Origin of the sequence: Pseudomonas sp. PA-4-8C (genome assembly GCF_021606625.1) — a bacterium.
GTDB lineage: Bacteria > Pseudomonadota > Gammaproteobacteria > Pseudomonadales > Pseudomonadaceae > Aquipseudomonas > Aquipseudomonas lactis.
In genome coordinates this window covers 1-53,147 of record NZ_WKCD01000015.1, presented here as the reverse complement: position 1 = coordinate 53,147, position 53,147 = coordinate 1, and the positions used below count along the sequence as shown (strand labels likewise).

The following is a 53,147-nucleotide window of genomic DNA, read 5'->3' as shown; positions in this document are numbered from 1 at the left end:
GGGGTGGGGAAGAGAGGGGGGGAGGATGGAAGGGGCGGGGCCGGTGCGGGCCAGGAAGCCCGGGGGCGTAGGTGGCCCGGTCGGACCCGCGCCGCGGCCGATGGTGCCGACCCAGAAAGAGAGACCCGCCACGAAGTCTTGTCCGTGGAGTTATCCACAAGCCTTGCGCGCAGTTTGCCGCGTATCGAAGACCTCGGCGCGGTGGCGGTCGACCCGGCAGCGATTCCAATGGCCGAGGCAGAGTTTATTTTCTCCGGTGGCAACGGCGTGAAGGACTGGGCGTTGTTCCACCAGACTGCCGCGGCCCTGGGCGCCACCGAAGGCGCCTCGCGGGTGGCAGTGGACGATGGCTTTATGGCGCGTGATCGCCAGGTCGGCGCCAGCGGCACTTGGGTCACTGCGCGGGTGTACGTGGCCGTGGGGATTTCCGGGGCGATCCAGCACCTGCAAGGCATCGGTGCCTGCGACAAGGTGGTGGCGATCAACCTCGACCCGGGTTGCGACATGATCAAGCGTGCCGACCTGTCGGTGATCGGTGAAAGCGCCGCGATACTCAAAGCTTTGATCGCAGCGGTCGAAACCTACCGCAACGGCGCCAAGCGCGATGCAGCCTGAGGATATGACCATGACGAACACTGTATTCAGCCTGGTGTCCATCGGTGCTCACCCCACCTCCGGGCGTCCACGCCGCGCCGAGCAGGACGCGCGCGCGGTCGAGCTGGGGCTGCAACTGGCTGGGGATAAGTTGCAGGTGCTGCACGCGGGTGATGCCAGTGAGCCGACCCTGCGCAGCTACCTGGGCATGGGCCTGCCGCAACTGCAGGTACTGGAACAGCCGGCCGGCTCGGATGCCTTGCCGGTGCTCAGTGAGTATCTGCGCGACGCCGGTGCCCAAGTGGTACTCACTGGAAGCCAGGCAGAAACCGGCGAAGGTTCGGGAATGCTGCCGTTCCTGTTGGCCGAACAACTGGGCTGGCCGCTGATTGTGGGGCTGGCGCAGGTGGAGTCCATCGACGCCGGCGTCGCCCTGGTGCTGCAGGCGCTGCCTCGCGGCCAGCGGCGGCGCTTGAAGGTGCGCCTGCCGTTTCTCGCCACTGTGGATAACGCCGCGCCCAAGCCACGCCAGAGCGCATACGGCCCGGCGCAACGGGGTGAGCTGGCCGCCCATGACGTCGAGATTGAACACGACGAGTTATTCACAGGCGCACTGTTGCAACCGGCCAAGCCACGGCCAAAGCGCCTCAAGGTGATCAAGGCCAAGAGTGGTGCTGACCGTATGAAGGCCGCAACGGCCAAGGCCAGTGGCGGCGGTGGGCAGGTGCTCAAGGGCGTGAGCGCTGAAGAGGGTGCGCAAGCGATTCTCAAGCTTCTGGTAGAAGAGGGCGTCGTGCGCTGATCTCTGACCACCACCAAACCTTGTGGGAGCTGGCTTGCCTGCGATAGCGGTGGGTCAGCCACCCATGCATACGTTGACGTGTTGCAATCGCGGGCAAGCCCGGCCAACATTTTCCTGCATTGCCTCTGGCTTACCCACAATGCCTGTTGATCCGCCTGTGGATAACCTGTTCGCGGGTGTCCACACGCCCGGCGTATCAAGCTCTGCAGCCCTCTGTACGAAAAACAACCAACCTAACTTGCGGTTTTTGCTCGGGTTTTCACCTGGTTAGGGCCTCGACTTGCCCCCAAAGTCTGTTGGCGCTTTTGTGGATAAGATGTTCGCTATCCGCTGCAGGCCTTGTAAAACGTGGTCTTCGAGGGATTGGTCAATAATTGATCAGATCTCACTTATTCGACGTTTAAATGGCTGGATATCCCCGATTCATGAGGGTTTCAAGGGTTTTTCCACAACGGGGAAAAAGTTGCCCCCAAAGTCTGTTGGTGCATCTGTGGATAAGGTGTTCGCTTACCGCTGAAAGCCACGCAAAACAAGGCTATTGGAGGTTTGGTTAATAAATGAACAGCTTAAGATAAAACCCGCAAGTTTAAATAAGTCACGGATTTTCTTGATTTAATTTGCGTGCACAACGCACTTGCCCACAATTGCTGTGGGTGGCTTTGTGGATAAGTTGTTGGGTAAAGGCTGGAGGGCAGGGCGCTAGCGCTCTGCGAGAAGGGTGATCAAATTTTGATCACTGTGAGGTCGGTGTGGGAGCGGGCTTGCTCGCGAATACGGTGTGTCAGCCACTACATGTGCAAGCTGATACACCGCGTTCGCGAGCAAACCCGCTCCCACATTTTTATTCGTGTGCCGCCACACCTTTGAGATACGGCGCCGGCGCCGCACCCAGGTTGCTCAACATGCGCTCGCTGTACCAATCCACAAAATTCACCACGCCAAACTCATAGGTCTTGGAGTAAGGGCCAGGCTGGTAAGCGGTGGAGTTGATGCCACGCTGGTTCTCTTCGGCCAGGCGGCGGTCCTGGTCGTTGGTGGCGTCCCACACCTGGCGCATGCGCTCCACGTCGTAGTCCACGCCTTCCACGGCGTCCTTGTGCACGATCCACTTGGTGGTGACCATGGTTTCCTGGGCGCTGATCGGCCACACGGTGAACACAATGATGTGGTCGCCCATGCAGTGGTTCCAGGAGTGGGGCAGGTGCAGGATGCGCATCGAGCCCAGGTCCGGGTTCTTGATGCGGCCCATGAGCTTGGCGCAGCCTTGCTTGCCATCCAGGGTCATCGACACGGTGCCCTTGAGTAGCGGCATGCGCACGATGCGGTTACGCAGGCCGAAGCTGGCATGGGCGTAAGGGATCTTCTCGGCATCCCAGGCGGCAGCAGAAGCGGCCACGTGGTCCTTGAACGCCTGGTCGGCGCGCGGGTCGGTGACGTCGTCCCACTCCAGCAGGGTTTTCAGCAGTTCGGGGTGTGACGCGTTGCAGTGGTAGCACTCGCGGTTGTTTTCCAGCACCAGCTTCCAGTTGGCTTTTTCGAACAAGGTGGTCTGGATCGCCACCTTGGTGTTCTCCATGTCGTAGGGTTCCATGTAATGGTTGAGCGTCGACAGGAAGTCATCGATGGCCGGTGGGGTTTCGGCCAGATTGATAAAGATGTAGCCGCCAGCGGTTTTCACGTTCACTGGCTTGAGGCCGTACTGCTTCATGTCGAAATCGGCGCCCATCTCGGTGCCGGCGAACAGCAGGCGGCCGTCCAGCTCGTAGGTCCACTGGTGGTAGTGGCAGACCAATTTGGCGACCTTGCCCTTGTCGCTGGTGCACAAGCGCGAGCCACGATGGCGGCAGACGTTGTGGAACGCATGCACCACGCCGTCGGCACCCCGGATCACGATGATCGGGTTCTTGCCCACTTGCAGGGTCAGGTAGTTGCCCTTGGTGGGGATTTCGCAGGTCATGCCGGCGATCAACCACTCTTTCTGGAAGATCTCCTGCATGTCGATATCGAACAGCCGCTCATCAGAGTAAAACGGCTGCGGCAGCGAAAAAGTGCGCTCGCGCTCTTGCAGCATTTGCGCGGTGGCCTTGCGTGCGGGTTCCAGCGGATCGCCCAAGCTTAAGGTTGCGGTGACGTCCATCGTGTGTGTCCTCATGGCCATTCTGTGTGGCCGGCGAATAGTGGCTACGGTTGGTGCTGTGCAAGGCGTAAAGAACGCGTCTTTGTTGGGAGCGAGTGTGGGCCCGGCGTCACGTCGGACCTTATCCATGGGCGACATGGCCCAATCTGATCCCGACGCGCAAGCCCCTGTCTTTGGGGGCTGGTCGCCGTAAGTATGTGAATGTCGCAGATAGGTAAATGGGTGGTTCTCGCGTTACGCAGAATCGCCACCATAAGGCCGACGTCGGCGGTGGAGAACAACATGTCCAATAATTTCCTGAATCCGGTAACCACCCAGACCTGGGCCAATGGTCGGCACATCGTCCGTTGCGTCAAAGTCATCCAGGAAACCTGGGATGTGCGCACCTTCTGCTTTATGGCTGACCAGCCGATCCTGTTCTTTTTCAAGCCGGGGCAATTTGTCACCCTGGAGCTGGAAATCGAAGGCCAGCCGATCATGCGCTCGTACACCATTTCCAGCTCACCGTCGGTGCCTTACAGCTTTTCGGTGACCATCAAGCGCGTACCGGGCGGTCGGGTTTCCAATTGGCTGCATGACACCCTGCACGAAGGCCAGGAGTTGGCGGTACACGGCCCGGTCGGGCTGTTCAACGCCATCGACTTCCCAAGCCCGAAAGTGCTGTACCTCAGCGGCGGCGTTGGGATCACGCCGGTCATGTCCATGGCGCGCTGGTTCTACGACACCAACGCCAACGTCGACATGACTTTTGTCCACAGCGCCCGCTCGCCCAAGGACATCATCTATCACCGCGAGCTGGAGCACATGGCGTCGCGGATCGACAACTTCAGCCTGCACCTGATTTGCGAAAAACACGGCCTGGGCGAACCCTGGGCCGGGTATCGCGGCTATCTGAACCACAAGATGCTGGAGCTGATGGTGCCGGACTTCCTTGAGCGCGAAGTGTTCTGCTGCGGTCCTACGCCGTACATGAGCGCGGTGAAGCGCTTGCTGGAGGCCACCGGTTTCGACATGACCCGTTATCACGAGGAATCGTTTGGCGCGACGCCGCCCGAAGCCCGTGCCGATGCGGTGGAGCAGGCCGAGCAAGCGGCGGATGCGCCGGAGGTCGACCTGGCAGACCTGCATCAAGTGGAATTTATCGCGTCCGGCAAGAGCATTCGCGTGGCACCGGGAGAAACGGTGCACGCCGCGGCCGCCAAGCTCGGCCTGCTGATCCCCAAGGCCTGTGGCATGGGCATCTGTGGCACGTGCAAGGTGATGAAGCTGGGCGGCGAGGTCGAGATGGAGCACAACGGCGGGATTACCGAAGAGGACGAGGCCGAAGGCTACATCCTGTCGTGCTGCAGTGTGCCGAAGGGTGATGTGCGGATCGAGTTCTGATCTGCTCGTTCCCACGCTCTGCGTGGTAACACCTTCCAGGACGCTCCGCGTCCCGTCGCAAATGAAGGGTGACGCGGAGCGTCACGGGCTGCATTCCCACGCGGAGCGCGGGAACGATCTTCCCGGCAGAAGGCTACATGCTCGTTCCCACGCTCTGCGTGGTAACGCCTTCCAGGACGCCCCGCGTCCCGTCGCAAATGAAGGGTGACGCGGATCTTCAGAGCCAAGGTTGGATGTCGATCAGGCCTGGCATACCTGCATAGTTGCGGGCGCTGGAGTAACGCCAGTGTTCAGCCAGGTCCACATAGCCTCGCTTTATGGGGTTGTGATGGATGTAATCAAGCTTCTGGCGCATGACTGCCTCGCTGTAAACCAATTCCGCATGTGAACCTTCCTGCCACAGTTGATAAACACGATCTGTCTTGTGTGCACGCTTGCAGAAACGCAGGCGCTGCAATACCCGCTCCGCGCCTTTGCTTTGCAGGTCGTCAATGATGGTGCGGGCGGTGAAGGATTTGAATTGGCTGACGCACTTTCCCAGATCGGGCGCTTGAGCAATAAAGTGCAAGTGATTTTCCAGGATGACGTAACCGAACAAGTTTAAAGCGTGGTTGCTTTGTTGATATCGCCAGCAATCCAGAAGATGGTCCACCAGGTAGTTGCGGGTGAAGAGGGGGAGCCATTCCATGACAGTGCAGGTGAGGAAGTGGGTTTTTTCGGGTTCGGTGATGACATAGCGGCTTCTGCCCACGTGTTCATCCTTGATTTCGGGTGGACGCGGAGCGTCCGAGGAGGCATTACCACGCGGAGCGCAGGAACGATCATGATTCAGCGTCGCGTCGCAGGCCATGAATCTGCGACGCGGCGCTTAGGCGTTAACAGTTATTGGGCGTAGATATGGACAACGAAGTGCTGGCCTGAGTTTGTCAATTCGTAGGCTTTGTCGTAGATGGTCAACGTCCGTGATGGCTCTTGAATGGTGTCCCCGATTTTGGCGTGTTTCCTGAACTCGTCCCAGTCTATGACCGTGGTGCTAGTGCTGCCGCCGCTTTGCAGTGTGTTGCCATTGCTTTGATATTCCATGAGAAACCTCTCCATTGATGTGCCTTTGCGGCCGATTATTCGGCTGGCGGTGAAACCCGAAAGGTGGCAGTTATCGCTGCGTTTTCCTTGCGGGTAACAAGAGGCTAGACAATGAAAGCGAGCTACGTAGCGGTCAGAAATATCAAAAAACAGTCTCGGCAATCGGCCAGTACCAACTGGCCGAATTCGTACGTTAAGCGTTCATTACTTCCCGAATATCGGCAGCCAATTCCCTTACACGCTCTTCCTCGGTATCCCACGCACACATGAAACGCGCACCGCCTTTGCCGATGAAGGTGTAGAAGCGCCAGCCCTTGGCGGTCAGCGCTGCAATCGCGGGCTCCGAGAGTTGCAGGAATACGCCGTTGGCCTGTACCGGGAACATCAATTCCACGCCGGGAATATCTGCCACTAGGCTGCTGAGCAGTTGTGCACAGTGGTTGGCATGGCGTGCATGTTTGAGCCAGGCGTCGTTTTCCAGCAGGCCCACCCACGGGGCCGAGAGGAAGCGCATTTTCGAGGCCAACTGGCCGGCCTGTTTGCAGCGGTAGTCAAAGTCTTCAGCCAGTTTGTGATTGAAGAACAGGATGGCTTCACCCACGGCCATGCCGTTTTTGGTGCCGCCAAAGCACAGCACGTCCACGCCGGCTTTCCAGGTCAGGTCGGCCGGTGAGCAACCCAGGAATGCACAGGCATTGGCGAAGCGTGCGCCGTCCATGTGCAGGTTCAGGCCCAGCTCTTTACAGGTAGCGCTGATGGCGCGGATTTCTTCCGGGGTGTACACGCTGCCGACTTCGGTGGCCTGGGTCAGGGTGACTACGCGGGGTTTGGGGTAGTGGATGTCCTGGCGCTTGAGGGCGATCTCGCGGATCGATTCCGGGGTCAGCTTGCCGTTTTCGGTGCGGGCAACCAGCAGTTTGGAGCCGTTGGAGAAAAACTCCGGCGCGCCGCATTCGTCGGTCTCGACGTGGGCGGTTTCCGAGCAAATCACGCTATGGTAGCTCTGGCACAACGAGGACAGCGCCAGGGAGTTGGCGGCCGTACCGTTGAAAGCGAAGAACACCTCGCAGTCGGTCTCGAACAGATTGCGGAAACCGTCGGCGGCGCGGTGGGTCCATTCATCATCGCCGTAGGCGCGCTGATGGCCCTGGTTGGCTTGTTCCATGGCGGCCCAGGCTTCCGGGCAGATGCCGGAATAGTTGTCACTGGCGAATTGTTGGCTCTTGTCGGTCATGGCCCGTTCCTGTGGTCGATGTTGGTGCGCACTTTACCCAAGATTGCCGGGGGCGCGCACGCACTGTAAATGCAAAGTCGTTGGGGAATTATGCACGGTACTCACACCCTGCCTGTCGGACCTGTCCGAGATGGCGCTTTGGATCTGCTCAAGTGGCTGGCGCTGCTGAGTATGGTGCTTGATCACCTGCGCTATGTGGGGTTGAGCCTGGATGGGCTATACGTGCCGGGGCGCCTGGCGTTTCCATGGTTCTGCCTGGCGATTGCGGCCAATTTGCATCGCGTCCGTTACGCCCCGGTGACCGGCCATTGGCGCTACTTGGGTTGGTTGCTGCTGTTCAGCGTGATCAGCGAAGTGCCTTATCGGATGTTTATCGAAGATGCTGATACCTTGAACGTGTTGCCGACCCTGGCGCTGGGCCTGCTGGTTGCCCGAGGTTGGCAGCAAAAGGCGTTGGTTGATCGAGGATTGGCGCTGATCGCCGCTACAATGGCAGCCGTGTTTTCACAGCATTTGATGTTCGGTTTCTTTGGTGTATTGCTGCCACTGGCGTTATTGCTGGTGTTTCGACGGCCCTGGTATTTCAGCGTGCTGCCGGGTTTGGTCTGCGTCGCCGCCAATCAGTGGCAGATTCTGCTCAATAGCGGCACGCTTGTGGCGCTGTTGGGGTTGGCTACATGTCTGAGTGCGCCGCTGGCTGGGTTGGTCTTATTGCGACACGGCAAAAACGCCAAACCCCCGGCCATGCGACGCTGGGCCTATGCCCTGTATCCCATGCATTTTCTTCTGTTGCTACTCGTTCGCAAACTCATCGCCTAACCCCTGTGGGAGCTGGCTTGCCTGCGATGCAGACACCTCGGTCTGCCCGTTGCACCGCAGCGATGCGATCGCAGGCAAGCCAGCTCCCACACAAGCTTTTGCACATTCTTCAGCCCATGTCGTAAACGCACCTTTGCGTGGCGTGCGCAGGCATTTGGCCCGCACGCGCCAGCCCTACCATCGCATCAAAGGGCCCTGCGAGGGCCTCAACAATACGAAAGGCTGGGAGAGACGCGATGTTCAGCAAACAAGACCAGATTCAGGGATATGACGACGCACTGCTGGCGGCGATGAATGCCGAGGAGCAGCGCCAGGAAGATCATATCGAGCTGATCGCGTCGGAGAACTACACCAGCAAGCGCGTGATGGAAGCTCAAGGCAGCGGCCTCACCAACAAGTACGCCGAAGGCTACCCGGGCAAGCGCTACTATGGTGGCTGCGAGCATGTGGACAAGGTCGAAGCCCTGGCCATCGAACGCGCCAAGCAGCTGTTCGGCGCCGATTACGCCAACGTGCAGCCGCACTCCGGTTCCTCGGCCAACAGCGCCGTGTACCTGGCGCTGATCAATGCCGGCGACACCATCCTGGGCATGAGCCTGGCCCACGGCGGTCACCTGACCCACGGCGCTAAAGTGTCGTCCTCGGGCAAGCTGTACAACGCGGTGCAATACGGCATCAACACCGACACCGGCTTGATCGACTACGACGAAGTCGAGCGCCTGGCGGTCGAGCATAAGCCGAAGATGGTGGTGGCGGGTTTCTCGGCCTACTCCAAAACCCTGGATTTCCCACGCTTTCGTCAGATCGCCGACAAAGTAGGCGCGCTGTTGTTCGTCGACATGGCCCACGTTGCCGGCCTGGTCGCCGCCGGCCTGTACCCCAACCCGCTGCCTTATGCCGACGTGGTCACCACCACCACCCACAAGACCCTGCGCGGTCCACGGGGCGGCCTGATTCTGGCCAAGGCCAACGAAGAAATCGAAAAGAAACTCAACGCTGCGGTATTCCCTGGCGCCCAGGGCGGCCCGCTGATGCACGTGATCGCCGGCAAGGCCGTGTGCTTCAAGGAAGCGCTGGAGCCTGGCTTCAAGGCGTACCAGCAGCAAGTGATCGATAACGCCCAGGCCATGGCCGAAGTGTTCATCAAGCGTGGCTACGACGTGGTCTCCGGCGGCACCGACAACCACCTGTTCCTGGTCAGCCTGATCCGCCAGGGCCTCACCGGCAAAGAGGCGGACGCCGCCCTGGGGCGCGCCCACATCACCGTCAACAAGAACGCGGTGCCGAATGACCCGCAGTCGCCGTTCGTGACCTCGGGCCTGCGCATCGGTACCCCGGCGGTGACCACCCGTGGCTTCAAAGTGCCGCAGTGCGTTGAGCTGGCCGGCTGGATCTGCGACATCCTCGACAACCTCGGCGACGCCGATGTCGAGGCTAACGTGGCCAAGCACGTGTCTGCCCTGTGCGCTGATTTCCCGGTTTATCGCTGAGCGCGGTTTTGGAGTAATGACTATGCAACGCTACTCAGGCTTCGGCCTCTTCAAGCACTCCCTCAGCCATCACGAAAACTGGCAGAAGATGTGGCGCACGCCGACCCCTAAAAAGGTCTATGACGTAGTGATCGTCGGCGGCGGCGGGCATGGTCTGGCGACCGCCTATTACTTGGCCAAGGAGCACGGCATCACCAACGTGGCCGTGGTCGAGAAAGGCTGGCTGGGCGGCGGTAACACCGCGCGCAACACCACCATCGTGCGTTCCAACTACCTGTGGGACGAGTCGGCGCACCTGTACGAACACGCCATGAAACTCTGGGAAGGTTTGTCCCAGGACCTGAACTACAACGTGATGTTCTCCCAGCGCGGCGTGTACAACCTGTGCCACACCCTGCAGGACATCCGTGATTCCGAACGTCGTGTGAGCGCCAACCGCCTCAACGGCGTGGACGGCGAACTGCTGAATGCCCAGCAAGTGGCCGACGAAATCCCGTATTTGGATTGCTCGAAGAACACCCGTTACCCCGTACTCGGCGCCACCGTGCAACGGCGCGGCGGCGTGGCCCGTCACGATGCCGTGGCCTGGGGTTTTGCCCGTGCCGCCGATGCCTTGGGCGTGGACTTGATCCAGCAGACCGAGGTGATCGGTTTTCGCAAGGAAAACGGCGTGTGCATCGGTGTGGAAACCAACAAGGGCTTTATCGGCGCCAAGCGCGTCGGTGTGGTCACAGCCGGTAACTCCGGGCACATGGCTTCGCTGGCGGGCTTTCGCCTGCCGATCGAATCCCACCCGCTGCAAGCCCTGGTGTCGGAGCCGATCAAGCCGATTATCGACAGCGTGATCATGTCCAACGCCGTGCACGGTTACATCAGCCAGTCCGACAAGGGCGACCTGGTGATCGGCGCCGGTATCGACGGCTACAACGGCTACGGCCAGCGTGGCTCGTACCCGGTGATCGAGCACACCATCCAGGCCATCGTCGAGATGTTCCCGGTGCTGTCGCGGGTGCGCATGAACCGCCAGTGGGGCGGCATCGTCGACACCACGCCGGATGCCTGCCCGATCATCTCCAAGACGCCGGTACCGAACATGTTCTTCAACTGCGGTTGGGGCACGGGCGGCTTCAAGGCCACTCCAGGCTCAGGCAACGTGTTTGCCGCCAGCCTGGCCAAGGGTGAAATGCACCCGCTGGCCGCACCTTTTTCCATCGACCGTTTCCACAACGGTGCGTTGATCGACGAACACGGCGCTGCGGCCGTCGCCCACTAACAGGAGAAATTCCCTATGTTGCATATCTTCTGTCCTCACTGTGGCGAACTGCGCTCCGAAGAGGAATTCCACGCGTCCGGCCAAGCGCACATCCCGCGCCCGCTGGACCCGAATGCCTGCACCGACGAGCAGTGGGGCGACTACATGTTCTTTCGCGATAACCCGCGCGGCCTGCACCACGAACTGTGGATCCACGCCGCCGGTTGCCGCCAGTATTTCAACGCCACCCGCGACACCGTCACCTACGAAATTCTTGAAACCTACAAGATCGGTGAGAAGCCTCAGTTCACCGCCAAGGCCTCTGGAGAGAAGGTATGAGCCAGATCAATCGCCTGTCCAACGGTGGCCGCATCGACCGTAATAAAGTCCTGACGTTTACGTTCAACGGTCAGAGCTACAAAGGCTTTGAAGGCGACACCCTGGCCGCAGCCCTGCTGGCCAACGGCGTCGACATCATTGGCCGCAGCTTCAAGTACTCGCGCCCACGGGGCATCTTTGCCGCGGGCGCCGAAGAGCCGAACGCGGTGCTGCAGATCGGCGCCACCGAAGCCACGCAGATCCCCAACGTGCGCGCCACCCAGCAGGCGCTGTACCAAGGCTTGGTTGCTACCAGCACCAACGGCTGGCCGAGCGTGAACAACGACATGATGGGCATTCTCGGCAAGGTCGGCGGTAAGCTGATGCCGCCGGGCTTCTACTACAAAACCTTCATGTACCCACAATCGTTCTGGTTGACCTACGAGAAGTACATCCGCAAGGCGGCGGGCCTTGGTCGCTCGCCCACCGAGAACGATCCGGACACCTATGACAACTTCAACCGTCATTGCGACGTGCTGGTGGTGGGCGCAGGCCCTGCGGGCCTCGCGGCTGCGCTGGCCGCTGCGCGCAGCGGTGCTCGGGTGATCATCGCCGACGAGCAGGAAGAGTTCGGTGGCTCGCTGCTCGACTCCCGTGAAAGCCTCGACGGCAAGCCGGCCACTGAATGGGTCGCCAGCGTCATTGCCGAATTGAAAGCCCTGCCGGATGTGGTGCTGCTGCCCCGCGCCACCGTCAACGGCTACCACGACCATAACTTCCTGACCATTCACGAACGCCTGACCGACCACCTGGGTGACCGTGCGCCGATTGGCGTGGTGCGTCAGCGTATCCACCGCGTACGTGCCAAGCGTGTGGTGCTGGCCACCGGTGCGTGCGAGCGTCCGCTGGTGTACGGCAACAACGATGTGCCGGGCAATATGCTCGCAGGTGCGGTGTCTACCTACGTGCGTCGTTATGGCGTGGCACCGGGTAAAAAACTGCTGCTGTCGACCAACAATGACCATGCCTATCGCGTAGCGCTGGATTGGTTCGATGCGGGCCTCACCGTTGTCGCGGTGGCCGATGCGCGCCACAACCCACGCGGTGCACTGGTGGAAGAAGCTCGTGCCAAAGGTATTCGCATCCTCACCGGCAGCGCCGTGATCGAAGCCCGTGGCAGTAAGCACGTCACTGGCGCCCGCGTAGCGGCCATTGATGTTAAAGCGCATAAAGTCACCAGCCCCGGCGAGTGGCTGGACTGCGACCTGGTCGCCAGCTCCGGCGGTTACAGCCCGGTGGTGCACCTGGCCTCGCACCTGGGCGGCAAGCCGACCTGGCGTGAAGATATCCTCGGGTTTGTACCGGGCGAAGCACCGCAAAAGCGCGTGTGCGTCGGTGGCATCAACGGCGTCTACGGCCTTGGCGATTCCCTCGCCGATGGCTTTGAAGGTGGTGTGCGTGCGGCCAGCGAAGCCGGTTTTGCCCCGGTTGAAGGCACGCTGCCAAAAGCCTTGAGCCGTCTTGAAGAGCCAACCCTGGCACTGTTCCAGGTGCCCCACGAAAAAGCCACTGCACGGGCGCCCAAGCAATTTGTCGACCTGCAAAACGACGTGACCGCCGCCGCCATCGAACTGGCCACCCGCGAAGGTTTCGAGTCGGTGGAGCACGTCAAACGCTACACCGCGCTGGGCTTTGGCACCGACCAGGGCAAGCTGGGTAACGTCAACGGCTTGGCCATCGCGGCCCGTTCGCTGAACGTGACCATCCCGCAGATGGGCACCACCATGTTCCGTCCCAACTACACGCCGGTCACGTTCGGCGCCGTAGCGGGCCGTCACTGTGGGCACATTTTCGAACCGGTACGCTACACCGCGCTGCAAGCCTGGCACGTGAAGAACGGCGCCGAGTTTGAAGACGTCGGCCAGTGGAAACGCCCATGGTATTTCCCGCGCAACGGTGAAGACCTGCACGCCGCGGTGAAGCGCGAATGCCTGGCGGTGCGTGACAGCGTCGGCCTGCTGGACGCCTCCACCCTCGGCAAGATCGACATTCAAGGCCCGGATGCCCGCGAGTTCCTCAACCGCATCTACACCAACGCCTGGACCAAGCTCGACGTGGGCAAGGCGCGCTACGGCCTGATGTGCAAGGAAGACGGCATGGTGTTCGATGACGGCGTCACTGCCTGTCTGGCCGACAACCACTTCCTGATGACCACCACCACTGGCGGCGCCGCCCGCGTGCTGCAGTGGCTGGAAATCTACCAGCAGACCGAATGGCCGGACCTCAAGGTGTACTTCACCTCGGTCACCGACCATTGGGCAACCATGACCCTGTCGGGCCCCAACAGCCGCAAGCTGCTCAGTGAAGTCACCGACATCGACCTGGACAAGGACGGCTTCCCGTTCATGACTTGGAAGGAAGGCCTGGTGGGTGGCGTGCCGGCACGGGTGTTCCGTATCTCGTTTACCGGTGAGTTGTCGTATGAGGTCAACGTGCAGGCCGACTACGCCATGGGCGTGCTGGAAAAAATCGTCGAGGCCGGCAAACAGTACAACCTGACCCCGTACGGCACCGAGACCATGCACGTACTGCGCGCCGAGAAGGGCTTCATCATCGTCGGGCAAGACACCGACGGCTCGATGACCCCGGACGACCTGAACATGGGCTGGTGCGTCGGCCGTACCAAGCCGTTCTCGTGGATCGGCTGGCGCGGGATGAACCGTGAAGACTGCGTGCGTGAAGAACGCAAGCAGTTGGTGGGGCTCAAGCCGATTGACCCGAACGTGTGGCTGCCGGAAGGCGCGCAGTTGGTGTTCGATCCGAAGCAGACGATTCCGATGAAGATGGTGGGTCACGTTACCTCAAGTTATGCGCATAACTCCCTGGGCTATTCGTTTGCCATGGGTGTGGTGAAGGGCGGCTTGAAGCGCATCGGCGAGCGGGTGTTCTCGCCGCAAGCGGATGGCAGCGTGATCGAGGCCGAGATTGTGTCTTCGGTGTTCTTTGACCCCAAAGGTGATCGGCAGAACGTCTGACACCTGATCGTTCCCACGCTCTGCGTGGGAATGCATTCCGGGGCGCTCTGCGCCCCAAGGGCGGACGCAGAGCGTCCATGGCGGCATTCCCACGCAGAGCGTGGGAACGATCAACAGAATTCAGAACAGGTGCTTTATGACAGCAGCCAATGTTTACCAACAACGCCCCACTACCGGTGCCAAGGCCGAGTCGTCGCTGCACCATGCCGACCTCGCCAGCCTGGTGGGCAAGGGCCGCAAGAACGCCGGCGTGACCGTGCGTGAAAAGAAACTCCTCGGCCACCTGACTATCCGTGGCGATGGCCACGACGCCGCCTTCGCCGCCGGCGTACACAAGGCCGTCGGTATCGAACTGCCCGGCCCGCTGAGCGTGGTCTTCAAAGGTGAAACCAGCCTTCAGTGGCTCGGCCCGGATGAGTGGCTGTTGATTGTGCCGAGCGGTGAGGAGTTTGCTGCCGAGCAAAACCTGCGCGCCGCCCTGGGCGACCTGCATATCCAGATCGTCAACGTCAGCGGTGGTCAGCAGATTCTTGAGTTGAGCGGCCCTAACGTGCGCGATGTGCTGATGAAGTCCACCAGCTACGACGTGCACCCCAACAACTTCCCGGTGGGCAAGGCCGTAGGCACGGTGTTCGCCAAGTCGCAACTGGTGATCCGTCATACTGCTGAAGACACTTGGGAACTGTTGATCCGTCGCAGCTTCTCGGATTACTGGTGGTTGTGGTTGCAGGATGCCTCGGCTGAATTCGGCCTGAGCGTCCAAGCCTGACATGGCGCTCGCGCTGTCTCCCCCCTTCTGTAGGAGCGAGCTTGCTCGCGAAAAACTCAAAGACGCCGCGTTCATTCAGCATGCACGCATCATCGTTGGCGTTCTTCGCGAGCAAGCTCGCTCCTACAGTAGATAGCGTTGTTTGAGGAGTTATTCGTAATGAGCCGCGCACCCGATACATGGATTTTGACCGCCGACTGCCCCAGCGTGCTCGGCACGGTGGACGCGGTCACCCGCTACCTGTTCGAACAGGGCTGCTACGTCACCGAGCACCATTCGTTTGATGACCGCCTCTCGGGTCGGTTTTTCATTCGTGTTGAGTTCCGGCAGCCTGACGGCTTTGACGAGCAGGCGTTCCGCGACGGCTTGGCGAGCCGTGGTGAAGCTTTTGGCATGATCTTCGAACTGACGGCCCCGAACTACCGGCCCAAAGTGGTGATCATGGTCTCCAAGGCCGATCACTGCCTCAACGACCTGCTGTACCGCCAGCGCATCGGCCAGTTGTCGATGGATGTGGTCGCGGTGGTGTCCAACCACCCTGATCTGAAGCCGTTGGCCGACTGGCACCAGATTCCCTACTACCATTTCCCCCTGGACCCCAACGACAAACCGTCCCAGGAGCGCCAGGTGTGGCAAGTGGTGGAAGACACCGGAGCCGAATTGGTGATCCTTGCGCGCTACATGCAAGTGCTGTCACCAGAGCTGTGCCGCAAGCTGGACGGCAAGGCCATCAACATTCACCACTCGTTGCTGCCGGGCTTCAAGGGCGCCAAGCCGTATCACCAGGCGTACAATAAGGGCGTGAAACTGGTGGGCGCCACGGCGCATTACATCAACAACGATCTGGATGAAGGGCCGATCATCGCCCAGGGCGTGGAGGTGGTGGACCACAGCCATTATCCCGAGGACTTGATTGCCAAGGGCCGGGATATCGAAGGGCTCACGTTGGCGCGGGCGGTGGGGTATCACATTGAGCGGCGGGTGTTTTTGAACGCCAATCGCACCGTCGTTCTTTAGATCGCTATCGCAGGCAAGCCAGCTCCCACAGTGGAACGGGTTCACACCCCCAGAATGTGGGAGCTGGCTTGCCTGCGATGAGGCCCTTACAAGCAACACAAGAAACAGCATCTGTACCCGAGCACTCAATGCGCTGCCCATCCAAGCGGCAACGCAGTTCCATAAAAACAACAGCGAGGTGAAAGCATGTCTGGTAATCGTGGTGTCGTGTATCTCGGCAACGGCAAGGTCGAAGTACAGAAAATCGACTATCCCAAAATGCAGGACCCCCGTGGCAGGAAGATTGAGCACGGCGTCATCCTGCGCGTGGTCTCCACCAACATCTGCGGCTCCGACCAACACATGGTGCGTGGCCGCACCACGGCCCAGACCGGCCTGGTGCTGGGGCATGAAATCACCGGTGAAGTGATCGAGAAGGGCAGCGACGTCGAGAACCTGAAAATCGGTGACCTGGTGTCTGTGCCCTTCAACGTGGCGTGCGGCCGCTGCCGCTCCTGCAAGGAACAACACACCGGCGTCTGCCTGACCGTCAACCCGGCCCGTGCCGGTGGTGCCTACGGCTACGTGGACATGGGCGACTGGACCGGCGGCCAGGCCGAGTACGTGCTGGTGCCGTATGCCGACTTCAACCTGCTGAAACTGCCGGACCGCGACAAGGCCATGGAGAAAATCCGTGACCTGACCTGCCTATCCGACATCCTGCCCACCGGCTATCACGGCGCCGTCACGGCCGGTGTTGGCCCAGGCAGCACCGTATACATCGCTGGCGCCGGCCCGGTGGGCCTGGCTGCTGCGGCCTCCGCTCGTTTGCTGGGTGCAGCGGTGGTGATCATCGGTGACGTCAACTCAATCCGCCTGGCCCACGCCAAGGCCCAGGGTTTTGAAGTGGTCGACCTGTCCACCGACACCCCCCTGCACGAACAGATTGCCGCGTTGCTCGGCGAGCCGGAAGTGGACTGCGCCGTTGATTGCGTGGGCTTTGAAGCACGCGGCCACGGCCACGACGGCGTCAAGGCCGAAGCCCCGGCCACGGTGCTCAACTCGCTGATGGGCGTGGTACGCGTGGCGGGTAAGATCGGTATCCCAGGTCTGTACGTGACCGAAGACCCAGGTGCGGTCGATGCCGCCGCGAAAATGGGCAGCCTGAGCATTCGCTTCGGCTTGGGTTGGGCCAAATCCCACAGCTTCCACACCGGGCAAACACCCGTGATGAAGTACAACCGCCAACTGATGCAGGCGATCATGTGGGACCGTATCAACATTGCCGAGATCGTCGGCGTGCAGGTGATCAGCCTGGATGACGCGCCACGCGGGTATGGCGAGTTCGATGCGGGCGTGCCGAAGAAGTTTGTGATTGATCCGCATAGTTTGTTTAGTGCAGCTTGAGTTCAAGATAAAAGGGCGGCCAACGGCCGCCCTGCTGCATTATTTGAAAGCTAGGACTTTCATAGTGAGGTAACGCGCGTTTAGCGGCTTTGAATTCTCCACGCGACAACCCACGCTGAGAGGTCTGGTAGTCGTATTTATTTAAAAGAGCAACTTGTATGGGTGCAGTACTTGTTGATCGTGCCGGCTGTATTAGTGGTGGTTTCATTTTCCCAAGTGCCAGCATCCGGTTTAGGTAGCTCGCCGACGCGTTTGACCAGTCGGATTCGAGCGTCATCTCCCGCGCCAACATAATCGCATCTGATGTAGGCGACAGTTGTGCCCGGACTTTCTGTTTCATTGGGATCCTCCGATCCCTCTGTACTTGAAATTACCCGTTGCGCCAGTGTGACCCTGTCAAAGTGTAGCCCTGCATTCAGGTAAGACTTCTCAGCGTCGGGTGCGCCGGGCTGATTGGAGCCTTTCCAATTACCAAACTGGTATTTGTAGGTTCCGTTGTCCAAGGAACCAGTGACCTGACTGAGATCTGGACAGCTTTCCGCCGACGCGTAAGTGGCTCCAAATAACGCAGCCAGCGATATAAAACCTGACAGGCAGAACATGCTCAGAGAAGGCTGTTTTTTGAATGTTGAGGGGTTCATCCTTGTTTGCTCCAGTGCTTGAAGGAGTCTCCATCATCAATATTTAATTTGATATGAGCTACTGTGAATGTTGACAGGTTTTTAGATTCATTTTTTATACGGTCTATAATAAAATTGAATAAGTATTCAAAATGTCTGATCGTGTGATGGGCGATTTACAGGTGACGTTGGAGCGGGCAAGCCCGCTCCGACAGTTTGAACCGAGTTTGCGCAGCCGATGATTAGCGAGTGGCCAGTGCCCCTTGATACACCGTAGGCCCGGTTGGCTGCTTACTCACTGAACCACCTTTGGTTTCAGAACTTACCATCAACTCCACCGGTTGTTTGATCGTCTCCTGCTGGCGGGGGTTCAGGCCAATGATGCCTTTGCCATCCTCCGGTAACAGGCCAAGTGACACCGGTGCGCCATCTTTAGGGATCGCCCAGAGTTCAAGGCTTTGGTCCGGTGCTGGCGCCGTGGAGGCAATCGGTTCTACTTCCAGGTAATCCTTGTGGGCCATGATCTGTGCGGCTGGCTGCTGGGTCGTGGTCACCAATGTCGCCGCGGATTTGACGCTGTCCTGGGTGTAGAGCGCGCCGCCGATACCGGCAACCACCACCACGCAGGCGCCGATGAACAGGCGAGGGCGGCTCCAGAACGCAGGCTTGTGCTCAATCACTGGGGGTTGGATCGCAGTCATAAGTCTCTTCTCGACAAATTCTATAGTCAGTTCATGGACCCGCTTATCCTCGATGGGTTCCTGAGGGGCTTTGGAACAACCGACGGGATACCCAGTCCAACGCCTGCTTTACCCCTATATCCAGAGGTTGTTTCGATGAAGATTTCACGCGGTTTTGCCCTGTCCTGCCTGTTGACCGTGGCCGCCGGCCCGGTATTCGCCGCAGGTTTCAGCCTTGGCGATGCAGCCAACGCCATTTCCGGCATGCAGGGTGGCAACAACAAGGCCGCTGCCGCCGCGCCCACGTCGCAGACGGCCGACCTGCTGACGGCCTTGACCTCGCAACTGAACATCACCCCCGAGCAAGCGGTGGGCGGCACGGGCGCTATGCTGGGCCTGGCCAAGAACAAATTGAGCGGCAATGACTTCTCGCAGCTGAGTAACAGTGTGCCGGGCCTCGACAAGCTGTCGGGTAATAACGCATTGGGCAGCCTCGGTGCCTTGAGCGGGATGCTCGGCCAAACCGGCGGCAGCAAGACCAGCGGCCTGGACGGCCTGTTGGGCAACGTGAAAAGCACCAATGACTTGAACACCGCCTTCAGCGCCTTGGGCATGGACAGCGGCATGGTCGGTCAGTTTGCCCCGGTGATCCTGAAATACCTCGGCGGCGAGGGCGCCAGCAGCTCCGTACTGGGTAAATTGGCTCAGGCTTGGGGCACCGGCAGCTAAGGCTCTTCGCGCAGTTGTTCGATGCGCGCATCCTTTTCCATCCAGAGCTGGTTGACCCAGTTCTGGACGGTCTGGCGAAAGGCCGGATCATTCTCGTAATCCCCTTGCCACAACGCCGAGTCCAGCTCGCGGGTGCGGATATCCACGATCACCTTCGGCACCGCGCCGCTGATCAAGTCCCAGAACCCCGGAATCTTTTGCTGCGGGTACACCACGGTCACGTCGAGGATCGCGTCCAACTGTTCGCCCATCGCCGCCAGCACAAAGGCCACACCGCCCGCCTTGGGCTTGAGCAACCGGTTATACGGTGAAGCCTGTTGCGTGCGCTTGGCCTCGTTGAACCGCGTGCCCTCCAGGTAATTGACCACGGTGACCGGCTGGCGTTTGAACAGCTCGCACGCTTGCTTGGTGATCTTCAAATCCTGCCCCGCCAGCTCCGGGTGCTTGGCCAGGAACGCCTTGGTGTAGCGCTTCATGAAGGGGTAATCCAGCGCCCACCAGGCCAGGCCGAGGAAGGGCACCCAGATCAGTTCTTTTTTCAGGAAGAACTTGAAGAACGGTGTGCGCCGGTTCAATGCCTGGATCAGTGCGGGAATGTCGACCCAGGATTGGTGGTTGCTGATCACCAGGTAAGAGGTATCGCCGCGCAGGTCCTCGCCACCGCGAATATCCCATTGGGTGGGGATGCACGCGGCGAAGATCAGCTTGTCGATCTCGGCCCAGGTCTCGGCGATCCACATCACCGCCCATGAGGCATAGTCACGCGAGCGCCCTGGCGCCACCAGCTTGAGCAGGGCGAAGGCCATCAAGGGGCCGATCAGGATCAGCGTGTTGAGTAACAGCAGCAGTGTAACCAGACAGCCGGTGAGCAGGCGGCGCATAAGCAACTCTTGGAATTCTGTGGGCGGGCCATGATAAGCAAGGTGAGTCTAGAGGCCAAATCGCAAAATGCCCGACGAATGTTTCACACTGTGCGCGATATGCTCGGTCATCCAACTAAGTGCTGTGTTTGCGGTCTAGACTCCGCCCACTTCTTTCGAGGAAATCCTGCCGTGAAATTACTCCTTGCCGCGTTCGCCCTGGTTGCCGTACCTGTCATGGCGGCCGAGCCGACCCTTTACGGTCGCTACGAATACATCCAGTTGCCGGAGATCGGCCAGACGTTCAAGGCCAAGATGGACACCGGCGCACTGACCGCCTCGCTGTCGGCGCGTGACATCGAAACCTTCAAGCGCGACGGCGATGACTGGGTGCGCTTCCGCCTCGGCGGTGAGGACGCCGGTAACAAGGTGTATGAGCATAAGGTGTCGCGCATCAGCAAGATCAAGAGCCGCGCCGACGAAGATGATGACAAGGACGAAGCCAGCGTGGCCAAGCGCCCGGTGATCGACCTGGAAATGTGCCTGGGCGACGTCAAGCGCACCGTCGAGGTCAACCTCACTGACCGCAGCAGTTTCAACTACCCACTGTTGATCGGCGCCAAGGCCCTGCGTGAGTTTGGTGCTGCGGTGAACCCGGCGCGTCGTTACACTGCCGACAAACCGGACTGCTGATTGAACCCATGCCGCACATCCTGATTGTCGAAGACGAAGCGGCAATAGCCGACACGCTGATCTTTGCCCTGCAAGGCGAAGGCTTCACCACTACCTGGCTGACGCTCGGCCAGGCCGCGCTGGAACATCAGCGCCAGACCCCGGCCGACCTGGTCATCCTCGACATCGGCCTGCCGGACATCACCGGCTTTGAAACCTGCAAACAATTGCGCCGGTTCAGCGAAGTGCCGGTGATGTTCCTCAGTGCCCGGGATGCCGAGATCGACCGGGTGGTGGGGCTGGAGATCGGCGCCGACGATTATGTGGTCAAGCCTTTCAGCCCACGGGAAGTGGCGGCGCGGGTCAGGGCGATTCTCAAGCGGGTCGGCCCGGGTGTGGCGCCAACCCTGTTCCAAGTGGATCTGGAGCGCATGCAGATTCTCTATCGCGGCCAACCCTTGAGCCTCACGCGTCATGAGTTCCGCCTGCTGCAAAGCCTGCTGGAACAACCCGAGCGCGTGTTCAGCCGCGAGCAACTGCTGGACGCGGTGGGCGTACCCTTTGATGCCGGTTACGAGCGCAATATCGACAGCCATATCAAAAGCCTGCGCAGCAAGCTTCGGAGTGTGGCGGCGGACGCCGAGCCGATCCAGACCCATCGTGGCCTTGGCTATAGCTACAGCCCGAGCCACAGCTGATGCGCCTGGGGCTGCGGATTTTCCTGGTGTATGCGCTGTTTATCGGCCTGACCGGCTACTTCGTGCTCAACACCGTGATGAAGGAAATCCGCCCCGGCGTGCGCCAGTCCACCGAAGAAACCCTGGTGGACACCGCTAACCTGTTGGCCGAGATCCTGCGCGAGGACGTGAAGAACGGCACCCTCGGCCAGAGTCATTGGCCAGCGCTGCTCAAGGCCTATGGCAACCGTCAACCGGGTGCGGTGATCTGGGGGCTGCCGAAAAACCAGGTCAACCATCGCATCTACGTGACTGACGCCAAGGGCAGGGTATTGCTCGACTCCAGCGGTGAAGCGGTGGGCCAGGACTATTCGAAATGGAACGACGTGTACCTGACCCTGCGTGGCGAATACGGCGCGCGCTCCACCCGCAGCGATGTGGACGACCCGACTTCATCAGTGATGCACGTGGGGGCGCCGATTCGCGATAACGGCCAGATCATCGGCGTGGTCACCGTGGCCAAGCCCAACAGCTCGTTGCAACCCTACGTGGATCGCACCGAGCGGCGCCTGCTGTGGTACGGCGCCGGGCTGGTCACCCTGGGGCTGCTGCTGGGCGCGCTATTGTCGTGGTGGCTGACGGTGGCCCTCAGACGCCTTACCGCCTATGCCGAAGCCGTGAGCGAGGGCCGCCGCGCCGAGTTGCCGCATTATCGCGGCGGCGAGCTCAAGCAGTTATCCACCGCCGTGGAACACATGCGCACGCAGCTGGAAGGCAAGGCTTACGTAGAGCGCTACGTGCATACCCTGACCCATGAATTGAAAAGCCCGTTGGCGGCGATTCGCGGCGCGGCGGAGTTGTTGCAGGGCGATATGAGCCGCGAGCAGCAGCAGCGGTTTGTCGGCAATATCGACAGCGAAAGCGCGCGCCTGCAGCAGTTGATCGAACGCCTGTTGAACCTGGCCCAGGTGGAGCAGCGCCAGGGTCTGGAAGAGCAGTCGAGCATTCCTTTGGCCGCGCTGGTTGAGGATGTGCTCAAGGCTCAATGTGCGCGGATCGAAGGCGCCGGCTTGCACGTCGAGCAGGCCATCGCCGCCGATCTGCGGGTGTTTGGCGAACCCTTCCTGCTGCGCCAGGCTTTGGGTAACCTGCTGGACAATGCCCTGGATTTCACCCCGCCCGGCGGCACGCTGAGGTTCAGCGCCCAGGTGCGGCATCACGAGGTGCAGGTCAGCCTGTTCAACCAGGCCGAGGCGATTCCCGATTACGCCTTGCCGCGCCTGAGCGAGCGCTTCTACTCGCTGCCGCGCCCGGCCAGTGGGCGCAAAAGTACGGGCCTGGGGCTCAACTTTGTCGAAGAAGTGATGAAGCTGCACGGCGGCACCCTGCAGATCGGCAACGTACCCGGCGGCGTGCAAGCGGTGCTGCATCTCCACACAGTCTCCACATTGCCCACATAAATCCCCCATACCGGCTGGGCAGACTCTCCCCATCAAAACAGGGAGAGACCCATGAACCGCAACCTGCTTTTCAAATTGGGCGCGATTGCGCTGCTGATCCTGCTGTTGCTGATTCCATTGTTGATGATCAACGGCATCATCAGCGACCGTCAGCAACTGCGCGACGGCGTATTGATGGACATTGCCAGAAGCTCAAGCTTTGCCCAGCGCCTCACCGGGCCGGTGATGGTGGTGCCGTATCGCAAGACCGTGCGTGAGTGGAAGCTCAATGAAAAGCTCAACAAGCGCTACGAAGAAACCCGTGAAGAACGCGGCCGTCTGTATTTCCTGCCGGATCGTTTTGAGCTCGACGGCAAGGTGCAAACCGAACTGCGCTCGCGGGGGATCTACCAGGCGCGGTTGTTCCACGCCGACAACCGTATCAGCGGGCGTTTCGAGTTGCCTGCGCAGTTGGGGATCACCGAAGACTTTGCAGACTACCGCTTTGAACCGGCGTTTCTGGCGGTGGGCATCAGTGATATTCGCGGCATTGAAAACGCGCTGAAGCTGGAACTGGGTGAGCAGCGGCTGGAGTTCTCGCCGGGTTCCCAAGTCGATTGGCTGGGCGAGGGTGTGCATGTGACGTTGCCCGAGCAAGACAGCAAGAAACCCGCCGTGGTGGAGTTCGCCTTCGACCTGCGCCTGCAAGGCACCGAGCAACTGCAAGTGGTGCCCGTGGGCAAGACCAGCCAGGTGTCACTGGCGTCCAACTGGCCGCACCCGAGCTTTATCGGCAACTTCCTGCCGGCTCAACGTGAGGTCACCGACCAGGGTTTCAGCGCCAATTGGCAGACGACATTCTTCTCCACCAATCTGGAACAAGCCCTGCAGAACTGCCTGGACGGGCAAGGCTGTGAAAACTTCAGCAACCGCAGCTTTGGCGTGAACTTCATCGACCCGGTAGACCAGTACCTCAAGAGCGACCGGGCGATTAAATATGCGCTGTTGTTTATCGCGCTGACCTTTGCTGGCTTCTTCCTGTTCGAGGTGCTCAAGAGTTTGGCGGTGCACCCGATCCAGTACGCTTTGGTGGGCGTCGCGCTGGCGTTCTTCTACCTGCTGCTGTTGTCCTTGTCCGAGCATCTGGGCTTTGCCCTGGCCTACCTGATATCCGCCAGCGCCTGTGTGGTGTTGATCGGCTTCTACGTGTGCCATGTGCTGCGCAGCGTTGCCCACGGCCTGGGGTTTTCGGCCGGGCTGGCGGCGTTGTATGGCTTGCTGTACGGGTTGCTCAGTGCCGAGGATTACGCGCTGTTGATGGGCTCGCTGTTGCTGTTTGGCCTGTTGGGCACAGTGATGGTGCTGACACGCAAGCTGGATTGGTACGGCGTGGGTAAACGCAAGGTGGAGCAAGGGCAATGATCGGACTGCGCGAAGACCAGCAGATGAAGGCGAAGATGGTCAACTTCCTCAATCACACCGCCTCACACTGTAGGAGCGAGCTTGCTCGCGAAGAACGCCAAGACACCACGTTTAACCAGACTACCCGCGTTATCGTTGACGATTTTCGCGAGCAAGCTCGCTCCTACAGGGGCGGCTGAGTCTGCTGCATCGAAGGCCGCAGGCTGACCTCGGCGTACCAGGCGGCAAGCTTGGGGTTGTCCGAGCGCCACTGCATATCCGGATGACGAAAGTCGATATAACCCAGTGCACAGGCCACACTGATGGTGGCGATGTCGAAGTGGCTGGCCAGTTCGGCAATGGCGTCTCGCTCCAGCTCGGCGAGGGCGCGGCGGATCTTGTTGCGCTGTTCATCCAGCCAGGGCGCCCAGTGTTTTTCTGGCGGGCGCATGGCGGTCTCGTAACGCACCAGCACGGCGGCATCCATGATGCCGTCAGCCATCGAGGCCAGGGTCAGGCGCCGCCAGCGGGCCGAGCCGTCGCGGGGGATCAGCGGGTTGCCGACATGCTGGTGGTCGAAGTAATCGAGGATCACCCGGCTGTCGTGCAATACCGAACCGTCGGCCAGGCGCAGGGCCGGGATCTTGCCGGTGGGGTTGCCTTGCACCACATCGGCGTCCGGGGTGATGGGCGTGGGCATGCAAGCGTGCAGGGCCACGCGGTCTTGTTGGCCGGTCTCGATCAGCAGCACACGGACTTTGCGCACGAAGGGTGACGCTGGGTTGTGGAACAAGGTCATGCTGGGCGCGGACATGGGCATTCCTCGAGGTGAATTGTGGCTAGCCTAGAGGGTTGTGCGGTGCCTGGCGAGGGGGCCACGTTGTTTTTGCGGCCTCATCGCAGGCAAGCCAGCTCCCACATTGGACGGCGTTCACAGGTCAAAATGTGGGAGCTGGCTTGCCTGCGATAGCGACCTCAGCCGCGCCGCTTAACCAACCCCCATACACCCATCATTGCCGGTATCCCGAGCCCGATCCAACTCAACGAATCCCACCACCCATCCCCCAGCAGCGCCGCAAACAACCCGGCGGCACTGAGCAGGCCAATCCCCAGTGGTATGGCAAACACCTTCCAGAAATTCGACTGCCGCGGCTTCATACCTTGGCCGCCTTGCGCCGCACGACCCATAAGTAAATGCCGCTCACCAGCACGATGATGGTCAACACATCCAGCACCGCCCACAGGACTTTCATCGGCATGCCGCCGTAATCACCAAAATGCAGGGGTTGGGACATGCCCATGGCGTCCATGTACCACGGCCGTTCGGCGATGGCAGTGACGGCCAGGGTGCTGGCGTCGATCAGGACCGGTGTCAGCAAATGGGAGGTCAGGTGCGTGCTGCCTTTCATGAACACAGCGTAGTGATGTTCGCTGGAGAAGCGTGTGCCGGGGAAGGCGATAAAGTCTGGCTCCATACCCGGTGCGGCCTTGGCGGCAATGCTCAACAGCTCGGTGGCGGGTGCGCGCTGGGTCAGCGGCGGGGCGTTCTTGTAGGGTTCGATCATGGCGCTGAGGCTGTCCTCGCGCCACGCCGCGATGATCAGGTCGGCGCAGGCGCTGATCACGCCAGTCACACCCACCACCAGCGCCCAGGTCAGGGTGACCACGCCGATCAGGTTGTGCAGGTCGAGCCAGCGCAGGCGGGTGGACTTATCCTGGCGCACGGTGGCGAACTTCAAGCGGCGCATGAACGGCAGGTACAACACCGTGCCCGAGATAATCGCCAGTACAAACAGAATGCCCATGAACGCCAGCAGCAACTTGCCCGGCAGCCCGGCAAACATATCCACATGCAGGCGCAGCAGGAACAGGGTGAAGCCCCCATTGGCAGACGGCATTTCGACGGTTTCGCCAGTGCGGGCATCGAGCATGAAGGTGTGCGACGAGTTCGGCTCCGTGCCGGCTGTGGCCGCCATGATCGCGATCACGCCGTTGTTGTCGTCTTCGTCCCAGGCCAGGTACTGCATGGCCTCGCCGGGGCGATGGGCCTGGGCTTTAGCCACAAGCTGCTCAAGGTTGAGCCGGGGCGTATCGGCGGGCATCTGCGCCAGTTCGGGCTCATTGCCCAGCAGGTGGTCGATCTCGTGGTGAAACACCAACGGCAGGCCGGTGAGGGCGAGCAGCAGCAGGAATACGGTGCAGATCAGGCTGGTCCAGGTGTGGATGAAGGACCAGCGGCGGATGGTTTTGCTTTTCATTGTCTAGCCTTCAGATGCACCAAAGCCGCCCTGTGGGGCGGCCTGGTGGTTAGCTCAGCTGATTACCACTGGTAGGTGGCGCTGGCGACTACGCTGCGTTGGTCGCCGAAGTAGCAATAGGAGCCATCGCAGGTGGAAATGTAGTCTTTGTTGAACAGGTTGGTCGCGTTCACTTTCACCGACGCGCCCTTGAGGCTGTTGTCCAGGCGACCGAGGTCGTAATGCACCGCGCCGTCGAACACGGTGTAGGCGTCGGCCTTGCCGGCCCAGGTATTGGCTTGGTCGCCATAGGTATTGCCGGTATAGCGTGCGCCGAAGCCGATACCGAAACCGTCGAGCGCGCCGGTGTGCCAGGTGTAGTCGGTCCACAAGGACGCTTGTTGGTTAGGCATCAGTTGCAGGCGGTTGCCTTTGAACTCGCCTTTTTGCACTTCGGATTTGGCCAACGTGTAGGCAGCGATCACTTTGAGGTTCTCGGTCACGTCAGATACGGCTTCCAGCTCCAGGCCTTTGACTTTCACTACGCCGGTCTGGTCGGTGACAGAAACACCACCGGACTGGAAGCTGCTGACCAGAACGTTCTTCTGGGTCAGGTCATACAGCGCGGCACTGAGTAGCGTGTTCGAACCCGGCGGTTGGTACTTGATCCCCAATTCCCACTGCTTGCCTTCGGTGGGCTTATAGGATTCTGTAGGAGAGGCGCTGGCGTTGCTCGCCGGCTGGAAAGATTCGGCGTAGGAGATATACGGTACGAAGCCCGAGTCGAACACATAGCTCAGTGCCGCGTTACCGCTGAAATTCTTGCTGCGGTCAGTATTGGTCGCGTCGTTTTTGTTGAGGTACGTAGTGCCTTGGTGCACCCAGTCTTCACGGCCACCCAGGGTCAAGCGCCAGTTATCAAGAGCCATCTGGTCTTGGACGTAGAGGCCGGTCTGGACGGTTTTCTGATTGTAGTCGTAGAAAGCGCCGGAGCGTGCGGGGCGTTCAACTGGCGTGGTGTTGACCGGGTTGAAGATGTTGACTCGTCCGGCCTGCCCGTAAATCGACAGGTACGAGGTATCGGTACGCTGGTGGTCAAGCCCGAGTAGAAGGGTGTGGGTGACGTCGCCGGTGGAGAAGTCGGCCTGAAAGTTGTTATCTACCGCCAATTGTCCGATGTTCTCGTCCACGTTGGTCGAAGAACGGTCCATATTGCCTTCGGCGTCGACCGGTGCCCAGGCAAAGGCGCCCACGGTCAATTGTTGGAACGACAATTCTGATTTGGTGTAACGCAGATTCTGTTTGAACTGCCAGGTATCGTTGAAGCGGTGCTCGAATGCGTAGCCGAGTGCGTAATAGGTACGGTCGTAGAACTCGTAGTCCGGATCGCCCAGGTTTTTATGATGCGAAACGTCACCCAGTGGCGACTTGATCTTGGTGCCGACTATCGGCAGGAACTGGCTGGTCGCCCCGGTATCGTCGCGGGTGAACTGCGACAGCAAGGTCAACTTGGTATCGGTGTCGATATTCCAGGTCAAGCTCGGTGCGATGTTGTACCGCTTGTTGTCGATGTGATCGACCTGGGTACCGGCATCGCGCACCACGCCGCCAACGCTGTAGAGAAACTGGCCCTCATCATCGATCTTGCCAGTGCTTTCGAAATTGATCTGGCGGTGGTTGTCACTGCCGTATTGCACCTGGATAGCACTGCTCTGTTCGGCGCTGGGACGGCGGCTGACCATGTCCAGCAAGCCACCAGGTGGAGTTTGACCATAAACCGATGAAGCCGGGCCGCGCAGCAGGGCGAGGCGATCGAGGTTCCAGGTTTCGGCTTTTGGGTTGGCGTACACGCCACGGGGCAGTGGCAGGCCATCAAGGAATTGCGTCGGCTCGAAGCCGCGCACACGCATCCAGTCGTAACGGGTGTCGCTGCCGTAGCTGGCGGACACGATGCCGGGCATGTACTTGACCGCGTCGTCGAGGTTCTGCACGTTACGGTCCTGCATCTGCTCGCGGGTGGCAACCGAGATCGAGCGTGGTGCCTCAACCAGCGCGGTATCGGTTTTGGTGCCGGCGGCGGTGCGCTTTGCTACATATCCCTCCACCGGCCCCCAAGCGCTTTCATAGCTGCCTTGGCCGGTGATGTTGGTGGTCGGCAAGGCGACGACGCCCTCCGGAACCGGCATCAGGGTGTAAGTGCCCGCACTGCTTTGCTCCAACTGCAACCCCGTCCCCCGCAAGGCCTCACGCAACGCGCCCTGCGCATCGAACTGGCCTTTGACCGGTGCCGAGGTCTTGCCGGCGGCGAGTGCGGGGTTGAGGGTCAGCGCCAGGCCGCCCTGGCTGGCGATCTGGTTCAGGGTGGTGGCCAGGGGCGCAGCGGGCAGGTTATAGGCGCGCACGCTGGAGGCTTGTTCGGCGGCATACAGCGTGGTGCTGGCCAGCGGGGCGCTGAGGGCGATCGCCACGGCTAACAGGCTGGGGCGCAACAAGGTGTCTAGCGTGCGGGACATAAGGGCGGCTCCTGAATGGAAATATTTCTCAATTGCCTAGGTGCCGAGCGAGAATCGAAAAGTGATAGGGGTGAGTGAAAATATTTTTCGCAGGTGCGCTTGAGGGCCTCATCGCAGGCAAGCCAGCTCCTACAGTTGAAGGTGTTCGCAATTCGAAATGTGGGAGCTGGCTTGCCTGCGATAGCAATCGCCCAGGCGCTGCAGGACCTAAGGCTTACCCTTGACGGTCACCCACCACGGCGTGTGCTGCTCGATCTGCACCGGCAAAGTCGGCAACAGCGCATTCAATGCCAACGTGGTGTCATGCAGCGGGAAACTGCCGGTGATGCGCAGGTCGGCCACGTTGTTATCCACCCCCAGGTAGCCGGTGCGATAGCGCGCCAACTCCTCGATCACATCCCCCAGCCGAGCGTTGTCCACTACCAGCATGCCGCGCGTCCAGGCATCGGTGGCCGGGGTGACGGCCAGCAACGGGCCAAGGCCGTCGCTGCGCATCAGCACCTGCTGGCCCGCCTTGAACACCTGTTCGTGGTGCAACGCCTCGGGCTGGGCGGCCACGGCTGACTGCAACACACTCAGGCGCGTAGCGTCGTCTTCGCGCTTGACGATAAACCGAGTACCCAGCGCCCGCAGGCTGCCATCGCGGGTTTGCACGTAGAAAGGGCGTGAATCGTCGTGGCCGGTTTCGACGAGAATTTCGCCTGCCTGCAACACGATCAAGCGGCGTGTTTCGTCGAAGCGCACATCAATGGCGCTGTGGGTGTTGAGGTTGATCCGCGTGCCGTCCGCCAGCTTCAGCGTGCGCTGTTCACCGGTGGCGGTGCGCTGGTCGGCCAGCCAATAGTGAATAGGCACGTAACGCTCACCGGCAAACAGCGCCAGGCCGCACACCAGCACGATACTGGCCAGGCCCCGGCCCAGTTTGCGCACGCGTTGGCGGATGCCGTGGCGCGATTGCAGCAACGCCGCCCGGGCCGGGCCCGAGGCCACGCTGAAACGCTGGTCGAGCATGCCCAACTGGCGCCAGGCGCGCGCATGTTCCTCATCGCTGGCCAGCCACTTGCTGAACTCTTCCTGTTCCACCGCGTTGCCGTTGCCCGAGTCGAGGGACAGTTGCCAGGCAATCGCGGCATCCAGCACGCGCGACGACACCGGTTTGGAGCCGATGGCGGTCACGACGGCTCGCCATACAGTGCGATGTAGCACTGGCGAATGCCCTGGGCCAGGTATTGGCGCACGCGGGGCACTGACACGCCCAGGCGCTGGGCGATTTCGGCGTGGCCCAGGCCGTCGAGGCGGTTATAGAGGAACGCGGCGCGGGCCTTGCTAGACAATTTGCCGAGCAGGCGGTCGATGGCCTTGAGGTCTTCGAGGATCAGTTGCTGGGCTTCCGGCGAAGGCTGTTCGCTTTCCGGGATCAGCATCAATTCGGTGAGGTAGGCCTGCTCCAAAGCTGCACGACGGAAGTAGTCGAACAGCAATCCCTTGGCGATCGCCACCAGGAACGCCCGCGGTTCGCGGGGCTCGCGCAACTCATCACGGCCCAGCAGGCGCATGAAGGTGTCCTGGCTCAGGTCTTCGGCACGGCTCGGGCACGCCACGTTACGTCGCAGCCAAGCCAACAGCCAGCCACGGTGGTCGCGATATAACGCACCAACAAGCTCACTGCGTGGGGTCTGGACCGACGACAAGGCATCACCGAATAAACAAGAGGTTTAAACTAACGAGAATTATTCGCGATTGTCGCAGAGGCGTGGAGTGGGCGCAATTGGCGTCTGTCGGGAGATCGTTCCCACGCTCTGCGTGGGAATGCATCCTGCGATGCTCCGCGTCGGGCGCGAAGCGTTAAAGGGAAGGCGCCTGTTTGCGCCGTTTCCATTGGGCCAAACGCGCTTGCAGCGCCTGGGGCGTGTCGATCTGTTGCTGTCGCGCACGGCTGAACAGGATCAGCATCAGCTCCGCCGTCGCCAATGCATCGGCGCTGGCGTGATGGCGTTCGCCGGCCTGTAGCCTGAAGTGGTTGAGCCAATCATCCAGCCCGGCCTCGCGAATATGCGCCTCGGGGCACAACAACGGGGCCAGGTCAGCCACATCCAGGAATGGATGGGCCAGGCGATACCCCAGGCTGTCCTTGAGCGCCCGGCACAGCATGTGTTGATCAAACGGCGCATGAAAAGCCAGCAGAGGGCTGTCGCCCACGAACGCCATGAAATCCAGCAACGCTTCGGCCGGGTCGCTGCCGGCGGCGATTGCACTGGGCCCCAGCCCGTGGATCAGCACACTGGGGCTGAGCTTGGTGTCGGTGCGTTGCAGCGTGCGTTCGAACAGCTGGGAAAAATCCACCGCACCGTCTTCGATGACCACGGCGCCGATCGACAGCACCTGGTCGCGGTGAAGGTTCAGGCCGCTGGTTTCCAGGTCCACCACCACCCAGCGCTGGCTGCGCATTGGGCCGTTGCCCAGTTCGGCGGGCGTGGGTAACTGCTCCAGGCGCTGCTGTTGCGCAGCGTTGAGCCCAGGCTTTTTGGCGCGCAGCCAGCCAAACAAACTCACAGCTGATACCGCAAGCTCAGGCTGCTTTGCAGGCGTTGGGCCTGGCGCAGAGACTCACGCAGGATGCGCCTGTCCAGGTGGTTGAGGCTGTCGGGGTCGACGCGGTTGGAATAGGGCAGGTTCTCGCGGGTCTGCAATTGATGCTGCTGCATGCGGGTCTGCTGGATAAAGTGGTAGGCCTCTTCATAGGCGGCGCCATCCAGGGGTTCGATCACGGCCTTGTCCACCAATTGGCGCAGGCGTTCCAGGGTGTTGTTGGCGTGGATGCCATTGGCCAGGGCCAACAGGCGCGCGCCGTCTACAAAGGGCGTGAGGCCCTGCACCTTGAGGTCGAGGGTGGCTTTTTCGCCATTTTTGCGGGTCAGCACGAACTCGCGGAAACGCCCCACCGGCGGGCGTCGCAGCAGCGCATTTTCGGCCAGCATCCGCTGGAACAAGCGGTTATCCGCCACCTGGTCGAGAATGCCCTGGCGCAGTTGCTCGCAACCGCGCTCGTCGCCCCACACCACGCGCAAGTCAAAATAGATGCTTGAGCCCAGCAGGTTTTCTGGCGTCGCCTCACGAATGAACGCGCCGAAGCGCCGCGCCCACTCCACGCGAGACAAGCACAGCTCGGGGTTGCCGGCCATGATATTGCCCTTACATAGGCTGAAGCCGCACAGCGCCAGGCTTTGGTTGATGTGCTGCGCCAGGGGCAACAAGCGGCCACGAAAGTCGGCGGCTTCGACGGCGTCCTTGGCCGCGAACAGGATGCCGTTGTCCTGGTCGGTGTACAGCGTTTGTTCGCGACGGCCTTCGCTGCCAAAACACAGCCAACTGAAAGGCACGCCGGGGTCGCCTTTTTCCGCGAGGGTCAGCTCGATCACCCGGCACACGGTGTGGTCGTTGAGCAGCGTGATGATGTGGGTGATCTGGGTGGATGAGGCGCCATGGGCGAGCATGCGCTCCACCAACTGGCCGATTTCACCGCGAATCGCCACCAGGTTTTCCACCCGGGGTGCATTGCGGATGGTGCGGGCCAGGTGCACCAGGTCCACACGCTGCAAGGAGAACAAGTCACGCTCGGAGACCACGCCACACAGGCGCTGGTCTTGCACCAGGCACACGTGGGCGATATGCCGCTCGGTCATGGCGATGGCCGCATCGAAAGCGCTGTGTTCCGGGCTCAAGTAAAACGGTGCCTGGGTCATGTGCCCGGCAATGCTCTGGCTGAAGTCGCTGGTGCCATCGGCGACCACCTGGCGCAGATCTCGCAGGGTGAAGATGCCCAGGGGCGCCTTGTATTCGTTGACGATCACAATGCTGCCGACCTGCTGTTCGTGCATCAAAGTCACTGCTTCGCGCAACGGCGTGTGCGAGCTGCAGGTGACCGGGTGGCGCATGGCCAATTCACCCAGGCGGGTATTCAAGGAGTATTGGGTGCCGAGGGTTTCCACGGCTTTTTGCTGTACCTGCTGGTTGACCTGGTCGAGCAAGCTGCTGACCCCGCGCAAGGCGAAATCACGAAACGGGCTAGACAGGGCGAACAGCTTGATAAAGGCCGGTTTGTTCAATTGCAGGCAAAAGGTGTCTTCAGCGGCTTTGTGTTCTGTGCGGGTCGCGCGTTCACCCAGCAAGGCGGCGAGGGGGAAGCATTCGCCGGTGGCGATTTCAAAGGTGGTGTCCGCCGAGTCTGGGCGCTCGCCCACGACCCGCCCCTGTTTGACGATATAAAAATGCTCGACCGGGCCGCCCGACGGTTTGAGGATGCTGTCGCCAGGGCCGTAGAAACGCAGCTGGCACTGTTCCACCAGGAAGGCCAGGTGCGCCTGCTCCATCTGATTGAACGGCGGGAAGCGTTGCAGGAATTGCAGGGTGCCGTGGATGTTCTGCAACACCGCGGTTTTACCCGCCTGTGCGAATGCATCAGCTTTACTCATAACAGTGACCGCAGTGTTTTTGTCGTTATCGTGCTGCATGGTCGACTCCTGCGCGGTGGGTGCCCATTGGACGTAAGTCTAGGTCGAGGAATACCGCGCAAAACTAGGGAAAAACCTTACATGACAATCGTCCAAAACCCGTAGAAAGCCCACTAGGCAAACTTTCCGACGAAGTGCACATTGTTCGCCCTTCCGCAGATGTCTGACGAGTGTGCTGGGAGATTGATGAGAACTGCTGAGAAACGTATGTCCGACCACGATATTTTGAGTGATGCCGAGCGCGAGGCGCTGAGCGCCGTGATGCTGGAGCCCGACTTACCCCCCCAACGCGTATTGATCGTGGACGACGACAAGGACGCGCGTGAACTGTTGGCGGAAATCCTTGGGCTCGACGGTATTCGCTGCATGACAGCCGAAAGTGGCGAGGCAGCGTGGGAGTTGTTGAAGACGCACAGTTCCATCGGTTTGTTGATCACCGACCTGCGCATGGCGCCCAGCAATGGCCTGGAATTGATCCGCCAAGTGCGTGAGTCCACCCGTGCGGCGTTGCCGATCATCATCATGTCGGGGGACGCGGAAGCGCCGGATGTGATTGATGCGATGCATTTGAGCGTGGTGGATTTCTTGCTCAAGCCGATTGATAGCGTGAAGTTGGCGAAGTTGGTGAAGCGGGAGTTAGGGATGGTGCCCTGAGTGTGGGGTGACTGGCCTGGCCTCTTCGCGGGCAAGCCCGGCTCCCACATTTGAAATGCATTCCCCTGTGGGAGCTGGCTTGCCTGCGATTCAGGCAACGCGGTCTAACTGACACTGATAAAAAAGCCCTGATCTTTCGATCAGGGCTTTTTTCATTTACAGGCCGTTCTTGGCCTTGAACTCCCGACGCCTGCGGTGCAACACAGGCTCGGTATAGCCATTAGGCTGCTTGGTCCCTTCAATCACCAACTCCACCGCTGCCTGGAACGCGATATTGCTGTCGAAATCCGGAGCCAATGGGCGGTACAACGCATCCCCGGCATTCTGGCGGTCTACCACCGGCGCCATGCGCTTGAGGCTTTCCATCACTTGAGTTTCGTTGACGATGCCGTGGCGCAGCCAGTTGGCGATGTGCTGGCTGGAAATACGCAGGGTGGCGCGGTCTTCCATCAGCCCGACATCATTGATGTCCGGCACCTTGGAGCAGCCCACACCCTGGTCGATCCAGCGCACTACATAGCCGAGGATGCCCTGGGCGTTGTTGTCCAGTTCGTTGCGGATCTCTTCTTCGGACCAATCGGTGTTGCTGGCCAAAGGAATGGTGAGGATATCGTCCACCGAGGCGCGCTCGCGCTTGGCCAGTTCGGCCTGGCGGGCAAACACATCGACCTTGTGATAGTGCAACGCATGCAAGGCCGCGGCGGTCGGCGACGGTACCCAGGCGGTGTTGGCGCCGGCCAGTGGGTGAGCGATTTTCTGCTCGAGCATCGCCGCCATCAGGTCGGGCATGGCCCACATGCCTTTACCGATCTGTGCACGACCTTGCAGGCCGGTGCTCAGGCCGATATCGACGTTCCAGTTCTCATAGGCGCCGATCCATTTTTCCGCCTTCATGGCCGCCTTGCGCACCATCGCGCCGGCTTCCATGGAGGTGTGGATTTCATCGCCAGTGCGGTCGAGGAAACCGGTGTTGATAAACACCACACGCTCGCTGGCCGCCTTGATACAGGCCTTGAGGTTGACCGTGGTGCGGCGCTCCTCGTCCATGATCCCGACTTTGAGGGTATTGCGCGCCAGGTTCAGCACCTCTTCGATGCGACCGAACAGTTCGTTGGTGAACGCGGCTTCTTCCGGGCCGTGCATCTTCGGTTTCACGATGTACACAGAACCGGTACGGCTGTTCTTGCGGGTGTTGTTGCCGTTGAGGCTGTGGATCGCCGCCAGGCTGGTGATCAGGCCGTCGAGGATGCCTTCGGGCACTTCGTTGCCGTCTTTATCCAGGATCGCGTCGATGGTCATCAAGTGGCCAACGTTGCGCACGAACAACAGCGAACGGCCGTGCAGGGTCACGTCGCTGCCATCCACGCCGGTGTAGACGCGGTCAGGGTTCATGGTGCGGGTGAAGGTCTGGCCGCCCTTGGCCACTTCTTCGGCCAGGTCGCCCTTCATCAGGCCGAGCCAGTTGCGGTAGATCACCACTTTGTCATCGGCGTCCACGGCGGCGACGGAGTCTTCGCAGTCCATGATGGTGGTCAGCGCGGCTTCCATCAGCACGTCTTTGACGCCTGCGGCGTCGGTTTGGCCGACTGGGGTGCTGGCGTCGATCTGGATTTCGAAGTGCAGGCCATTGTGCTTGAGCAGGATCGCAATCGGCTCGGCCGCAGGGCCCTGGAAACCGATCAACTGGGCATCGTCACGCAGGCCGCTGTTGCTGCCGCCTTTGAGGCTGACGATCAGCTTGCCATCGACGATTTTGTAGCCGGTGGAATCGACATGGCTGCCGGCGCTGAGCGGTGCGGCCTCGTCGAGGAAAGCGCGGGCGAAGGCAATGACCTTGTCGCCACGCACTTTGTTATAGCCCTTGCCCTTCTCGGCGCCGTTGGCTTCGCTGATGGCGTCGGTGCCATACAGCGCGTCGTACAGCGAGCCCCAGCGCGCATTCGAGGCATTGAGGGCGAAGCGGGCGTTCATCACCGGCACGACCAGCTGTGGGCCGGCCATGCGTGCGATCTCATCATCGACGTTTTGGGTCGAGGCCTCAAAGTCTGCGGCTTCTGGCAACAGGTAGCCGATGTCTTGCAGGAAGGCTTTGTAGGCCACCGGGTCATGGGCCTGGCCGGCGTGGGTCTGGTGCCAGGTATCGATCCGCGCCTGGAAGTCGTCGCGTTTGGCGAGTAGGGCTTTGTTCTTCGGGGCCAGGTCATGGATGACCTTGTCGGCGCCGGCCCAGAACTGGTCGGCAGTGATGCCGGTACCGGGAATGGCTTCGTTGTTCACGAAGTCGAACAGGACTTTGGCGACCTGCAGGCCACCGACTTGAACGTGTTCAGTCATTGCTTGCCTCACTCTGCGGAGCTTATGCGCTTTTTCAGATTTTCATTATGTAGTGCACGGTTGGGCATACTACATGATGACTTGCGGTTGTGAAAATTAGACTAAATACGTCGTTTAGCGACCCACTTTGGTCGTACGGTCACAGCGGAGAACCGGATGTTCTCAAAAAACTATGAGATTGTTCCAGATAAATATCAAAATGGTACACGATTTGTCTGTGGGAGCTGGCTTGCCTGCGACGGCCGTTGACGATCACGCATACGTTCTGGATAAACGCGGCATGTCTATAATCGAGGATCAACCAACCGAGGGACTGCGCCATGGACCATCTTGTACTCACTATTATCGCCGCCGACAAACCCGGCCTGGTTGAACGCATCGCACAGAACATTGCCAGCCATGGTGGTAACTGGCTGGAAAGCCGCATGGCGCACATGGCCGGGCAGTTTGCCGGGATCCTGCGGGTCAGTGTGCCGAGCGAGCAGCGCCAGGCATTGGTGGGGGCGCTGGAGGACTTATCCACCCACGGCATTCGCGTGTTGGTGGGTGAGGGCAGCAGCGGCCAGGCATCGGCGTCCAAGCCGATCCTGATGACCCTGGTGGGCAATGACCGCTCGGGCATCGTGCGTGAGATCACCGCGTTGTTGAGTCAGCAGGGCGTCAACCTGGAACGCCTGAGCACCGATGTGCGCCCGGCGCCCATGAGTGGTGATCCGCTGTTCAACGCCGAGGCGTTGTTGCAAGTGCCGGCCACGCTGTCGTTGGAAACCTTGCAAGAGGCTTTGGAAACCTTGGCCGATGACTTGATGGTGGAGCTGCGTCAGGAAGAGTAACAATCCACAAGGTTATGCATCGAAATCTTGCATGGGCCTGTGGATAACCTGTAGAGACCCGACGCCAGGCCACGCCCGCCGGGCATCTGCGCAAGTTGAGCAAAAAACGAGCAGTTTCAAGGGCTTGTGCACAAATGGCGGGGATCAGGTTGTGGATAACCTTGGGGTGGAACGCTGCAAGCCACGAATGCTGTGGCTTGCAGAGGTTTGTACGTTATTTGATCAGCGTTTGCGCACGGTCAGCCAGGCATCCAGGCTGTACACCACCAACCCGGCCCAGATAAAGGCGAAGGCGATCAACGTGCTCGGCGCCAGGTGTTCACCGAACAACAGCACGGCTTCGAGCAACACCAGCGTCGGCGCCACATACTGCAAAAATCCCAGGGCGGTGTAGGGCAAATGCCGTGCAGCGGCGTTGAAACACACCAGAGGAATCAGCGTCACCGGGCCTGCGGCTACCAGCCACCAGGCTTCGGAGGTGCTCCAGAACGCCAGTTGCGCGCTGTGGGCGGTCGGGTTGAACAGCAACCAGGCGACGGCAATCGGTACCAGCATCCAGGTTTCCACCACCAGCCCTGGCAGCGCCTTGACCGGTGCCTGCTTGCGGATCAAACCGTAGAAGCCAAACGTCAGCGCCAGTGCCAACGACACCCACGGCAGGCTACCGACCTGCCACACCTGCTGCGCCACACCCGCCGCAGCCAACCCGACAGCCACCCACTGCAAACGACGCAGGCGCTCGCCGAGGATCAGCATGCCCAGCAGCACATTCACCAGCGGGTTGATGTAATAACCCAGGCTGGCTTCAAGCATGCGCCCGGTGTTCACCGACCACACATAGGTCAGCCAGTTAGCGGCGATCAACGAACCGCTGAGGGCCAGGATCGCCAGGCGCTTGGGGTTGTCGCGCAGTTCGCGAAACCAGCCGGGATGTTTCCACACCATCAGCAACAGCCCACCGAACAGTGCCGACCACAACACGCGGTGCACGATGATCTCGGCGGCGGGCACGCTGGCGATGGCTTTGAAGTAGAGCGGGAACAGACCCCAGATGACATAGGCGCTCAGGCCCAGGATGTACCCCTTGCGAGGGTTGGCGGCTTGCATTGCAAAATCCTTGCTTAGGCAGCTAACAAAGCGCAATTGTAAGGATATTTGTCAGACAACGCTCGTTCCCACGCTCTGCGTGGTAACGCCGCCTTGGACGCTCTGCGTCTGCTCTTAAATCGTGACGCGGAGCGTCACAGGATGCGCGCCCACGCAGAGCGTGGGGGCGAGCATGGACAGCCAGCTCCCACAGGAGGCAGGGCCAGGTCAGAAGAGCTTCAGCGGTTCCTCATTGAGCGCCGACAGTTGCTCGCGCAACGCCAGCACCTGGTCGCCCCAATACCGCTCGCTGCCAAACCACGGAAAGCTATGGGGGAATGCGGGATCGTCCCAGCGTCGCGCCAGCCAGGCACTGTAGTGCATCAGGCGCAGGGCGCGCAGCGGTTCGATCAGCGCCAGTTCGCGGGGGTCGAAGTCGTGGAATTCCTGGTAGCCGTCCATCAGTTCCGAGAGCTGGCCGAGGCATTCCTGGCGGTCGCCAGCCAGCATCATCCACAGGTCTTGCACCGCCGGGCCCATGCGGCAGTCATCCAGGTCGACGATATGGAACATCTCGTCGCGGCACATCATGTTGCCGGGGTGGCAGTCACCGTGCATGCGGATGTTTTTGTGCGGGGTGGCGGCATACACGTCTTCCACCCGCTTGAGCAGGTCGCGGGCCACGGACTCGTAGGCCGGCAACAGGCTTTTGGGAATGAAGTTGCCTTCAAGCAAGGTGGTGAGGGAGTCGTGACCGAAATTCTTCACCCCCAGGGCTTCGCGGTGTTCGAACGGACGGGTGGAGCCCACCGCGTGCAAACGCCCGAGCAGTTGCCCGAGCCGATAAAGCTGATCGAGGTTGCCCGGCTCCGGCGCGCGGCCGCCACGGCGGGGAAACAGGGTGAAGCGGAAACCTGCGTGTTCAAACAGGCTCTCGCCGCTGTGGACCAACGGGGCGACCACCGGTACATCGCACTCGGCCAGTTCGAAGGTGAAGCGGTGTTCTTCCAGGATCGCCTCGTTGGTCCAGCGCTGGGGACGATAGAACTTGGCGATCAGCGGTTCGGCGTCTTCGATGCCCACTTGGTACACGCGGTTTTCGTAGCTGTTGAGCGCTAGAACTCGCGCGTCGCTGAGGAAACCGATGCTTTCGACGGCGTCGAGCACCAGGTCTGGGGTGAGTGTTTCAAACGGGTGGGCCATGCGAACTCCTGCGCGCAGCAGGGCGCCGCGTCCGGCCGGGTATGGTAACAGCATAGATAGCCGGTGGCTGTGCGGACGCCTTCGCAGGCAAGCCAGCTCCCACACTGGCATGTATTTACACATCAAAATGTGGGAGCTGGCTTGCCTGCGATAGCGGTGTATCAGGCGCCTACGATCCCGCCGTCGTCCCGCCGAATCGCCATCACCGACGACCGCGGCTTGCCATTGGGCAAGTGTTCCGGCCAGGTCGAGCCACCGGTTTCACCCGGGTGTTGAATGCCCACGAACAGCGTCTTCTGGTCCGGCGAAAAACTGATCCCCGTCACCTCACACGCCACCGGCCCCACCATGAAGCGACGGATTTCACCGGTGCTCGGGTCGGCACACAGCATCTGGTTATTGCCCATGCCCGCAAAGTCGCCAGCGTTGCTGTAGTCGCCATCGGTGAGGATCCACAGGCGCCCGGCTTTGTCGAAGCCCAGGCCGTCGGGGCTGTTGAACATGTTTTGCGGGTTGATGTTGGATGAGCCGCCCTTGGGGTTGCCGGCATGTACGCCGGGGTTGCCGGCCACCACGAACAGGTCCCAGGTGAAGTCCGTGGCACCGTGGTTATCGGCGTCGGCTTTCCAGCGCAGGATCTGGCCGTAGACGTTTTTCTCCCGTGGGTTGGGGCCGCCCACTGGCTGGCCCTCTTCGCCGCGCTTGGCGTTGTTGGTCAGGGTGCAATAAACCTGGCCGTCGGTGGGGCTGACCACGATCCATTCCGGGCGGTCCATGCGTGTGGCTTTCACCACGCTGGCGGCCAGGCGTGCGTGAATCAGCACCTCGGCCTGGTTGGCGAACCCGCTGCTGGCGTCGATGCCGTTTTTGCCATGGGTGAGTTCAACCCACTGGCCTTTGCCCTTGGGATGGTCGGCGTTGCCGTCGCCCGCGTCGAAGATCGCCACGTACAAGGTACCGTGGTCGAGCAGGTCTTTATTGGCCTTCGGGTTGCTGTGGTTGATCTGATCGCGGCTGACGAACTTGTAGATGAACTCACCGCGTTCATCGTCGCCCATGTACACCACGGCGCGGCCGTCACGGGTTTCGGCGAGGGCCGCGTTTTCGTGTTTGAAACGCCCCAGGGCCGTGCGCTTGACCGGGGTGGACTGCGGATCGAACGGGTCGATTTCCACCACCCAGCCATGGCGATTGAGTTCGTTGGGGTTCTTGGCCATATCAAAGCGCGGGTCGTGCGGATGCCAGTTGATGTCCTTGCTGGCGGCCACCACGCCGTAGCGCTTCTGCCCTGCGTCGAAGGTTTGCTGCGGGTTGCTGCTGCCAAAGCAATCGGTGAAGTTCTCTTCGCAGGTCAGGTAAGTGCCCCACGGGGTCTTGCCGTTGGCGCAGTTCTGGAACGTGCCAAGGGCTTTTTTACCGGTCTTGTCGGCGGCAGTTTTAAGCCAGTCATGGCCGGCGGCAGGGCCGCTCAAGCGGATCGGTGAATTGCCGTGGATGCGCCGGTTGTAGCGCGAGTCCTGGACGAACTGCCAGGTGTCACCCTGACGCCGCACTTCGATCACCGACACGCCTTCGCTGGCCAGGGCCTTGCGCACATCTTCGGCAGATTGTGGCGCGCCGCCGTGGGCGTAGAGGTAGCGATAGTTGGTGTATTCGTTGTTGATCGCCATCAGTGCGCGGTTGTCGTCGCCCGGGAACGCAAACAGGCTCATGCCGTCGTTGTTGTCGCCGAACTGTTGTTCCTGGGCCTTGGCGGTGCCATGGCCGGACGGGTCGAAAGCCGGGGCGTGCTTGTGCAGGGGCTGGCCCCAACTGATCAGCACCGAAGCGCTGTAGCCAGGTGGCAGGGTGATGGTATCGCTGGTGGCGGCGGCGATGCTGGTGAACCCCAGCAGCGGGCTGGCGGAGGCGGCATTCACCGCCAGGGCGCTGCGGCTCAGCAGGTTACCGCCAAGGAACATCGCAGCGCCGCACAGGGCGCCTGCGCCGATAAAACGACGGCGGGTCAGGCCCACCATCTGTTCAAGGTCGGTGGCTTGGTTTTCTTCTAATAGGCTCATCACAGGCTCCTTAAGGTTTTTGCAGACACCTTAAGCAGCGCTTGTGACCGAATTGTTGCAGCTTGAAGACGCGGGCCCGTTACACCGGGGTGCCGAGCAATACATGGCTGGGTGCAAACTGCACGCGGATCGGCTGGCCCTGCGCTGCGTCGATGGCCTTGAGTGCGACGGGCTGCGCCAGCGCGCACAACACTTGGCCGTTGGGCAGGGTGATACGTACCTCGCTGGGGCCGTCTTCGGCGGCGCGAATGGTCTCGATACTGCCTTCCAGGCAATTGTGTCCAAGTGTTTCGGTTTGCCCCTCCGCCAGTAATTCCAGCCATCCGGCCTTGATCAGCGCGACCACTTCCACGCCGGTCTGCAGTTCCAGGCGCAGGGTGCTGTCGTGTGTAATCTGCGCGTCGAGGTGCAGGCCTCCGGCCAGTTGCAGGCGGATCATGTCGTTGTGGCCATGGCTCTCTATGGCGCTGACCTGGCCGTGCAATTGGTTGCGCGCGCTGGTGCGCAGCATCAAGCGGCCCAGCAGGTCGAAGTCGCTGGCCGCTTCGTCAGAGCCAAGGATCTCGGCCTGTAGCAGTTGCAGGCGCTGATAAAGGCGCAGCACCCGTTCACCTTCTTGCGTCAGTTTGGCGCCGCCACCGCCCTTGCCGCCGACGCTGCGTTGCACCAGCGGTTTTTGCGCCAGGTTGTTCAGCTCATCAATGGCGTCCCAGGCGGCCTTGTAACTCAACCCGGCACTCTTGGCCGCACGGGTGATGGAGCCCTGCTCGGCGATATGCCCCAGCAAGGCAATACGCTGGGGGCGGCGGATGATGTGTTGGTTGAGAGGGCTGGGCACAGACATGGCAGATACGCTTGGGTGAGATGCGCCGACGTTGCCGCGCTGGCGCAGGGGAGTCAAGTCAGCTGCCGGGCTTGGGCGTACGGGCCAGGCAATACACGTCCACCTGGCGTGCGCCGGCATTTATCAACAAGCGCGCCAAGCCGTGGGCGGTGGCGCCGGTGGTGAGGACGTCGTCTACCAGCGCCACATGTTGCCCGGCAACCCGGATGCCGGGGGCCAGTGCGAAGGCGTTGAGCAGGTTGCGTTTGCGGGTCTTGGCATCGAGGTCTTGCTGCGCCACGGTTTCATGGGGGCGCAACAGCGCGTGTTCATCAATGGGAATGTCGAGGGCGTGACTGAGCCAGCGGGCCAGCATCAACGCTTGATTAAAGCCGCGTTCGCGCAGGCGTTTGCGCGCCATGGGCACCGGCAGCAGGCAGTCGGGGCGCTCCAGTTCGGCGTTATCGAAGCGATGCTGCAAGTGCTGCCCCAGCAGGCGCGCCAGCAAGTGCCCCAGCGGCCAACGCGCCTGATGCTTGAAGCGGCTGATCAGGGTGTCCACTGGAAAGCTGTAGGTCCATGGCGCGATCACTTGGTGAAAGGCCGGAGGCTGTTTTTGGCACTGGCCGCAGATCAACCCATCCATGGGCAAGGGCAGTGCGCAACGCTCGCATTGTTCCATCAGCCATGGCAATTCTGTTTCGCAGGCGCTGCACACGGCCTCGGCTGATTCAGTGCTCTCATCGCAAATCAGGCAGAGTTGTATGCTTTTTAACCAGATGTAAACTTGATGTTTGTACTCAGGTTGACAGTGCATGAATCTTCCTTAAATATGCCGAGCATCCGTGTCGTGCCTGTGGGTATTGCCCTTCCCACAGCGCTTGCCAAAGCATAATCAAGGAATCGCCCATGAGCGCCAGCACCTCTGCCACCCTGCGTCACGATTGGTCTTTAGCTGAAGTCAAAGCCTTGTTCGTGCAGCCCTTCAACGACCTGTTGTTCCAGGCGCAGACCGTGCACCGCGCGCATTTCGACGCCAACCGCGTGCAGGTCTCGACCCTGCTGTCGATCAAGACCGGCGCCTGCCCGGAAGATTGCAAATATTGTCCGCAGTCGGGCCACTACAACACTGGCCTGGAAAAAGAGAAGCTGATGGAGGTGCAGAAGGTCCTCGAAGAGGCCGCGCGCGCCAAGGCCATCGGTTCGACGCGTTTCTGCATGGGCGCGGCGTGGAAGCATCCATCGGCCAAAGATATGCCCTATGTGCTGGAAATGGTCAAAGGCGTGAAGGCCATGGGCCTGGAAACCTGCATGACCCTTGGTCGCCTCGACCAGGACCAGACCGAAGCCCTGGCCCAGGCCGGCCTGGACTACTACAACCACAACCTCGACACCTCGCCGGAGTTCTACGGCTCGATCATCACCACCCGCACCTACAGCGAGCGCCTGCAAACCCTCGCCTATGTGCGTGATTCGGGGATGAAGATCTGCTCGGGCGGTATCCTCGGCATGGGCGAGTCCCTCGACGACCGTGCCAACTTGCTGATCCAACTGGCCAACCTGCCGGAGCATCCGGAGTCGGTGCCGATCAACATGCTGGTGAAGGTAGCGGGCACGCCGTTGGAAAACGCCGATGACATCGACCCCTTCGATTTCATCCGCATGCTGGCGGTGGCGCGCATCCTGATGCCGCAGTCCCACGTGCGCCTGTCGGCCGGCCGCGAAGCCATGAATGAGCAGATGCAGGCCCTGGCGTTTTTTGCCGGCGCCAACTCGATCTTCTACGGCGACAAACTGCTGACCACCGCCAACCCCCAGGCTGACAAGGACATGCAATTGTTCGCACGCCTGGGCATCCTGCCCGAAGCCCGTGAAGAGCATGCCGACGAAGTGCACCAGGCGGCGATCGAGCAGGCGTTGGTGGAGCAAAAGAGCAGCGAGCAGTTCTACAACGCTGTGGTGTAACCACCTTTGGAATGCATTCCAGTGTAGGAGCTGGCTTGCCTGCGATGACGGCGGCACTTTCAGCGTAGAAGTGTCAGAAGGACCGCTATCGCAGGCAAGCCAGCTCCCACATTGGACGCAGTTGAACCTGTTGAATCGAGGCCAGCATGTCATTCGATCTCGCCGCGCGCCTCGCTGCCCGCCGTGCCGACCATCTTTACCGCCAGCGCCCCTTGCTGCAGAGCCCCCAAGGCCCGCAGGTGGTGGTGGACGGGCAACCGTTGTTGGCGTTCTGCAATAACGATTACCTGGGCCTTGCCAATCACCCGCAAGTGATCGAAGCCTGGCGCGCCGGTGCGTCCCGCTGGGGCGTGGGCGGTGGCGCTTCGCATTTAGTGGTGGGCCACGCCACACCGCACCATGAGCTGGAAGAAGCCCTGGCTGACTTGACCGGTCGCCCGCGTGCCTTGCTGTTCACCACCGGCTACATGGCCAACCTCGGCGCGGTCACGGCGCTGGTGGGGCAGGGCGATACGGTACTGGAAGACCGGCTTAACCACGCGTCTTTGCTGGATGCCGGCTTACTGTCCGGTGCGCGTTTCAACCGCTACCTGCATAACGACGCGGGTAGCCTGGCCAAGCGCCTGGAGAAAGCCACCGGCAATACCTTGGTGGTCACCGACGGTGTGTTCAGCATGGACGGCGACCTTGCCGACCTGCCCGCGCTGGCCCGTGAAACCCGGGCCAAAGGGGCCTGGCTGATGGTGGATGACGCCCATGGCTTCGGCCCGCTGGGCGCCAATGGCGGCGGTATCGTCGAGCATTTCGGCTTGAGCCAGGACGACGTGCCCGTGCTGGTTGGCACCTTGGGCAAAGCGTTCGGCACCGCCGGGGCCTTTGTGGCTGGCAGTGAGGACTTGATCGAGAGCCTGATCCAATTCGCCCGTCCGTATATCTACACCACCAGCCAACCGCCGGCACTGGCCTGCGCCACCCTCAAAAGCCTGGAACTGCTGCGCAGCGAACATTGGCGACGCGAGCACCTCAACGCGTTGATCCGCCAGTTTCGTCATGGCGCGCAGCAGATAGGCCTGGCGTTGATGGACAGTTTTACGCCGATCCAGCCGATCCTGGTGGGTGACAGCGCCCGGGCACTGCGCCTGTCGCAGATGCTGCGCGAGCGCGGCCTGATGGTGACTGCCATTCGCCCACCGACGGTGCCCGCCGGCAGTGCCCGTCTGCGGGTGACATTGACGGCAGCCCACAGCGAAGCGCAGGTGCAGCTACTGTTAGAAGGGTTGCAAGCGTGTTTTCGCTTATTAGGCGACTCGGAGTCTGGCCATGCGTAATCGACTGATCCTGCTACCGGGCTGGGGCCTGGGTGTGTCACCGCTGGAACCGTTGGCCGCTGCGTTGCATGGCCTGAACGAGCATTTGCAGGTACAGATCGAACCCTTGCCGGCGCTTGAGGCCAGTGAACTCGGTGAATGGCTCGATGAACTCGATGCGACGCTGCCGGACAACGCCTGGCTCGGGGGCTGGTCGCTGGGCGGCATGCTCGCGTCCGAGTTGGCGGCGCGCCGTGGCGAGCGGTGCTGTGGCTTGCTGACCCTGGCGAGCAACCCGTGTTTCGTCGCCCATGACGGCTGGCCTCACGGGATGCCTGCCGAAACCTTCGATGCATTTTTGGCCGGCTGCCACGCCGATTCCCAAGTCACGCTCAAGCGTTTTGGCCTGTTGTGTGCCAAGGGGGCCGAAGACCCACGCGGCTTGTCGCGGTTATTGGTCAGCGGTGCGCCGAATACCTCCCCCAGCGTCTTGATGCCCGGCCTGGAGCTGCTGGCCCAACTGGATACGCGGGCGGCCTTGCAGGCTTTTCGCGGCCCTCAGTTGCACCTGTTTGCCGGCCTGGATGAGCTGGTGCCTGCCGAAGCCGCCAGCGACCTGCTGGCCTTGCTCCCCGATGTAGAAATCGGACTGATTGAACAGGCCGGTCACGCGTTTCTTCTGGAAGACCCTCACGGAGTAGCCGGGGCTATCCAGGCTTTTTTGCATGAGTGTGTTGATGACTGACCTATCCCACCCGCCCTTGCCTGGGGGCTTGCCGGACAAGCGCCAGGTTGCGGCCTCGTTCTCCCGTGCGGCGGCCAGTTACGACAGCGTGGCCGAGTTGCAGCGTGCGGTCGGGCATGAACTGCTCAGCCGCTTGCCGCACGGCCTGGTGCCCCAGCGTTGGCTGGACATGGGCTGTGGCACGGGTTACTTCAGCCGCGTATTGGGCGAGCGTTTGCCCGGTAGCCAGGGTGTGGCGTTGGATATTGCCGAGGGTATGCTCAACCACGCGCGTCCACGGGGTGGCGCTGCGCACTTTATAGCCGGCGATGCAGAACGCTTGCCGCTTGCAGCTGACAGCTTCGAGCTGTTCTTCTCCAGTCTCGCGGTGCAGTGGTGTGCCCATTTTGATGCGGTGCTCAGTGAAGCCAGGCGTGTGCTGCGACCAGGTGGCGTGCTGGCCTTTGCCAGCCTGTGCGTAGGCACCCTGGATGAGTTGCGCGAGAGTTGGCGGGCGGCGGATGGCCTGGTCCACGTCAATCGCTTCCGCACCTTCGAGGCTTATCAGCAACTGTGTGCGGCCAGTGGTTTGCGCGTTGTCAGCCTGGAGCGAAAGCCCCATGTGTTGCATTACCCGGATGTGCGCAGCCTGACCCATGAGCTCAAGGCATTGGGCGCCCACAACCTCAACCCAGGCCGCCCGGGAGGGTTGACGGGCCGTACGCGGATTGTCGCGTTGGTAGAGGCCTACGAGCAGTTCCGCCAGGCCCAGGGCCTGCCCGCCACGTACCAGGTGGTGTATGCCGTACTGGAGAAACCGTTATGAGCGCCGCGTACTTCATCACCGGTACAGACACCGATGTTGGCAAAACCACCATCGCCGCTGGCCTGTTGCATGCCGCCAGGCTCTCCGGCAAAAGCACGGCTGCCGGAAAACCGGTGGCGTCGGGCTGCCAACTGACGGCCCAGGGCCTGCGCAATGCCGATGCGTTGGCGTTGCTGGCCGAGTGTTCCGTGCCGCTCAGTTATGCCGAGGTCAACCCGGTGGCCTTCGAGCCAGCTATCGCGCCGCATCTGGCGGCGCGCGAGGCGGGCGTCGGGCTCACGGTGCAATCGCTGCTCAAACCGATGCAGCAGGTCCTGGCACGGGGCGCGGACTTCACCTTGATCGAAGGGGCAGGCGGTTGGCGCGTGCCCTTGGCCGACCAGGCCAACCTGTCGGACCTGGCCATGGCGCTCAAGCTGCCGGTGATCCTGGTGGTGGGCGTGCGCCTGGGGTGCATCAGCCACGCGTTGCTCACCGCCGAAGCCATCGCACGGGATGGCTTGCCGCTGGCGGGCTGGGTGGCAAATATCATCGACCCCAAGACCTCTCGTCTGGAAGAAAACCTCGCCACCCTGGCTGAGCGCCTGCCCGCGCCTTGCCTGGGGCGAGTGCCTAAACTCAAGCATGCCGGGGCTGCCGCGGTGGCCGAGTACCTGGAGCTGGACCTGCTTGACTGATTTTGGCTATCGCTAAGGCAATATGCCATTAGTGTTTTTGACGGGCCTTTTGCCAGGATGTCTGGTTCAATCGGGCTTCACGATTCTCTAAAGGCAGGCTTACGCCATGGACATCTCTGGAAGCAGCGCGTTTTATTCGGGCCTGAGCACTATTCAGACCGGGCAGAACCGTGTCGACCAGGCGGCCGGCAAGATTGCCAGCGCCGGAACCACCCAGCCATCGGCCGCGCAAAGCGACCGTCTGCAAGCCAATGACCGCGCCCAAGCGTCCAATTCGGCGAGCAACATGGTGGAAATGGCCCAGGGCAAGTTTCAAGTCGAGCTGGGGGCGAAAGTCGCCAAGGCTTCGGACGAAATGCTCGGTACCTTGATCGATACCTACGCTTAACTTATCTATCGCACGCCCGCTCCTCTCTGTGGGAGCTGGCTTGCCTGCGATAGCATCAACGCTACTGCCTGATACACCCTGGCGCCTGCATCGCAGGCAAGCCCGCTCCCACAGTCGTTCTGCGACATTCTGCTCGTCCTTAAATCCATGAGGCATCCCGCCGCAGGCCTCGCCGTGCCTGACGCTGACCCGCGTCAAGACAAACGGCATCTGGCCGACGCTTGACAACCCTGGGTCGTAAACGTATGTTTCAAACACCTGTTTGACCGCCATAACAAATCCACGCGGTTGTTCATCCCAGATACATCAGCAGAGGTTTATCGCTATGCCTGACTACAAGGCCCCCTTGCGTGATATTCGCTTCGTTCGCGACGAACTGCTCGGTTATGAAGCGCACTATCAGAGCCTGCCGGCTTGCCAGGACGCTACTCCGGACATGGTCGACGCCATCCTCGAAGAAGGCGCCAAGTTCTGTGAGCAAGTACTGGCACCGTTGAACCGCGTGGGCGACATCGAAGGGTGTACCTGGAGTGAGTCAGGCGTTAAAACCCCTGCGGGTTTCAAAGAAGCCTACAAACAATTCGTCGAAGGCGGCTGGCCAAGCCTGGCCCACGACGTGGAGCACGGTGGCCAAGGCCTGCCGGAATCCCTGGGCCTGGCCGTGAGCGAAATGGTCGGCGAAGCCAACTGGTCGTGGGGCATGTACCCTGGCCTGTCCCATGGCGCGATGAACACCATTTCCGAGCACGGCACCCCCGAGCAGCAAGACGCTTACCTGACCAAGCTGGTGTCGGGCGAATGGACCGGCACCATGTGCCTGACCGAGCCACACTGCGGCACCGACCTGGGCATGCTGCGCACCAAGGCCGAGCCTCAGGCTGACGGTTCCTACAAAGTCTCCGGTACCAAGATCTTCATCTCGGCCGGCGAACACGACATGGCCGACAACATCGTCCACATCGTACTGGCCCGCCTGCCGGACGCGCCGGCTGGCACCAAAGGTATCTCGCTGTTTATCGTGCCCAAGTTCCTGCCCAACGCCGATGGTTCGGTGGGCGAGCGCAACGCGGTCACCTGTGGTTCCCTGGAACACAAGATGGGCATCCACGGCAACGCCACCTGCGTGATGAACTTCGACGCGGCCACCGGTTTCCTGATCGGCCCGGCGAACAAAGGCCTGAACTGCATGTTCACCTTTATGAACACCGCTCGCCTGGGCACCGCGCTGCAAGGCCTGGCCCACGCCGAGATCGGCTTCCAGGGCGGCTTGAAATATGCGCGTGACCGCCTGCAAATGCGCTCCCTGACCGGCCCGAAAGCACCGGATAAAGCCGCTGACCCGATCATCGTGCACCCTGACGTACGCCGCATGCTGCTGACCATGAAAGCCTTCGCCGAAGGTAACCGTGCAATGGTGTACTTCACCGCCAAGCAAGTGGACATCGTCAAGTACGGCACCGACGACGAAGCGAAGAAGCAGGCCGATGCCCTGTTGGCCTTCATGACCCCGATTGCCAAGGCGTTCATGACCGAAGTCGGGTTTGAATCGGCCAACCACGGCGTGCAGATCTACGGTGGCCACGGCTTTATCGCTGAGTGGGGCATGGAGCAGAACGTGCGCGACAGCCGCATTTCGATGCTGTACGAAGGCACCACCGGCATCCAGGCGCTGGACCTGCTCGGCCGTAAAGTGCTGATGACCCAAGGCGAAGCGCTCAAGGGCTTCACCAAGATCGTGCACAAGTTCTGCCAGGCCAACGAAGGCAACGAAGCGGTTAACGAGTTCGTGGCACCGCTGGCGGCATTGAACAAAGAGTGGGGCGAGTTGACCATGAAGGTCGGTATGGCCGCGATGAAAGACCGTGAAGAAGTCGGTGCTGCTTCGGTGGACTACCTGATGTACTCCGGCTACGCGTGCCTGGCTTATTTCTGGGCCGACATGGCACGCCTGGCTGCCGAGAAACTGGCCGCCGGCACCAGCGAAGAGGCGTTCTACACCGCGAAATTGCAGACTGCGCGCTTCTACTTCCAGCGCATCCTGCCGCGTACCCGCACCCACGTGGCAACCATGCTGTCGGGCGCCAACAACCTGATGGACATGAAAGAAGAAGACTTCGGCCTGGCTTACTAAGCCTTACCGGGTTCTTCTAAAAACCGCCGCCTCCTTCGGGAAGCGGCGGTTTTTTTTGCCCTTGTGTAGGAGCGAGCTTGCTCGCGAAGGTCGTTAACGATAACGCGGGCATTCTGGATAAGCGCGGTGCCTATGGGATCTTCGCGAGCAAGCTCGCTCCTACACAAGGCGCGCATAAAAAACCGCAGTAACGCACTCAGGGATTGCGGTGAGCTGCCGTTACAGTGATGGCAATGTGATACATGATCGGTCAGTTGTGCTTAACTGACCGCTTAGAGGCACAGTGCCATTATTTGTTTGCGGGTCGGAGTTTTACCCTTGTCACGCGTGTCCGCTGTACGTTTCAGCCATTTTCTCCCTTCGCTGCTGCTGTTGCTGGCCGGGCTCTCGGCTGCGTACGTCAAGGACCTCAGCGTCTTCTTCACCTCGCTGTTCAACGTGTTGCCCACCCTGGTCCTGTTGCTTGGCGGCGCCTATTGCGCGGTGTATCGACGCCAGCGTGAACTGTTCCTGATGGTCACGGTGTACGTCGCCTATTTCCTGCTGGATACCCAGACCGACTTCTACCGCGACAACGGCCGCGTGCGTGAAGACGCTGCGGTGGTGTTCCACCTGTGTTGCCTGCTGTTGCCCTTGCTGTTCAGCATTTATGCGCTGTGGCAGGAAAAAACCCATCTGTTTCGTGACTTCGTCGCCCGCTGCGCGGTGCTGCTGGCGGTGGGCAGTGTGGCGCTGGCCCTGGAACAAAGCTTCCCCCAAGCCTTGCTGGGCTGGCTAGCGGAGATTCGCTGGCCGATGCTGCATGGCGCCTGGATGAGCCTGATCCAGCTCTCGTACCCGATGTTCCTGATCGGTTTTCTCACCCTGGCCGCCCAATACTGGTACCAGCCGCGCCCGCTGCACGCCGCGCAACTGGTGGGGTTGCTGGGCATGTTCTGGATGTTGCCGCAAACCTTCATCCTGCCGTTCACCCTCAACATCATGTGCAGCCAGGTGATGTTGATGATCGCTGCGGGGGTGGCGCACGAGGCGTATCAAATGGCGTTCCGTGATGAACTCACCGGCTTGCCGGGGCGCCGTGCCCTCAACGAGCGCATGCAGCGGCTAGGTCGCAACTATGTGCTGGCGATGAGCGACGTCGATCACTTCAAGCGTTTCAATGACACCCACGGCCACGACGTGGGCGACCAGGTGCTGCGCCTGGTGGCGAGCAAGTTGTCCAAGGTCAATGGAGGCGGGCGGGCCTACCGTTACGGCGGTGAAGAGTTTGCCGTGGTGTTTGCCGGCAAGACCCTGGATGAGTGCATGCCGCACCTGGAGGAGATCCGCGAGATCATCGCCAGCTACGACATCAAGTTGCGCAACCCGGACCGCCCCCAGGACGATCATCAAGGCCGCCAGCGCCGTGCGGGCAGCGGCGCGTCCAGTGTGTCGGTGACGGTAAGCATCGGCGTGGCCGAGCGCCAGGCCGAGCAACGCAGCCCCGACGAGGTGCTCAAATCCGCCGACCAGGCGCTTTACACCGCCAAGGGCGCGGGGCGTAACTGTGTGGTCGCAGCCGGGCAAACCCGCCGTGGCGCGGTGCGCATGGAGAGCGCTGCCGGTTGAGTAATGGCGCTGTATTCAGCAGCGCTACAGTGATTGTCCACGGCCATGGCCGGCAGTAGGTTAACCCTATCTGCTGCCGGAGACATTGCCATGCCTGAGTACAAAGCTCCCCTGGGCGACATGCGCTTTCTGATCGACAACGTATTCGATTTCCACGGCCACTACGCGGCCCTGGGCGCCACGGATGCCAGCCCGGACATGGTCAGTGCGATCCTCGAAGAAGGCGCCAGGTTCTGCGAAAACGTACTCGCGCCGCTCAATCGCAGCGGCGATGAAGAGGGCTGCCATTTCGATAATGGCGTGGTGACCACGCCCAAAGGCTTCAAGCAAGCCTTTGCCCAGTATGTGGAAGGCGGCTGGCACGGCGTGGCGGCAGACCCAGCCTACGGTGGCCAGGGCCTGCCCCATTCCCTGGGCCTGGTGCTGAGCGAGATGATCGGTTCCAGCAACACCTCCTGGGGCATGTACCCTGGCCTGACCCACGGTGCGATGTCCGCCATCCACGCCCACGGCACCGACGAACAGAAAGCCACTTACCTGAGCAAACTCACCGCCGGCGAATGGACCGGTACCATGTGCCTGACCGAAGCCCACTGCGGCACCGACCTGGGCTTGATCAAGACCCGCGCCGTACCGCAGGCAGACGGCAGTTACGCGGTCACCGGCAGCAAGATCTTCATCTCGGCCGGTGAGCACGATATGAGCGCCAATATCATCCACCTGGTGCTGGCCAAGCTGCCGGACGCGCCGGCGGGCACCAAGGGCATCTCATTGTTTATCGTGCCCAAGTTCCATGCCGACTCCGGCGAGCGCAATGCGGTGCACTGCGGCTCTATCGAACACAAGATGGGTATCAAGGCTTCGGCCACC

Annotated in this window: 49 protein-coding genes; 28 read left to right on the top strand and 21 right to left on the bottom strand. The window is 61.0% G+C overall.

Annotated elements, in window-relative coordinates; genetic code table 11:
* Both GIW04_RS05000 and etfB read left to right on the top strand, forming a co-directional pair.
* The coding region (locus GIW04_RS05000) for an FAD-binding protein (RefSeq protein WP_236478940.1) at positions 1 to 615 on the top strand (615 nt) is incomplete at its 5' end.
* 4 nt (positions 616 to 619) lie between these two features.
* The gene (gene etfB / locus GIW04_RS04995) at positions 620 to 1,396 is read left to right on the top strand and encodes an electron transfer flavoprotein subunit beta (protein ID WP_373874255.1); all 777 of its coding nucleotides are present in this window, start codon (positions 620 to 622) and stop codon (positions 1,394 to 1,396) included.
* Positions 1,397 to 2,237: 841 nt separating this feature from the next.
* Here the strand turns inward: etfB and gbcA are convergent.
* Positions 2,238 to 3,533, bottom strand: coding sequence for a glycine-betaine demethylase subunit GbcA (gene gbcA, locus GIW04_RS04990; protein ID WP_120247534.1), 1,296 nt, complete (start codon positions 3,531 to 3,533; stop codon positions 2,238 to 2,240).
* A 282-nt stretch (positions 3,534 to 3,815) separates the two neighbouring features.
* On the opposite strand from gbcA, the gene gbcB reads away from it, so the two are divergent.
* Positions 3,816 to 4,916, top strand: coding sequence for a glycine-betaine demethylase subunit GbcB (gbcB, locus tag GIW04_RS04985; protein WP_003194868.1), 1,101 nt, complete (start codon positions 3,816 to 3,818; stop codon positions 4,914 to 4,916).
* 217 nt (positions 4,917 to 5,133) lie between these two features.
* On the opposite strand, the gene GIW04_RS04980 is transcribed toward gbcB, so the two are convergent.
* From GIW04_RS04980 to GIW04_RS04970, 3 genes are all read right to left on the bottom strand, one after another.
* Entirely contained in the window at positions 5,134 to 5,667 is a 534-nt protein-coding gene (locus tag GIW04_RS04980; RefSeq protein WP_120247536.1) for an REP-associated tyrosine transposase, read from the bottom strand.
* Positions 5,668 to 5,798: 131 nt separating this feature from the next.
* Complete coding sequence (locus tag GIW04_RS04975; protein ID WP_003194864.1) at positions 5,799 to 5,999, bottom strand: hypothetical protein; 201 nt, start codon at positions 5,997 to 5,999, stop codon at positions 5,799 to 5,801.
* A gap of 193 nt (positions 6,000 to 6,192) precedes the next feature.
* Entirely contained in the window at positions 6,193 to 7,233 is a 1,041-nt protein-coding gene (locus tag GIW04_RS04970) for a threonine aldolase family protein (protein WP_003194862.1), read from the bottom strand.
* 90 nt (positions 7,234 to 7,323) lie between these two features.
* Between GIW04_RS04970 and GIW04_RS04965 the strand changes: the two genes are divergently transcribed.
* The 8 genes from GIW04_RS04965 (at position 7,324) to fdhA (ending at position 17,319) form a co-directional block, all read left to right on the top strand.
* Positions 7,324 to 8,052: a TraX family protein gene (locus GIW04_RS04965; protein WP_003194860.1), complete on the top strand. Its 729-nt coding sequence runs from the start codon at positions 7,324 to 7,326 to the stop codon at positions 8,050 to 8,052.
* A 236-nt stretch (positions 8,053 to 8,288) separates the two neighbouring features.
* Positions 8,289 to 9,542: a serine hydroxymethyltransferase gene (gene glyA, locus GIW04_RS04960; RefSeq protein ID WP_003194857.1), complete on the top strand. Its 1,254-nt coding sequence runs from the start codon at positions 8,289 to 8,291 to the stop codon at positions 9,540 to 9,542.
* A 22-nt stretch (positions 9,543 to 9,564) separates the two neighbouring features.
* Positions 9,565 to 10,815, top strand: a complete 1,251-nt coding sequence (locus GIW04_RS04955) for a sarcosine oxidase subunit beta (protein ID WP_003176546.1) — start codon at positions 9,565 to 9,567, stop codon at positions 10,813 to 10,815.
* Positions 10,816 to 10,830: 15 nt separating this feature from the next.
* Positions 10,831 to 11,133, top strand: coding sequence for a sarcosine oxidase subunit delta (locus tag GIW04_RS04950; protein ID WP_003194855.1), 303 nt, complete (start codon positions 10,831 to 10,833; stop codon positions 11,131 to 11,133).
* Positions 11,130 to 14,147 (top strand): sarcosine oxidase subunit alpha, encoded by a 3,018-nt coding sequence (locus tag GIW04_RS04945; RefSeq protein ID WP_120247537.1) that lies wholly within the window; start codon positions 11,130 to 11,132, stop codon positions 14,145 to 14,147. Before GIW04_RS04950 ends, GIW04_RS04945 begins: the two co-directional genes overlap by 4 nt.
* 136 nt (positions 14,148 to 14,283) lie before the next feature.
* Positions 14,284 to 14,916: a sarcosine oxidase subunit gamma gene (locus GIW04_RS04940; protein WP_003194852.1), complete on the top strand. Its 633-nt coding sequence runs from the start codon at positions 14,284 to 14,286 to the stop codon at positions 14,914 to 14,916.
* A gap of 159 nt (positions 14,917 to 15,075) precedes the next feature.
* On the top strand, positions 15,076 to 15,933 hold the full coding sequence (gene purU / locus GIW04_RS04935; protein ID WP_057702207.1) for a formyltetrahydrofolate deformylase: 858 nt from the start codon (positions 15,076 to 15,078) through the stop codon (positions 15,931 to 15,933).
* A gap of 186 nt (positions 15,934 to 16,119) precedes the next feature.
* The gene (gene fdhA / locus GIW04_RS04930) at positions 16,120 to 17,319 is read left to right on the top strand and encodes a formaldehyde dehydrogenase, glutathione-independent (RefSeq protein WP_003194849.1); all 1,200 of its coding nucleotides are present in this window, start codon (positions 16,120 to 16,122) and stop codon (positions 17,317 to 17,319) included.
* A 137-nt stretch (positions 17,320 to 17,456) separates the two neighbouring features.
* Here the strand turns inward: fdhA and GIW04_RS04925 are convergent, their stop codons facing one another.
* Both GIW04_RS04925 and GIW04_RS04920 read right to left on the bottom strand, forming a co-directional pair.
* Positions 17,457 to 17,960, bottom strand: coding sequence for a hypothetical protein (locus GIW04_RS04925; RefSeq protein WP_144020179.1), 504 nt, complete (start codon positions 17,958 to 17,960; stop codon positions 17,457 to 17,459).
* Between the two features lie 221 nt (positions 17,961 to 18,181).
* Entirely contained in the window at positions 18,182 to 18,640 is a 459-nt protein-coding gene (locus GIW04_RS04920; protein ID WP_003194846.1) for an anti-sigma factor domain-containing protein, read from the bottom strand.
* A 135-nt stretch (positions 18,641 to 18,775) separates the two neighbouring features.
* On the opposite strand from GIW04_RS04920, the gene GIW04_RS04915 reads away from it, so the two are divergent.
* On the top strand, positions 18,776 to 19,348 hold the full coding sequence (locus GIW04_RS04915) for a DUF2780 domain-containing protein (protein WP_003194844.1): 573 nt from the start codon (positions 18,776 to 18,778) through the stop codon (positions 19,346 to 19,348).
* Here the strand turns inward: GIW04_RS04915 and GIW04_RS04910 are convergent.
* A complete protein-coding gene (locus GIW04_RS04910) occupies positions 19,345 to 20,229 on the bottom strand; it encodes an acyltransferase (RefSeq protein ID WP_120247538.1) in 885 nt (294 codons plus the stop codon). The genes GIW04_RS04915 and GIW04_RS04910 overlap by 4 nt on opposite strands.
* Before the next feature lie 171 nt (positions 20,230 to 20,400).
* Between GIW04_RS04910 and rloA2 the strand changes: the two genes are divergently transcribed.
* From rloA2 to GIW04_RS31430, 5 genes are read left to right on the top strand one after another with little or no spacing between them, the layout of a single operon-like run.
* Positions 20,401 to 20,901 (top strand): retropepsin-like aspartic peptidase RloA2, encoded by a 501-nt coding sequence (gene rloA2 / locus GIW04_RS04905; protein ID WP_094773884.1) that lies wholly within the window; start codon positions 20,401 to 20,403, stop codon positions 20,899 to 20,901.
* 8 nt (positions 20,902 to 20,909) lie between these two features.
* A complete protein-coding gene (creB, locus tag GIW04_RS04900) occupies positions 20,910 to 21,578 on the top strand; it encodes a two-component system response regulator CreB (RefSeq protein WP_003194839.1) in 669 nt (222 codons plus the stop codon).
* Entirely contained in the window at positions 21,578 to 23,017 is a 1,440-nt protein-coding gene (gene creC, locus GIW04_RS04895; RefSeq protein ID WP_120247539.1) for a two-component system sensor histidine kinase CreC, read from the top strand. Before creB ends, creC begins: the two co-directional genes overlap by 1 nt.
* 51 nt (positions 23,018 to 23,068) lie before the next feature.
* On the top strand, positions 23,069 to 24,418 hold the full coding sequence (gene creD / locus GIW04_RS04890; RefSeq protein ID WP_034133932.1) for a cell envelope integrity protein CreD: 1,350 nt from the start codon (positions 23,069 to 23,071) through the stop codon (positions 24,416 to 24,418).
* A complete protein-coding gene (locus tag GIW04_RS31430; RefSeq protein WP_034133931.1) occupies positions 24,415 to 24,597 on the top strand; it encodes a hypothetical protein in 183 nt (60 codons plus the stop codon). The genes creD and GIW04_RS31430 overlap by 4 nt, the downstream gene beginning before the upstream one ends.
* Here GIW04_RS31430 and GIW04_RS04880 read toward each other — a convergent pair.
* From GIW04_RS04880 to GIW04_RS04845, 8 genes are all read right to left on the bottom strand, one after another.
* The gene (locus GIW04_RS04880) at positions 24,582 to 25,211 is read right to left on the bottom strand and encodes a glutathione S-transferase family protein (RefSeq protein ID WP_003194835.1); all 630 of its coding nucleotides are present in this window, start codon (positions 25,209 to 25,211) and stop codon (positions 24,582 to 24,584) included. The genes GIW04_RS31430 and GIW04_RS04880 overlap by 16 nt on opposite strands.
* Positions 25,212 to 25,372: 161 nt before the next feature.
* On the bottom strand, positions 25,373 to 25,555 hold the full coding sequence (locus GIW04_RS04875; protein WP_003194833.1) for a hypothetical protein: 183 nt from the start codon (positions 25,553 to 25,555) through the stop codon (positions 25,373 to 25,375).
* Positions 25,552 to 26,655 (bottom strand): PepSY-associated TM helix domain-containing protein, encoded by a 1,104-nt coding sequence (locus GIW04_RS04870; RefSeq protein WP_120247540.1) that lies wholly within the window; start codon positions 26,653 to 26,655, stop codon positions 25,552 to 25,554. Before GIW04_RS04870 ends, GIW04_RS04875 begins: the two co-directional genes overlap by 4 nt.
* 62 nt (positions 26,656 to 26,717) lie before the next feature.
* Positions 26,718 to 29,147 (bottom strand): TonB-dependent siderophore receptor, encoded by a 2,430-nt coding sequence (locus tag GIW04_RS04865; protein ID WP_120247541.1) that lies wholly within the window; start codon positions 29,145 to 29,147, stop codon positions 26,718 to 26,720.
* Positions 29,148 to 29,354: 207 nt separating this feature from the next.
* Complete coding sequence (locus tag GIW04_RS04860; RefSeq protein ID WP_120247542.1) at positions 29,355 to 30,323, bottom strand: FecR domain-containing protein; 969 nt, start codon at positions 30,321 to 30,323, stop codon at positions 29,355 to 29,357.
* Positions 30,320 to 30,838 (bottom strand): RNA polymerase sigma factor, encoded by a 519-nt coding sequence (locus GIW04_RS04855; RefSeq protein WP_003194824.1) that lies wholly within the window; start codon positions 30,836 to 30,838, stop codon positions 30,320 to 30,322. The genes GIW04_RS04860 and GIW04_RS04855 overlap by 4 nt, the downstream gene beginning before the upstream one ends.
* 154 nt (positions 30,839 to 30,992) lie before the next feature.
* Positions 30,993 to 31,700, bottom strand: coding sequence for a 3'-5' exonuclease (locus GIW04_RS04850; RefSeq protein ID WP_120247543.1), 708 nt, complete (start codon positions 31,698 to 31,700; stop codon positions 30,993 to 30,995).
* Positions 31,697 to 33,619 carry a putative nucleotidyltransferase substrate binding domain-containing protein gene (locus GIW04_RS04845; protein WP_003194820.1) on the bottom strand — a complete coding sequence of 641 codons (1,923 nt, stop codon included), beginning with the start codon at positions 33,617 to 33,619 and terminating at the stop codon, positions 31,697 to 31,699. The genes GIW04_RS04850 and GIW04_RS04845 overlap by 4 nt, the downstream gene beginning before the upstream one ends.
* Positions 33,620 to 33,865: 246 nt before the next feature.
* Between GIW04_RS04845 and GIW04_RS04840 the strand changes: the two genes are divergently transcribed.
* Entirely contained in the window at positions 33,866 to 34,312 is a 447-nt protein-coding gene (locus GIW04_RS04840; RefSeq protein ID WP_003194818.1) for a response regulator, read from the top strand.
* Between the two features lie 156 nt (positions 34,313 to 34,468).
* On the opposite strand, the gene GIW04_RS04835 is transcribed toward GIW04_RS04840, so the two are convergent.
* Positions 34,469 to 36,646 carry a malate synthase G gene (locus tag GIW04_RS04835; RefSeq protein WP_120247544.1) on the bottom strand — a complete coding sequence of 726 codons (2,178 nt, stop codon included), beginning with the start codon at positions 36,644 to 36,646 and terminating at the stop codon, positions 34,469 to 34,471.
* A gap of 320 nt (positions 36,647 to 36,966) precedes the next feature.
* On the opposite strand from GIW04_RS04835, the gene GIW04_RS04830 reads away from it, so the two are divergent.
* On the top strand, positions 36,967 to 37,479 hold the full coding sequence (locus tag GIW04_RS04830) for a glycine cleavage system protein R (RefSeq protein ID WP_003194815.1): 513 nt from the start codon (positions 36,967 to 36,969) through the stop codon (positions 37,477 to 37,479).
* Between the two features lie 222 nt (positions 37,480 to 37,701).
* Here GIW04_RS04830 and rarD read toward each other — a convergent pair whose 3' ends face one another.
* From rarD to GIW04_RS04805, 5 genes are all read right to left on the bottom strand, one after another.
* The gene (rarD, locus tag GIW04_RS04825; protein WP_003194813.1) at positions 37,702 to 38,586 is read right to left on the bottom strand and encodes an EamA family transporter RarD; all 885 of its coding nucleotides are present in this window, start codon (positions 38,584 to 38,586) and stop codon (positions 37,702 to 37,704) included.
* 207 nt (positions 38,587 to 38,793) lie between these two features.
* On the bottom strand, positions 38,794 to 39,768 hold the full coding sequence (locus GIW04_RS04820) for a serine/threonine protein kinase (protein ID WP_120247545.1): 975 nt from the start codon (positions 39,766 to 39,768) through the stop codon (positions 38,794 to 38,796).
* A 161-nt stretch (positions 39,769 to 39,929) separates the two neighbouring features.
* Positions 39,930 to 41,828, bottom strand: coding sequence for a PhoX family protein (locus tag GIW04_RS04815; RefSeq protein ID WP_094773873.1), 1,899 nt, complete (start codon positions 41,826 to 41,828; stop codon positions 39,930 to 39,932).
* Between the two features lie 79 nt (positions 41,829 to 41,907).
* Entirely contained in the window at positions 41,908 to 42,672 is a 765-nt protein-coding gene (locus tag GIW04_RS04810) for a TOBE domain-containing protein (protein WP_094773872.1), read from the bottom strand.
* A 58-nt stretch (positions 42,673 to 42,730) separates the two neighbouring features.
* Positions 42,731 to 43,468: a ComF family protein gene (locus tag GIW04_RS04805; protein ID WP_120247546.1), complete on the bottom strand. Its 738-nt coding sequence runs from the start codon at positions 43,466 to 43,468 to the stop codon at positions 42,731 to 42,733.
* 92 nt (positions 43,469 to 43,560) lie between these two features.
* Between GIW04_RS04805 and bioB the strand changes: the two genes are divergently transcribed.
* From bioB to GIW04_RS04760, 9 genes are all read left to right on the top strand, one after another.
* Positions 43,561 to 44,616 carry a biotin synthase BioB gene (gene bioB / locus GIW04_RS04800; RefSeq protein WP_014720209.1) on the top strand — a complete coding sequence of 352 codons (1,056 nt, stop codon included), beginning with the start codon at positions 43,561 to 43,563 and terminating at the stop codon, positions 44,614 to 44,616.
* Positions 44,617 to 44,762: 146 nt separating this feature from the next.
* Complete coding sequence (bioF, locus tag GIW04_RS04795) at positions 44,763 to 45,944, top strand: 8-amino-7-oxononanoate synthase (RefSeq protein ID WP_120247547.1); 1,182 nt, start codon at positions 44,763 to 44,765, stop codon at positions 45,942 to 45,944.
* Complete coding sequence (locus GIW04_RS04790) at positions 45,937 to 46,668, top strand: alpha/beta fold hydrolase (RefSeq protein ID WP_032894997.1); 732 nt, start codon at positions 45,937 to 45,939, stop codon at positions 46,666 to 46,668. Before bioF ends, GIW04_RS04790 begins: the two co-directional genes overlap by 8 nt.
* Positions 46,661 to 47,473, top strand: coding sequence for a malonyl-ACP O-methyltransferase BioC (gene bioC, locus GIW04_RS04785; RefSeq protein ID WP_120247548.1), 813 nt, complete (start codon positions 46,661 to 46,663; stop codon positions 47,471 to 47,473). The genes GIW04_RS04790 and bioC overlap by 8 nt, the downstream gene beginning before the upstream one ends.
* Positions 47,470 to 48,150, top strand: a complete 681-nt coding sequence (gene bioD / locus GIW04_RS04780) for a dethiobiotin synthase (RefSeq protein WP_120247549.1) — start codon at positions 47,470 to 47,472, stop codon at positions 48,148 to 48,150. Before bioC ends, bioD begins: the two co-directional genes overlap by 4 nt.
* A 106-nt stretch (positions 48,151 to 48,256) precedes the next feature.
* Complete coding sequence (locus GIW04_RS04775; RefSeq protein ID WP_003194792.1) at positions 48,257 to 48,538, top strand: hypothetical protein; 282 nt, start codon at positions 48,257 to 48,259, stop codon at positions 48,536 to 48,538.
* 325 nt (positions 48,539 to 48,863) lie between these two features.
* On the top strand, positions 48,864 to 50,669 hold the full coding sequence (locus tag GIW04_RS04770; protein WP_003194790.1) for a phenylacyl-CoA dehydrogenase: 1,806 nt from the start codon (positions 48,864 to 48,866) through the stop codon (positions 50,667 to 50,669).
* A gap of 318 nt (positions 50,670 to 50,987) precedes the next feature.
* On the top strand, positions 50,988 to 52,277 hold the full coding sequence (locus GIW04_RS04765; RefSeq protein ID WP_014720203.1) for a GGDEF domain-containing protein: 1,290 nt from the start codon (positions 50,988 to 50,990) through the stop codon (positions 52,275 to 52,277).
* 90 nt (positions 52,278 to 52,367) lie between these two features.
* A partial coding sequence (locus GIW04_RS04760; protein WP_236478939.1) for an acyl-CoA dehydrogenase family protein occupies positions 52,368 to 53,147 on the top strand: 780 nt, incomplete at its 3' end.

Excerpts from the sequence above, each read along its gene's own strand:
- GIW04_RS04945 (WP_120247537.1), top strand. The coding sequence starts at position 11,130 with ATGAGCCAGATCAATCGCCTGTCCAACGGTGGCCGCATCGACCGTAAT.
- GIW04_RS04950 (WP_003194855.1), top strand. The coding sequence starts at position 10,831 with ATGTTGCATATCTTCTGTCCTCACTGTGGCGAACTGCGCTCCGAAGAG.
- GIW04_RS04810 (WP_094773872.1), bottom strand. The coding sequence starts at position 42,672 with ATGTCTGTGCCCAGCCCTCTCAACCAACACATCATCCGCCGCCCCCAG.
- GIW04_RS04775 (WP_003194792.1), top strand. The coding sequence starts at position 48,257 with ATGGACATCTCTGGAAGCAGCGCGTTTTATTCGGGCCTGAGCACTATT.
- GIW04_RS04880 (WP_003194835.1), bottom strand. The coding sequence starts at position 25,211 with ATGTCCGCGCCCAGCATGACCTTGTTCCACAACCCAGCGTCACCCTTC.
- GIW04_RS04875 (WP_003194833.1), bottom strand. The coding sequence starts at position 25,555 with ATGAAGCCGCGGCAGTCGAATTTCTGGAAGGTGTTTGCCATACCACTG.
- GIW04_RS04970 (WP_003194862.1), bottom strand. The coding sequence starts at position 7,233 with ATGACCGACAAGAGCCAACAATTCGCCAGTGACAACTATTCCGGCATC.
- creB (WP_003194839.1), top strand. The coding sequence starts at position 20,910 with ATGCCGCACATCCTGATTGTCGAAGACGAAGCGGCAATAGCCGACACG.
- GIW04_RS04865 (WP_120247541.1), bottom strand. The coding sequence starts at position 29,147 with ATGTCCCGCACGCTAGACACCTTGTTGCGCCCCAGCCTGTTAGCCGTG.
- purU (WP_057702207.1), top strand. The coding sequence starts at position 15,076 with ATGAGCCGCGCACCCGATACATGGATTTTGACCGCCGACTGCCCCAGC.
- bioC (WP_120247548.1), top strand. The coding sequence starts at position 46,661 with ATGACTGACCTATCCCACCCGCCCTTGCCTGGGGGCTTGCCGGACAAG.
- GIW04_RS04870 (WP_120247540.1), bottom strand. The coding sequence starts at position 26,655 with ATGAAAAGCAAAACCATCCGCCGCTGGTCCTTCATCCACACCTGGACC.
- glyA (WP_003194857.1), top strand. The coding sequence starts at position 8,289 with ATGTTCAGCAAACAAGACCAGATTCAGGGATATGACGACGCACTGCTG.
- GIW04_RS04910 (WP_120247538.1), bottom strand. The coding sequence starts at position 20,229 with ATGCGCCGCCTGCTCACCGGCTGTCTGGTTACACTGCTGCTGTTACTC.
- GIW04_RS04790 (WP_032894997.1), top strand. The coding sequence starts at position 45,937 with ATGCGTAATCGACTGATCCTGCTACCGGGCTGGGGCCTGGGTGTGTCA.
- creC (WP_120247539.1), top strand. The coding sequence starts at position 21,578 with ATGCGCCTGGGGCTGCGGATTTTCCTGGTGTATGCGCTGTTTATCGGC.
- GIW04_RS04805 (WP_120247546.1), bottom strand. The coding sequence starts at position 43,468 with ATGCACTGTCAACCTGAGTACAAACATCAAGTTTACATCTGGTTAAAA.
- etfB (WP_373874255.1), top strand. The coding sequence starts at position 620 with ATGACCATGACGAACACTGTATTCAGCCTGGTGTCCATCGGTGCTCAC.
- rarD (WP_003194813.1), bottom strand. The coding sequence starts at position 38,586 with ATGCAAGCCGCCAACCCTCGCAAGGGGTACATCCTGGGCCTGAGCGCC.
- GIW04_RS04955 (WP_003176546.1), top strand. The coding sequence starts at position 9,565 with ATGCAACGCTACTCAGGCTTCGGCCTCTTCAAGCACTCCCTCAGCCAT.
- GIW04_RS04965 (WP_003194860.1), top strand. The coding sequence starts at position 7,324 with ATGCACGGTACTCACACCCTGCCTGTCGGACCTGTCCGAGATGGCGCT.
- GIW04_RS04920 (WP_003194846.1), bottom strand. The coding sequence starts at position 18,640 with ATGACTGCGATCCAACCCCCAGTGATTGAGCACAAGCCTGCGTTCTGG.
- creD (WP_034133932.1), top strand. The coding sequence starts at position 23,069 with ATGAACCGCAACCTGCTTTTCAAATTGGGCGCGATTGCGCTGCTGATC.
- GIW04_RS04770 (WP_003194790.1), top strand. The coding sequence starts at position 48,864 with ATGCCTGACTACAAGGCCCCCTTGCGTGATATTCGCTTCGTTCGCGAC.
- GIW04_RS04815 (WP_094773873.1), bottom strand. The coding sequence starts at position 41,828 with ATGAGCCTATTAGAAGAAAACCAAGCCACCGACCTTGAACAGATGGTG.
- GIW04_RS04925 (WP_144020179.1), bottom strand. The coding sequence starts at position 17,960 with ATGAACCCCTCAACATTCAAAAAACAGCCTTCTCTGAGCATGTTCTGC.
- GIW04_RS04835 (WP_120247544.1), bottom strand. The coding sequence starts at position 36,646 with ATGACTGAACACGTTCAAGTCGGTGGCCTGCAGGTCGCCAAAGTCCTG.
- bioD (WP_120247549.1), top strand. The coding sequence starts at position 47,470 with ATGAGCGCCGCGTACTTCATCACCGGTACAGACACCGATGTTGGCAAA.
- bioB (WP_014720209.1), top strand. The coding sequence starts at position 43,561 with ATGAGCGCCAGCACCTCTGCCACCCTGCGTCACGATTGGTCTTTAGCT.
- GIW04_RS04915 (WP_003194844.1), top strand. The coding sequence starts at position 18,776 with ATGAAGATTTCACGCGGTTTTGCCCTGTCCTGCCTGTTGACCGTGGCC.
- GIW04_RS04830 (WP_003194815.1), top strand. The coding sequence starts at position 36,967 with ATGGACCATCTTGTACTCACTATTATCGCCGCCGACAAACCCGGCCTG.
- GIW04_RS04845 (WP_003194820.1), bottom strand. The coding sequence starts at position 33,619 with ATGAGTAAAGCTGATGCATTCGCACAGGCGGGTAAAACCGCGGTGTTG.
- GIW04_RS04820 (WP_120247545.1), bottom strand. The coding sequence starts at position 39,768 with ATGGCCCACCCGTTTGAAACACTCACCCCAGACCTGGTGCTCGACGCC.
- fdhA (WP_003194849.1), top strand. The coding sequence starts at position 16,120 with ATGTCTGGTAATCGTGGTGTCGTGTATCTCGGCAACGGCAAGGTCGAA.
- GIW04_RS31430 (WP_034133931.1), top strand. The coding sequence starts at position 24,415 with ATGATCGGACTGCGCGAAGACCAGCAGATGAAGGCGAAGATGGTCAAC.
- GIW04_RS04975 (WP_003194864.1), bottom strand. The coding sequence starts at position 5,999 with ATGGAATATCAAAGCAATGGCAACACACTGCAAAGCGGCGGCAGCACT.
- GIW04_RS04840 (WP_003194818.1), top strand. The coding sequence starts at position 33,866 with ATGTCCGACCACGATATTTTGAGTGATGCCGAGCGCGAGGCGCTGAGC.
- GIW04_RS04940 (WP_003194852.1), top strand. The coding sequence starts at position 14,284 with ATGACAGCAGCCAATGTTTACCAACAACGCCCCACTACCGGTGCCAAG.
- gbcA (WP_120247534.1), bottom strand. The coding sequence starts at position 3,533 with ATGGACGTCACCGCAACCTTAAGCTTGGGCGATCCGCTGGAACCCGCA.
- gbcB (WP_003194868.1), top strand. The coding sequence starts at position 3,816 with ATGTCCAATAATTTCCTGAATCCGGTAACCACCCAGACCTGGGCCAAT.
- bioF (WP_120247547.1), top strand. The coding sequence starts at position 44,763 with ATGTCATTCGATCTCGCCGCGCGCCTCGCTGCCCGCCGTGCCGACCAT.